Raw genomic sequence first — 40,958 nt, forward strand, 5'->3', positions numbered from 1 at the left:
CGCGCTCTTCAACGGGAGCCTCGTTCAGCTGGTGAGCAAGTGGGGCCTGCAACAGATCTCCTGGTTCGTCCCCGCCCAACTCAACGGCGTCTCCGACCTGGTCGCGCTGTCGGACACGACGTTTCTGGTGATCGAACGGGCCGCCGCCACCCCGCCGACCGTGCGGATCTACCGGGCCGAGATCGGCTCCGCCACCGACGTTTTGGCGCTCCCGTCGCTGCAGGGCGCGGACGTGACCCCGATGAGCAAGACGCTGGCGGTCGACTTGTCCGCCACGCCGGGACTGTCGCCGCTGGACAATGTCGAGGGCATCACGCTGGGACCGAAGCTGCCCGACGGTCGCCAGTCGGTGGTGCTGGTCAGCGATAACAACTTCTCCCCGAGTCAGGTCACTCAGTTTCTGTTGTTCGCGATGTGAGGCTCCCGCGGCCGCAGCCGGTAGAGGGTGAAGCCGGCCGCCGCGACGCCGAGCAGGAAAAGCATCGTGATGTCGAACAGCCACCAGCCGCTGTAGTGGGTCCACGTCTGGCAGTCGGCGGCCAGGGGGTCGACGCGGCGCAGGTTGGCGGTGGACGCCGATGCGGCGAAGCCCCAGCGGGCGGGGACGAACCAGGAGATCTGTTGCAGGCCCCACTTGCTCACCAGCTGAACGAGGCTCCCGTTGAAGAGCGCGGAGGCCAGGATCACCGGAAGCAGCAGCGGCAGGACTTCGCGCAACGACTTGCCCATGGTCGACAACGCCAGCCCGACCGCCGCGGACACGATGGCCGTCACCGCCACGCTCATGTACAGCTCGAGGGTGGCGTTGTGCAGCAGGGCCGCGCCACCCGCCGGTCCGCCCTTGTCGGCGATGACAATGGCGAACACGATGGCCGTCAGGATCGCCGCGGCGAGGCTGAACACCAGGATCTTGGCGGCCAAATAGGCCACGGTCGACAGCCCGAGCGCCTGCTCGCGGCGGAAGATGCGATGCTCGCGCACCACAGTGCGGATCGTCAACGCGGTGCCGATGATCACCGCGGCGAGGTTGAGCGCGGCCAGGATCTCGATCGCTTCGTGCGGGTGGGCGTCGCCGGCACGGGGCCGGGTCAGGCCCGAATCGCCCGGGATCAGCAGCGTCAGACCCGCCAGGGCGAACGACAGGAGCACCAGGAACCCGACGTAGAGGCGGTCGGCGAAGAGCAGCCGGACGTCACGACGGGCCAGCAGCCGGATCTGACGACCCAAGGGGGCTTCGGCGGGCGGCGGCGTCGGTGGCGCGATCTCGGGCGGCGCGGGAGCCGCCGGGGGACGGGCGCGAAATGCGCGGTGGACGCCGTCGGGGTCGGCGCTGACGCGGGCCAGCACTTGCGGCCAGTCGGCGGTGCCCAGCGCGGATTCGACGTGTGCGGGCGGCCCCAGGAACGCCGTCGTACCGGCCGAGGTCAGCGTCAGCACCTCGTCGCACAGGTCGAGGTTCGCCAACGACGTCGGCGACGACACGGCCGCCACCACCACGCAGCCAATGTCGGCCTGGCGCCGCAGCATCGCCATGACGTGACGTTGTTGCTCCGCATCCAGGCCGGCGGTCGGCTCGTCGACGACGAGCAGCGTCGGCCGGGTGAGCAGCTCGACCGCCAGCGCGGCACACCGGCGCACCTCGGGCGAAAGCTTGCCGATCCGGGTGGACCGGTGCTCCGAGAGATCCAGTTCCTCGAGGACTTGGCCGATCACGCGGTCGCGTTGCTCCGGTGAAACGTCCTGCGGCAGGCGCAGTTCGGCGGCGTACGCCAACGCCTTTTCGACGGTGAGCTGGCGGTGCAAGCGGTCCTCGGGCGAGACGATGCCGATGCGGGTGCGCATCGACGCCGGCTCCGCATGCACGTCGTGGCCGTCGACCGTGACGCGCCCGGAGCTGGGTTGCCGGGTGCCGGCGAGCAGCCCGAGAAGGGCGGAGTTGCGGTTGGCCGACGGCCCGACGACGACGGTGAACATGCCCGGACGCGCCGAGAACGAGATGCCCGACAACATGTCGCGCCCGTCTACCGTCAGCCCGAGCTGGTACGCGGTCACCCCGAGGGTGCGGGCCTCGGCTTTGAGCGGCAATCGATAAGTGGCATTTCCAGATTCCGCGGCGCCGACGGCCGCACGCGGGACGCGGAGTTTCGAGGTGATCATCCGCTCGATCAGGCCCGGTGCCTTCGCCTGCGCATCCGCCGCCGGGATCGGCTCGACTGGGGGTGGAATGGGCGGTGTCGGCTGCGGGTGGGCGGGACGTTCGGCCGCCGGCGGTTGCGGGGGCACCACGCGCATGCGCTGGGTCTCGCGCTCGGTCGGGGCCAGCGGGCTCGGCTCGCCCGGATGAGCGGGTGGCGGCGGGAAGGGAGGAGGCGCCGGGGGCTGCCGCGGCGGGTAAGCGGGCGGTCGAGGCGGGGTTTGACGAGGCGGGCCGGCCGGGTGAGCGATCTCGAAAACCAGCCGCGGACCGCGCTGCGGATCACCGACGCTGATCGCCTGGCCGTTGCGAATCGCGACGGTCGAGGCCCGTGCGCCGTCGACGAAGATGCCGTTGTGGCTCAGGTCGATCGCCACCCAGTGGGTGCCCGCGAACCGCAGCACCACCTCGGGGCGGGGCGCCGGGGGCGGCGAGGTCGGAGTTCCGAGGCGCTCGAGGGCGATGTCGCTGCCCGGGCCGTAGCCGACGATCACGTCGCGGCCGGGGGAGAAGTCGAATCGCGCCGACCCGACCCACACGGTCAACGGGGAGGCTCTGAAACCGGAAGCCTCGGGCCGCATGGCCGCCACCTTTCGTCGCACCGGTCAGATCGACCTAGTGTCTACCCGCCGGCCGTCGTCCATCCACGTGGGTCCGCCCGTCACAGCGCGTTGCGGCGCCCCGCCAGCGACGCGTTGTCGAGAAGCCGGCGCAAGACCTCGACCGCGTCGGTCAGCACCTGGCGGTCGCCCGGCTCGAGCAACGCCAGTTGCGGTTCGATCGCGGCGGCACGGTCGGCGCGAACCGCGTTGAGCGTGCGCTTGCCCTGGGGGGTGATGCGGATGCGGACGGCGCGGGCATCCCCCGGGTCGACGGTTCGGGTGACCAGGCCGGCGTCCTCGAGCCGGCGCACCTGGGTCGTCATGGTCGGTTGTGAGCAGTGATCGACCGCCGCGAGGTCGCCGATCCGGGCTTCGCCGTGGGCTTCGATCGAGGCGAGCAGTCTGGCCTGCGCCGCCGGCAGCGGCATTTGGATGCGCTGGGTGGCCAGCCTGTTGAGCCGCGCCACCACGGCGAGCAGATCCGCTCCCAGCTGCTGGGCCTCGATGTTTGCGGTCTCGACAACTCTGTCCATGTGTCCATAGTTCCATAGCTTTGCTAAGCGAGGCGAAGACGCGCGGTCCGAATGGTGTCGGGAGTGTCGAGTGTGACGAACCGAGTTGGGACCACGGCCTGGCAGAATCGGTGAAGTGAAAGTCCGCGACCCCGTCCGTGCGCGCCGTCGGGGCGGACCTTTACATCCGGCCGAATTGGCCCAGGCCTCGGTCATGGGGGCGCTTTGCGCGGTGATCGCGATCATCGCCGGTGTCATCCCGTTCGCCCAAGGATTGGCGCTGCTGGGCACGGTGCCGATGGGGCTGCTGTCCTACCGTTACCGGTTCCGTGTGCTGGTGGCCGCGACGTTTGCTGCCGGAATGATCGCCTTCCTCATCTCCGGAGTGGGCGGCGCCGTGACGGTCGTCAACTGTGCCTACATCGGCGGCCTGACCGGATTCGTCAAGCGCAGGGGCAGGGGCACACCCACGGTGCTCGTCTCCTCCCTGATCGTCGGGGTCGCCGTCGCCGGGGCGACCGTCGGTGCGTTGGCCGTGCTGAACCGGTTGCGGCATCTGATCTTTGAGGTGATGTCGGCGAACGTGGACGGTGTGGTCGCGTTCCTGGACCGGGTGAATCTGCGATGGCTCGGCGCCGACGTCAAGCGGTGCTTCGACTTCGGGCTGCATTACTGGCCGTGGCTGATGCTCGGCTACGTCACCTATGGGGTCATGGTGTCGTCGTGGATCGGTTGGTGGGCGCTTTCCCGCCTGCTGGACCGGATGGGCAACGTGCCGGACGTGCACAAGCTCGACGCGCCGGACGAGCCGCCCGGCGCAGCGATCGGGCCCGTTCCGGTGCGGCTGGATAGGGTGCGGTTCCGCTACCCCAACGCCAGGCAAGATGCCTTGCGGGAGCTCAGCCTCGACCTTCAGGTCGGAGAACATGTCGCCGTCGTCGGCGCCAATGGGTCGGGCAAGACCACGTTGACGCTCATCTTGGCGGGCCGGCACCCGACGTCGGGCACGGTGCACCGCCCGGGCGCGGTGGGGCTCGGCATGTTGGGCGGTACGGCGCTGGTTCTGCAGCACCCGAAGAGCCAGGTCTTGGGAACCCGCGTGGCCGATGATGTGGTGTGGGGGCTGCCCCCGGGAACCGAGGTCGACGTCGACCATCTGCTGCAGGAAGTCGGTCTCGGGGGTTTTGCCGAGCGCGATACCGGCGGCCTGTCCGGCGGCGAACTGCAACGCCTCGCCCTGGCCGCGGCGCTGGCGCGGGAACCGGCGCTACTGATCGCTGACGAGTTCACCAGCATGGTCGACCAGAGGGGCCGAGAGGTCCTGTTGAACGTGCTGGCCGGCCTTCCCAAGCGGCATCGGACCGCCCTGGTGCACATCACGCATTTCGACAACGAGGCCGCGTCGGCGGACCGGACCATCAACCTCAGTGACTCCCCGGATAACACCGGCATGGTCGAGACGGTTCCCGCCCCGCTGCCTGCCACCGCGTTCCGGCGCGGCCCAAGCAAGCCGGTGCTGGAAATCGTTGGCGTCAGCCACGAATACAACAGCGGGACACCGTGGGCGAAGACCGCCCTGCGCGACATCAACTTCGTCGTGGAACAAGGCGACGGGATTTTGATTCACGGTGGCAACGGTTCGGGCAAGTCGACGCTGGCGTGGATCATGGCCGGACTGACCGTTCCCACGGTCGGCGCCTGCCTGCTCGACGGTGAACCGATCCGGGATCACGTCGGCGCGGTGGCGTTGTCGTTTCAGACGTCGAGGCTGCAATTGATGCGCAGCCACGTCGGCCTGGAAGTTGCTTCGGTGGCGGGCTTTTCGCCCCACGACGAAGGCCGGGTGATCGCCGCCCTGGCGGCGGTCGGGCTGGAACCCGCGATGGCCAGGCGGCGCATCGATCAGCTCAGCGGCGGCCAGATGAGACGGGTGGTGCTGGCCGGACTCCTGGCGTGCTCGCCGCGCGTGCTGATCCTCGACGAGCCGCTGGCCGGGCTGGACGTCGGGAGCCAGCGCGGCCTGCTGCGGCTGCTGGCGGATCTTCGCCGTCACCGCGGGCTGACCGTCGTCGTCATCTCGCACGACTTCGTGGGCTTGGAAGCCGTCTGCCCGCGAACCCTGCACGTGCAGAACGGCGCCCTGCAAACGGTGTCGGCCAGCGCGACGGCCGGGGGTGTGTCGTGACCGCACCTTCGTCCCCGACGCGCGGCAAGGAGCGGCGCACCGCGCGCCCGGTGGTGCTGTTGGTTCCGGTGCCCGGCGGGTCCGCGATCCACAGCCTGTGGGCCGGCACCAAACTTCTCGTGGTGTTCGGTGTTGCGGTGTTGCTGACCTTCTACCCGGGCTGGGTGACGATCGGGTCGGTGGCCGCGTTGGTGATGACGGCGATCTGGATCGCCCACATTCCCCGCGGTGCGCTCCCGTCGGTGCCGCGCTGGCTGTGGGTCCTCATCGCGTTGGGCTTCGTGACGGCCGCGCTGGCCGGTGGTAGTCCGGTGGTGTCGATCGCGGGGGTTCACCTGGGGCTCGGCGGGGCGTTGAACTTCCTGCGGATCACCGCGTTGTCCCTCGTCCTGCTCGGTCTGGGGGCGATGGTGTCCTGGACGACCAATGTCGCCGAAATCGCCCCGGCGCTCGCGGTTTTGGGCCGCCCGCTCAAGCTCGTGCGGATCCCGGTGGACGAGTGGGCGGTGGCCCTGGCCCTGGCGCTGCGCGCCTTCCCGTTGCTGATCGAGGAATTTCAGGTGCTCTACGCCGCTCGTCGATTGCGGCCCAACCACATGGCACCGACGCGTAAGGCCCGGGTCAAGCAGACGGCCGGCAACTCGATCGACCTGGTGGCCGCCGCCATCGTGGTGACGTTGCGCCGCGCCGACGAGATGGGTGATGCGATCACCGCTCGGGGCGGCATCGGCCAACTCTCAGCCGCTCCGGCCCGGCCGAAAATGGCCGACTGGTTGACGCTCGCGGTGACCATCGCGGTGGGCGGTGCCGCGGTGGCGATCGAGACGATATTCCACCTGACTCGCTGATCGTTCGCGTAGCGTGAGCGCGTGGCCGACATACGCCGGACTCGCTCGATCGCGGCCCGCATCGGCGACATCTGGGAAATCCTTGCGGACTTCGGGTCGATCAGTTCGTGGGCCGGCAACGTCGACCACTCGTGCATCCTGTTCTCCGGACCCAACGGATCCGCCGTCGGCACCGCCCGGCGCGTCCAGGTCAAGCGTGACGCGCTCGTCGAGCGCATCACCGAGTTCGACCCGCCCCGCGCCCTCGGCTACGACATCGAAGGCCTGCCCGCCCGAATCCGCAGGGTGTCCAACCGCTGGACGCTCGAATCGACCGCCGGCGACTCGGCCACCACCCTGGTCGCCCTCACCAGCACGGTCGAAATCGGGCCGCACGCAATGCAAAAGCTGGCCGAGCGCGCCCTGTGCCGCTTTCTGGCGCGACAGTCCGAACTGATGCTCGCCGGCCTCGCCGACCGATTGGAGCATGCCCGTGTCTGACCGCCCCGATGTCATCGTCATCATGACCGACGAGGAACGCGCGGTACCGCCCTACGAGGCCCCCGACGTGCTCGCGTGGCGCGATCGAACGCTGACCGGCCGCAAGTGGTTTGACGATCACGGTGTCAGTTTCACGCGGCACTACACCGGCTCACTGGCCTGCGTGCCGAGCCGACCGACCATCTTCACCGGGCAGTACCCCGACCTGCACGGCGTGACCCAGACCGACGGCATCGGAAAGACCGCCGACGACTCACGGATGCGCTGGCTGCGTGCAGGCGAGGTTCCCACGCTCGGAAATTGGTTCCGGGCGGCCGGTTACGACACCCACTACGACGGCAAGTGGCACATTTCGCACGCCGATCTCCTCGAGCCCCGGACCGGTCGGCCGTTGGCGACCAATGACGACAACGGGGTCGTCGACGCCGCCGCCGTGCGGCGCTATCTGGAGGCAGACCCGTTGGGCCCCTATGGTTTCTCCGGCTGGGTCGGGCCCGAGCCGCACGGGGCGGCGCTGGCCAACGCCGGTGTGCGGCGTGACCCGCTGATCGCGGGCCGGGTGGTCGCCTGGCTGGCCGACCGCTACGCCCGCCGCCGCGCCGGCGACCCCGCCGCCTTGCGGCCGTTCCTCCTGGTGGCGAGCTTCGTCAATCCCCACGACATCGTGCTCTTCCCGACGTGGTCGCGGCGGAGCCCGGTCAAGCCGTCGCCGCTCGACCCTCCCGCGGTGCCCGCCGCACCGACCGCGGACGAAGACCTGTCCACGAAGCCCGCCGCGCAGATCGCCTTTCGCGAGGCGTACTACTCCGGCTACGGCCCCGCGGCCGCGATTGACCGAACCTACACGCGCAACGCGCAGCGCTACCGCGACCTGTACTACCGGCTGCACGCCGAGGTGGACGGACCGATCGATCGCGTCCGGCGGGCCGTCACCGAAAGCGGTTGGGGCGAGGCCATATTGGTACGCACCGCCGATCACGGCGACCTGCTCGGGGCCCACGGCGGTCTGCACCAGAAGTGGTTCAACCTGTACGACGAGGCCACCCGCGTCCCCTTCGTCATCGCGCGCGTCGGCGAGCGCTGCACGCGACCACGGCAAGTCACGGCGCCGACTTCGCACGTCGACCTGGTTCCCACTCTGCTGGCGGCCGCAGGCGTCGATGTCGCGGCGGTCTCGGCAACGCTGGCCGAGTCGTTCTCCGAAGTGCACCCGCTACCCGGACGGAACCTGATGCCCGTCGTGGACGGTGCGCCGGCCGACGAGACCCGCGCCGTCTACCTGATGACCCGCGACAACATGCTCGAAGGGGACAGCGGTGCTTCGGGATTGGCGCGCCGCTTGCAGCAGACGGTCAATCCGCCTGCGCCGCTGCGCATCCGGATCCCGGCCCACACCGCCTCCAACTTCGAGGGGTTGGTTGTCCGCGTCGACGAGGCGACCGCCGCCGGTGCCGCAGGCCACCTGTGGAAGCTGGTGCGCACCTTCGACGATCCGAGCACCTGGACCGAACCGGGGGTGCGGCACCTGGCGGCCAATGGGCTTGGGGGAGAGGCGTACCGGACGTCTCCCCTCGACGATCAGTGGGAGTTGTACGACCTGACCTCGGACCCGGTCGAGGCGGTCAACCGCTGGGCCGACCCTGACCTGCACAGCCTGCGTCAGCACCTGCGGACGCAGCTCAAACACGCGCGGGCCGAATCGGTGCCCGAGCGAAACCGGCCGTGGCCGTATGCGTCTCGCCGGCCGCCTAGATCACGTCCGTCACGGCTCAAGCGCCTCTTCCGCCGGCGGACGTAACGCCAGGGCGGAAACTCGGCCCGAATTGCGCCATGGCGTTACGCGCGCCGCGCCGCTAGGTGCGCATCCTGTCGATGAGATTCGACAACACCACGATGCTCTCGCTTCTCTCGATGTCCGCGCTCGACCGGATGCGCTCGAGGGCGGCTTCCAGGTGCCGCATGTCGCGCGCCAGCACGTGCAGGATCGCATCCGACGTGCCGGTCACCGTCGCCGCGCTGGCCACCTCGGGGATGTCGACCCAGGCGGCGCGCAGCCGGTCGGGCGCGATCGTGCCGTGGCAGAAGACCTGCACGTAGGCCTCGGTGTTCCAGCCGAGTGCGTTGCGGTCGACGACCGTGGTGAAGCCCTTGATGACGCCGGTGTCCAGCATCCGGTCGACCCGGCGCTTGACCGCGGGCGCAGACAGATTCACCTTCTCGCCGATTTCGGCGAACGTGGCCCGCGCATGCTCGGTCAGTTCGGTCAGGATGCGGGAGTCGGTCTCGTCGAGGCGCTCCATCGCCCTCCGTTTCGGTCGTGCGCAACAAATCGATGCCAGCAGCAGTCTAACGCAATAAACCGCGCATAGACACGCAACAGCTAGCGTTTGATTGTGTACCGAGGCGCCAATACCGTTGATTTATGACGGAACAGTACGTCGCGGCGCCCGCGCCCTCCCCGGCGCGACCGGGGCACATTCGAACGCCAACCGCCCGCCGCTACGCGATGACGCCGCCGACGTTCTTCGCGGTCGAGTACGCGATCAACCCGTGGATGGACACCTCGACGCCGGTCGACGTCGGGCTCGCGCACGCGCAATGGGAGGCGTTGCGCGCGACCTACCGCCGGCTGGGCCACCGGGTGGACGTGATCGAGCCCGCGGCCGGACTGCCGGACATGGTGTACGCCGCCAACGGCGGATTCATCGCCGGCGACGTCGCGATCGTCGCGAAGTTTCGATTCGCGCAGCGCGCCGGTGAATCGCGCGCCTACGCCGACTGGATGTCATCCATCGGGTACCGGCCGGTGTCCACCCGTCATGTCAACGAGGGGCAGGGCGACCTGCTGATGGTCGGGCAAACGGTATTGGCGGGCTACGGCTTTCGCACCGACCGGCGCGCGCACCCGGAAATCTCCGCGGCGCTTCGCCTGCCCGTCGTTTCACTCGAATTGGTGGATCCGCGTTTCTACCATCTCGACACCGCGCTGGCCGTGCTCGACGACCACACGATCGCGTTCTACCCGCCGGCGTTCAGCGCCGCCGCGCAGGATCAACTGCAGGCGTTGTTCCCCGACGCGATCGTGGTGGGAAGCGCCGACGCGTTCGTGCTCGGCCTCAACGTCGTGTCTGACGGACGGCGCGTCGTCTTGCCCGCGGCGGCAACCGGATTCGCCGCGCAACTACGTGCCGCGGGCTTCGAGCCCGTCGGCGTCGACCTCTCTGAGCTCCTCAAGGGAGGCGGTTCGGTCAAGTGCTGCACATTGGAGGTCTTTCCATGACGATCCTCGCCCCGACTCCGACCGAAACCGATGCCGCCATCGAGCTGGTCGAACGCCATGCGGCGCACAACTATTCGCCGCTGCCGGTGGTGGCCGCCAGCGCGGAGGGCGCATGGATCACCGACGTGGAGGGTCGGCGTTACCTGGACTGTCTGGCCGCCTACTCGGCGGTGAACTTCGGCCATCGCAACCCGGAGATCACGGCAGCGGCCCACGCCCAGCTCGACACCGTCACGCTGGTGAGCCGCGCTTTCCATTCCGACACCCTTGGCCCGTTCTGCGCCGCTTTGGCCCGGCTGTGCGGCAAGGACCTGGTGCTGCCGATGAACTCGGGCGCCGAAGCCGTGGAGAGCGGTCTCAAGATCGCCCGCAAGTGGGGCGCCGACGTCAAGGGCGTCCCCGACGGTCGCGCAAACATCATCGTGGCCGACAACAACTTTCACGGTCGCACGATCAGCATCGTCAGCTTCTCCTCGGATCCCACGGCGCGGGACGGTTTCGGGCCGTTCACGCCGGGGTTCCGCTCGGTGCCCTTCGGCGACGCAGACGCGCTGGCGTGTGCGATCGACGACGACACGGTCGCCGTGCTGCTGGAACCGATTCAGGGCGAGGCGGGCATCGTCGTTCCGCCCGACGACTACCTGCCCGCCGTTCGCGCCGTGTGCAGCGAGCGCAACGTGTTGATGATCGCCGACGAGATCCAGTCCGGCCTGGCGCGTACAGGCCACACATTCGCCTGCGACCACTGGGGCGTGGTGCCGGACGTCTACCTGCTCGGTAAGGCGCTGGGCGGCGGCGTGGTCCCCCTGTCGGCGGTGGTCGCCGACCGCGAGATCCTGGGCGTGCTGCATCCCGGTGAACACGGCTCCACCTTCGGCGGTAACCCGTTGGCCGCCGCCATCGGCACCACCGTGGTGTCCATCCTGCGGCGCGGAGAATTCCAGGCCCGTTCGGCGGTTTTGGGGGCACACCTGCACGCGCGTCTGCGCGCACTGCTGGGTCACGGCGTGCTGGAGGTGCGCGGGCTGGGGTTGTGGGCCGGGGTCGACGTCGACCCGCGGCTCGGGACGGGCAAGCAGATCAGCCTTCGACTGGCCGACCGGGGCGTGTTGGTGAAGGACACGCACGGCTCGACGTTGCGGTTCGCGCCACCTTTGGTGATCGGCGAGCAGGAGATCGACTGGGCGATCGAGCAGTTCGCTTCTGTGCTGCGGGAGGCTGGCCCATAATCAGCTGATCGAGCAAGGAGGGGTAATTGCAACCCACGTCGATCAGCCTGAAGGAGCAGATGCTGCGGCGCCGACCGGTTGTCGGCACGCCCGTCGCGTACGGGGCCGCGGACCACCTCAAGCGGAGCATCGGCACTTTCCAGCTGACCATGTTCGGGGTCGGCTCGACGGTCGGGACGGGCATCTTCTTCGTCATGTCCCAGGCCGTGCCCGAAGCCGGCCCCGCAGTGATCCTCTCCTTCCTCATCGCCGGGGTCGCGGCCGGACTCGCGGCGATCTGCTACGCCGAATTGGCTTCGGCCGTGCCGGTTTCCGGGTCGTCGTACTCGTACGCGTACACCACCCTGGGCGAGGTGGTGGCGATGGGGGTGGCGGCCTGTCTGCTGCTCGAATACGGAGTCTCGACCGCCGCCGTCGCGGTCAACTGGAGCGGCTACCTCAACAAGCTGCTCGGCAACGTCTTCGGCTTCCAGTTGCCGCACGCGCTGTCGGCCGCGCCGTGGGATGCCAGGCCGGGCTACGTGAACGTGCCCGCGATCATCTTGATCGCGATGTGCGCGTTGCTGCTCATCCGAGGCGCCAGCGAATCGGCCAGGGTCAACACGATCATGGTGCTCGTCAAGCTGGGCGTGCTGATCATCTTCGTGATCGTGGCGTTCACGGCGTTCGACGCGCACCATTTCCACGACTTCGCGCCCTTCGGCGTTGCGGGAATCGGCTCGGCCGCCGGCACCATCTTTTTCTCCTATATCGGGCTTGACGCCGTGTCCACCGCGGGTGACGAGGTGAAGGACCCGCAAAAGACCATGCCGCGCGCGCTGATTGGGGCTCTGGTGACCGTGACGAGCGTGTACGTGTTGGTCGCGGTGGCCGCGCTGGGGACCCAGCGCTGGCAGGACTTCGCCGGGCAGCAGGAGGCCGGGCTGGCCACCATCCTCGACAACGTCACGGGCGGCAGCTGGGCCGGCACCATCCTGGCTGCGGGCGCGGTGATTTCGATCTTCTCCGTCACCCTGGTCACCATGTACGGGCAGACGCGGATCCTGTTCGCGATGGGCCGCGACGGCCTGCTGCCCACCCGATTCGCGCGGGTGAACACGCGCACGATGACGCCGGTGGGCAACACGGTGATCGTCGGCGTCGCGGCCTCCGCCCTGGCCGCCTTCATACCGCTGGACAAGCTCGCGGACATGGTGTCCATCGGGACGCTCACCGCGTTCGTCGTCGTCTCCGCCGGAGTGATCATCTTGCGCGTGCGCGAGCCCGACCTGCCGCGCGGCTTCAAGGTGCCCGGTTATCCTGTCACGCCCGTCCTTTCGGTGTTGGCGTGCGGATACATCCTCGCGAGCCTGCATTGGTACACCTGGATTGCCTTCGGTGGCTGGATCGCGCTCGCGTTAGTCTTCTACTTCGTGTGGGGCCGCCATCACAGCGCGCTCAACGCCGAAACGCTCGAGCGGGACGCGCTGTGACCGTCGTCGTGGGCTACCGGGCCGGCAAGGTCGGGCTCTCCGGGCTGCATCTGGGCGTGCGCATCGCGCGGACCCGCGGCACCTCGCTCACCGTGGCGACCATCGTGCCCAAGCCGTGGCTGACACCCTCGCGCGCCCGCGTCGACGCCGAGTACGAACTATGGGCCGACACCATGGCCGCGGAGTCGGCGAAGGAGGCCGCCCGGTTCATGGAAACGGTGGGCGACGGGATAGACGTCACGTACCTGCACCGCGCGCACGGATCGGTATCCGGGGGACTCCTCGAAATAGTCCACGAGGTGGACGCCGACGTGCTCGTGCTGGGGTCGTTGCCCAGCGGCGGGCGTGGGCAAGTGCTGATCGGCTCGACCGCCGACTGGCTGCTGCACGCCTCGCCCGTGCCGGTGGCGATCAGCCCGCGCAATTACCGATCGCACCAAGGCACGTTGACCCGGCTCAGCTGTGCCTATTCGGCCACCCCCGACTCGGTCGACGTGGTGAAGCGCTGCTATGACTTCGGACAGCGATTCGGCGTGCCGGTGCGAGTGATCACCTTCGCCGTTCGCGGCAAGACGATGTATCCCCCGGAGGTCGGGCTCGAGGTCGAGGATCAGGTGCTGGCGGCCTGGGCCGCCCAGGTGCGCGACATCCTCGAGGAACTCAAGACCGACCAGATCGTGAGCGAAGACGTTGCGCTGCAGGTGGTTACCGGACGCAGCTGGAAAGAGGCACTGGCGAAGGCGGATTGGCAGGAGGGCGAGATACTCGCGCTGGGCACCCGGCCGCGCGGTGACATCCGGCGGGTCTTCCTCGGTTCGCGCAGCGCCAAGATCATCCGGGAGAGCCCGGTGCCGGTGCTGGTGCTGCCCGGCTAGCGCTGCGCCGCGGCGTTGGCGGCCGCTTGGGCCTTGCCCAGGGTGGTCGCGACATCGCCCCGGCCCAGGAACATTTCATCGAAGTACGGCCGCAGGGCGTCGTTGCCGGCCGCGAAGCCCGCACCGCCGGGTGCCGCGATGCGCGGCCCGTTGAGCACGGCGAAGAAGGGCGTGACGTCGACGCCCCGGGCGGCCCAGTAGTCGAAGTAAACCGGTTGGGCCGACAGGACCGCCGGGATGGCCGCGCCCTCGCGCCCGAGGAACTCGTTGCCCTCCTTGCTGCCCATCCAGGTCAGGACCTGACGCACCGCTTCGGGATGCTTCGTCGCGGCATTGCCCGCCGCCGCAATGCCATTGGTGACGCTCACCCGGCCCACCGGGCCGGCCGGCATCATCGTCACGCCCCAGCGGAAGCGGGCATCGCGGGCCACCGGCGCCAGGTTGTAGGTGCCGGATTGGAAGAGCGCCATCCTGCCGGCCAGGAACTGGTTGCGGGAGAAGTCCCCGTTGTCGTTGGTGTCCGAGGCGGGCGGCGCGACGTGGTCGTCGTTGATCAGGCCAACCAGGTAACTGAAGGCCCGCACCGCACCCGGATTGTCGAACGCGAACTGGTCGCCGCGCTGGAAAATCCCGCCGGCCGAACCGATGTAGTTGAGGTAGATGCCCTGCGGGTCGTTGGCGGCGTTGTAGCCCCACTGCCGAACCCGTCGGGCGTCGAAACCGGCTGTGTTTCCGGCGTGTCCGTCCGCGTCCACCGTGAGCCGGGCCAGCATGGGCCGCAACGTGTCACCGCCGTCAGCGCTCCACCGCAAACCGCTCAGCTGGGCCGGTTCGACACCGGCCGCGGCGAGCAGGTCCGCGTTGTAGTACAGCGCGATCCCCGCATCGGTCAGCTGCGGCACACCCCACAGCACGCCGCCGCGGGTGAATTGGTCGACGACCGCCGAATCCCACGCCGAGGCGGACCCTGGCTTGAGGGCGGCGCCGATGTTCATCAGCCGGCCGCTGTCGGCGTAGGCGGCCAGGTAAGCGTTGGAGAGCCAGAAGATGTCGTCGGCGCTACCGCCGGCGACATCGGTGCGCAGCGTGTCGAAGTACGTCGAATACGACACCACGCTGGTGTGCACCACGATGTCGGGATGCGCGCGGTTGAACGCCGCGAAGGACTGCCGGTAGGCCGCGGCGATCTGGTCGGCCCAGACCCGCACCGTCACGACGACCTTGCCGCCCGGGGGCTGACCGGAGTAGTCGAGCAACACCGCGGTCGCGCCCAACAGAACAGCCACCAGGGCGAGCGCCCCGGCCATCAGCGTCGACACGCGAGGCCGGCTCATGATGTGCGCCCAGATTGCCGTGGTGGTCGTAAGGCGCCGAAAATCACAGCCCTGACCGCAATCTCGATGCGCGGCCTGGTCATTTGAGCCCCGAGACGACGATCGAAGCGACGATGTGACGCTGGAAGACCACGAACAGCGCGATCAACGGGACGATGGCGACCGTCGTCGCCGCCATCACCAACGTCCACTGGGCGTTGAACCGCGATTGCAAGTCGGCCGTCGCCACCGTGAGCACCCGCCACTTGTGCCCGCTGGTGATCACCAACGGCCACATGAAGTTATTCCACTGCGAAACCACCGTGATCAACGTCAGAGCAGCCAGGACCGGCCGGCTGGACGGGATGACCACGTGCACGATGACGTCCAACGTGTTGGCGCCGTCCAGGTGGGCGGCGTTGACCAAGTCGTTCGGGATGATGCGAAAGTGCTCGCGTAGCAGGAAGATCGCGTACGGCGAGCCGAACATGAAGGGCAGCACCAACGCCCAGAACGTGTTCCGCAGGCCGAGTTGGGCCATCATCAGATACAGCGGCACCACCGTCACCGTCCCCGGCACCATCAACGTCGCGATGTACACCCAGAACAGCGCGTCGCGCCCGGGAAAGTCCAACCGCGCGAACGCGTATCCCGCCAGCACCGAAAAGGTCATCTGGCCCAGCAGGATCACGGCGGTCATCAACGCGGTCACGGCGGCCGCCCGGCCGAATCCGGCTCCGCCCAGGTCGGCGTAGTTGGCGAGCGTGAACGGCCGCGGCAGCTGCAGGGGCGTGCCCGTGGCGAACTGGTGCGCCGAGGTGAACGAGGTGAGCAGGCCAAGAGCGAACGGCGCCAAGGTGATCAGCGCACCGAGGATGAGCCCGGCGTAGATGACGAGCCGCCTAGGTGAGGTCATAGCTGATCCGCCGCCGGAAATACAGGTGTTGCACCATGGTGACGCCGATCAGGATGACGAACAACACCACCGCCATCACCGACGCGCGCCCGATGGCCGCGGAGCCGAACGCCTCGGCGTAGATGCGGTGGGCCACCAGGTCGGTGCTGCCGCCGGGCCCGCCGCCGGTCAGCGCGTAGACCATGTCGAAAACCTGTGCGGTGCTGACGATCCCCGTTACGAGGACGAAGAACGTGGTCGGCCGCAGCATGGGCAGGGTGATGCGCCAGAACCGTTGCCAGGCGGTCGCGCCGTCGGTGCGCGCGGCCGCGTGGATGTCGTCGGGGATGGCCAGCAAGCCCGCCAGGAACGACAGCGAGACGTATCCGACGTTCGTCCATACGACGACGGCCGAGACGAGCGGCAGCGCGAAGCTGGGGTCCGACAGCCACTCGATGCTGTGGCCCAGCAGGGTGCTGACGGCGCCGTCGGTGGGAGCAAGAATCCAGCGCCACAGCACCGCGATCGCCAGCGGGGCGCAGATCCAGGGCAACACGTAGAGGGTGCGGAACAGGCCGGTGCCGGGAAGCTGGCGGGCCAACATCGACGCGGCCAGCAGACCCAGCACCGTCTGCGCCGGAACCACGATCGCCACGAAGAGGGCGGTGACGATCAGCGAGTTGGCGAAGGTGCGATCGGTCAGCACCGACCGCCAGTTCGACAGGCCTACATAGTGCAGCGGCCCGAGCAGGTCCCATCGGTACAGGCTCAACCAGATCACCACGAGGATGGGCAGCAGCAAGAAGGCGAGCACACCGAACAGGCTGGGCGCCAGCAGGGCATAGCCCAGCGCGGTGGAGCGAGGCTGTGTCCTCCGGACGCCGCTGGCCATGGAGGTAATTAAAGCGGGCGGCGCCCGGGTTTGGGGTGAACGGCCGTTACGGTGGAACGGTGACACCGAACCGGGGGATCGATGCCGACTTCCTCAACCTGCCCCGCCATGAGCTGGCCGATGCCGCGCTGTCATCGGCCACCGCGGCCGGTGCCAGCTACGCCGACCTGCGGGTTCACCGCATCGTGTCCGAGATCATCCAGCTGCGCGATGGTGAGCTGGAGACGGCGGTCGTCAACCGCGAGCTCGGGTTGGCCGTGCGGGTGATCGTCGACGGCACGTGGGGATTCGCCTCGCACGCGGAGCTGGCGCCGTCGGTCGCGGCCGAGACCGCGCGGCACGCCGTGCAGGTGGCCACCACCCTGGCGACGCTGAACCGCGAGCGCGTCGAGCTGGCGCCTGAACCGGTGTACGCCGACGCCACCTGGGTCTCGAATTACCGGACCGACCCGTTCAGCATCCCGGTGGCCGACAAGATCGACGTGTTGGAGGACTACTCCGGTCGGCTGCTCAGTGCCGATGGTGTCGACCACGTGTCGGCCATCCTCACGGCCGTCAAGGAACAGTCGTTTTACGCCGACACGTTCGGGTCGTCGATCACCCAGCAGCGGGTGCGGGTGCAGCCCTCGCTGGAGGCGGTGACCGTCGACGCGGCGGCCGGCAGCTTCGACTCGATGCGCACGCTGGCGCCGCCGACCGGGCGCGGCTGGGAAGTGCTGGCCGGCGACGAGGTGTGGAACTGGACGGACGAGCTGGCGCAATTGCCGTCGCTGCTCGCCGAGAAGGTCAAGGCGCCCAGCGTGATCGCGGGGCGCACGGACCTGGTGATCGACCCGTCCAACCTATGGCTGACGATCCACGAATCCATCGGGCACGCAACCGAATACGACCGGGCCATCGGCTACGAGGCCGCCTACGCCGGAACGTCGTTCGCCACGCCCGACAAACTCGGCACCATGCGGTACGGCTCACCGGTGATGAACGTGACCGCCGACCGCACCGTCGACCACGGCCTGGCGACCATCGGTTACGACGACGAAGGCGTGGCGGCGCAGAGCTGGGATCTGGTGCGTGACGGCATCTTTGTCGGCTATCAGCTCGATCGGGTGTTCGCTCCGAGACTTGGACAACCGCGGTCCAACGGCTGCTCGTATGCCGATTCGCCGCATCATGTGCCGATCCAACGGATGGCCAACGTGTCGCTGCAGCCGGCGCGCGAGGACGTCAGCACCGCCGACCTCATCAGCCGTGTGCAGGACGGCATCTACATCATCGGCGACAAGTCGTGGTCAATCGACATGCAGCGCTACAACTTTCAGTTCACCGGCCAGCGGTTCTTCCGCATCCGCGACGGCCGCCTGGACGGCCAGCTGCGCGACGTGGCCTATCAGGCCACCACCACCGATTTCTGGAACTCGATGGAAGCCGTGGGCGGCCCGTCGACGTGGCGGCTCGGCGGCGCATTCAACTGTGGGAAGGCCCAGCCCGGTCAGGTCGCCCCGGTCAGCCACGGCTGTCCGTCGGCGCTGTTCCGCGGCGTCAACGTGCTCAACACCCGGACCGAGGGCGGCCGATGATCCGCGCCGGCGACGATGCAGAACGAAGCGATGCTGAGGAGCGGCGCCGATGATCAGCGCGCAGCATGTCGTCAACCTCGTCCTCGAGGAGGCCGCCAAGCTCGGCGGCGCGAGCGAGACCATGGTGCTCGTCACCGACAAGGTGGAGGCCACGTTGCGATGGGCCGGCAACTCGATGACCACCAACGGGGTTGCGGTCAACCGCAGCATCACGGTGATCTCGATTGTCCGCCAAGGATCCGGCGCGCGCATCGGCACGATGGTGTCGGCCGAGGTCGATCCCCGGGTGATCCCCGAGCTGGTGGCGGCGTCGCAGGAGGCGGCCCGCTCGGCGCCCGAAGCCGGCGATGCCGCGCCGCTGCTGGCCGACACCGGGGTGCCCGCCGATTGGAACGCGCCGGTGCCCGGCACCGGGCCCCTGGTGTTCGCCGATGTCGCCGACTCGTTGAGTCGCGGATTCGAAGGCGCCGACCGGCTGTACGGCTTTGCGCACCACAGCGTTTCGACGACGTTCCTCGCGTCGTCGACGGGGGTGCGCCGACGCTACACCCAGCCCGCCGGGGCGGTGGAGATCAACGGCAAACGCGGCGAGGCAAGCGCCTGGGCGGGTATCGGCACGCCCGACTTCGTCGACGTGCCAATGGATTCGCTCCTCGAGGAGCTGTCGATGCGCCTCGGTTGGGCCGAGCGCACCGTGGAGCTGCCCGCGGGCCGGTACGAGACGATCATGCCGCCGTCCACGGTCGCCGACATGATGCTTTACCTGGCGTGGTCGATGGCAGGCCGCGGTGCGCGAGAGGGCCGCACCGCCTTTTCGGCGCCCGGCGGCGGGACGCGGGTGGGGGAGCGGCTCACCGAGTTACCGCTGACGCTGTTCTCCGATCCGATGGCGCCGGGTCTGGCGTGCACACCGTTCGTCGCGGTGAGCAGCTCGTCGGAGACGATGTCGGTGTTCGACAACGGCATGGAGATCGGCCAGGTGGATTGGATCCGCGACGGCGTGGTCAACGCGCTGGCCTACCCGCGCGCGACGGCCGCCAAATTCGACGCCGAGGTCGCGGTCGCCGCCGACAATCTGGTGATGACGGGCGGGTCGGCCGAGTTGGCCGACATGATCGCGGCCACGGAACGCGGACTGCTGCTGACCACGCTGTGGTACATCCGCGAGGTCGACCCCACCACGCTGTTGCTCACCGGGCTGACCCGTGACGGTGTCTACCTGATCGAGGACGGCGAGGTGACCGCCGCGGTCAACAACTTCCGCTTCAACGAGAGTCCCCTGGACCTGCTGCGGCGGGCCACCGAGGCCGGGACGAGTGAGAAGACCCTGCCCCGGGAGTGGGCGGACTGGGCCACCCGGGCGGCCATGCCGTCGCTGCGGATCCCGGACTTCCATATGTCGTCGGTGAGCCAGGCCCAGTAGGCGATTGCCGCTCGGCCGGCGGCGTTCTAGCGTGTGACGAATGGCGGCTCCGGTTTCGGTCCAAACAGATCATTTGGCGCGGTTGGTGGCCCTGTTTCCGGGCGCCCCGGCGGAGGCGCGCATCGCGGCGCTGATTCGGCGAGTCTGTGCCCAGACGTTGTCACTGCCGCCGCTGCCGGCGCCCGTCGAGGCGGGCGGGCCGGAATCGGACACCGAGGTCGTCGTGGCCGAGTTCGCCGAGCAGTTCAGCGCCGACGTGTCCGCGATCACCGGCGAGCAGCGGTCCCGGCTGGTGAAGCAGTTGGGCGACGGCGCCTTTGGCGTCGTGGTCTCGATGTATATCGCCGACTTCGTCCCGCGGGTGCGGGCGGGGCTGGAGGCTCTCGGCGTCGGCTCGGAGTACTTGGGCTGGGTGAACGGCAGCGCCGCGTGGGATCACACCACGAATCCGGCGAATCTGGTGTTCAACGATTTCTTGCCCGCGGTGGCCCGGATGCGCGCGCTCGACCCGGTCACCTCCGAGATGGTCCGGCTGCGCGGGGCGGCTCAGCACAACTGCCGGTTGTGCAAGTCGCTGCGTGAGGGCACGGCGCTGGACGCCGGCGGTTCGGAGACGCTCTACGACGAGATCGGTCGCTTCGAAGCCTCGCGGTTGCTCGACGACCGCGTCAAAGCAGCGCTGCGCTACACCGATGCGTTAATTTGGACCCCTGCGCACCTCGCCGTCGACGATGCCGCCGAGGTGCGCTCCCGGTTCTCGGATGCCGAGGCCGTCGAGCTCACCTTTGACATCATGCGGAATGCAAGCAATAAGGTCGCCGTCGCTTTGGGCGCCGATGCGCCCCGCGTCGAGCAGGGTACCGAGCGTTATCTGCTCGGGACCGACGGGCAGACCGTATTCAGCTGACTCGCGCCTGGGCTGCCACGGTCGACCGCCGCCCAGCCGCCAGGTGCGTAATCGCAGCTCAAAAAGCTTTTGGCTTGCGCATGCCGCCTCGGCTGGCGTGGATCGGACGACGGACGCAGGCCCGGTGCGAAGTAGCGAATGTTAACCATCCGTACACGGCCGCGCAAACAAAAGTTCTCCACTCGGGCCGCTGCTACTGGCTAAATTTATGTCCCGACACCAAAACTCATATGTGAACTCATATGTGCTGGTGATCTCAGATGGCAGCGCCGCCTGAGTTGATGACTATCGACCGCGTGACTGCAAGCCGTGGCCCGTTATCTCGGTTAGCAGTCACCACACGAAGGCTTGGTTGCGTCGGAGGGCGAGATCGCTCCCACGCAGAGGGAGGTCCGGAATGACAACCACCCGTTCGCGGTCGCGCATGCGAGCGTCATCGGTCTGGGCTGCCGGCGTCACGCTGGGGGCCTCGATGCTCGGCGGCGCGGTGCTGTCGGCACCGCAAGCGTCGGCGTCCTGCAATCTGAGTCCGAAAGACGACCAGTACATCCAGCTGCTCGCTCAGAACAAGATGGTGCACAACGCCGATTTCAGTGACTGCACCGAGGCCGCCGAAGGGCGGTGGTTCGCCGACCAGGTGCGCAACCACCCCAATCCCTTTGGGGAGGCGCAAGAGTTGGTCAACATGATCACGAATACGACCTCGATGAACCAAGCGCAGGCCGAGTGGGAGGTCGAGTCGGCCATCTACGTTTATGCACCCGACATGATCCCCAAGATCAAGGATCAGGCCGCGCACGCGGACTGGCCCAAAGAGTAGCGACTCGGGCTTCACCAGCTAACTCAATTTAGATCACCGATACCGCCCGTATCGGTGAGTTACGCACTGCATGTGATTGCTGATCGGCGGTAGTCATCGATCGCACGAGCGTTCTCCGCCGCGCAAAACCTGCAGCTCACCGAGGTTTTGGCTAACTGCTGTTCATTGATTGTTCGACGAACGCGTCGTTTGCCGCGTTTGGCGACGGTGGTACCCGACGTTTAGCGCGAAAGGACAGTTAGCAAATTCTACGAAGAGGGGGTCCGGAGAAGTGAGGATGACACGATCGCGCGAGCAGGTGTTGGCGGCGGGAGCCGCCGGGGTTGCGCTGGGAGCAGCGATGTTCGGTGGTGCTGTGCTAGGAGCGCCGCACGCGTCGGCGTCGTGCAACATGTCCCCGGCCGACGACCAGTACATCAAGCTGCTGGCGCAGAACAAGATGGTGCACAACGCCGACTTCAACGATTGCAGCGAGGCGGCAGAGGGACGGTGGTTCGCCAGCCAGGTACGCGCCAACCCCAATCAGTTCGGGGAGGCCCAGGAGCTGGTCAACATGATCACCAGGACGACGCCGATGAGCCAGAAGCAGGCCGAGTGGGAGGTCGAGTCCGCCATCTACGTCTACGCGCCGGACTTGATCCCGAGGCTCAAGGATCAGGCCGCGCGGCAAGCGCCCGGCCAGCCGGCGCCGATGTGATGCCCCGTCGAGCCCGCCGCCTTTTTCGAGGGCGGCGGGCTTCGAGCATGCCCGGCGGACGACGACCCCGCGTTGGGCTACCGTTTCCTACGGAACATCGCTAGGGGCGGTAGCTCAGTTGGTTAGAGCCGCGGACTCATAATCCGTTGGTCGCGGGTTCGAGCCCCGCCCGCCCTACTTCAGAGGTGTGATCGCGGACAGACCCCTGGCGAATGCGCGCTATCGTCTGCGAGTGACCATATCGACTCCGGTAAGCGCAGCGGTCGTGACATTGCTCGCGATGACGGCTTGCGCAACGGCGCCGGTCGGCGCCGCCGACCCGACACCCCAGCAGTCGCCGTTCCCGACAGGGAAGGCCGGCACCACCATCCATGTCACGGAATACAGCGCCGCGACCGCCGACGTCACGCTCAACAACGCGACCTGGGTCTCGTCCGGCTGCACCCTTAGCGGAGGCGGCTGTACCGTCATCGAGCTCACCATCGTCGGCAAGTCCGACACACCGTTCAGCTACGGCGAGACCTACGTGACCGCCGCGTCTTCGCCGTGGAGGCAAGACCCTTACCGGGACGCCGAGGGCGGCTCATCCGCTGTTGACTACCAGAAGATCAACAAGACGCCGCCCCTGCGCTCGGGCAGTGTCGCCAACGGCCAGACCGCCCACGGATACATCGCCTACGACGGCAATGTCAAGCAGGGCGACGTCTACATCGAGTTCAATGACCCCAACGCTCCGGCGGCGCCCACCCCATTAGCGGGTTGGAAACTGCACACCTAGCGCCGCAGTGCCGGTGATCGCTCTCGGAGATAGACTTTGGCGTCGGAGTTCCAGGCGGCCCCGTTCATGCTTGGTTCACAGCGACCGCCGATCGTGAAAGTCGGTGGTGCGGTGATCGAGTCGGGTAGCGACCGCGCGCTGGAGGTCATGCGTTCCGACGAGGAGGCGGCCAGGGGTTATCGGGAGTGGCTGGCTGCAGCCGAGCGGGCCGGTCAAAGAGTGCTGCGGCAGCCGGACGGTACCTATGTGTTGTGGCGGCGCGACGACGTCCTCGCGGCCATACGCGACGGCGAGGTATTCGCCAGCCGCCAGGGCGAGCTGATGCCCGGCAATCCGCCGTTCGGTCCGTACCGGAAGATCATGGTCGAGCAGTTGTTCACGCCCGGCAATTCGCGCGACATGCTCAGGCCCGTGCGGGTGATCGTGGAACGATGCGTCGACGCCGTCGCGGCGCAGCTGGACCGCTGCGACGGTGCGGGTGTCGCCGAGGTCGTCTGGCGCGCGGCATTCGTCACGGTCTGCGGGCTGCCGACCGACCTCGCCCCGGACGCGGTCAACGCGGAGCTGGTGGCCAAGATCCGCCGAGCGCCGCAGGGCGGCCCCGATGTGCTCAGCCTCCTGGCCACCGAACCGCTTTCCGACGATGAAGTGCTGGGGCTGATGGCCTCGGTGGGCCGCGGCCTCATCTTCGCGTCGTTCGCTATCCGGGCCGGACTGGCGGTACTGGCGCGCCAGCCGATGCTGCAGCAGGAACTACGCGAACATCCGGACCGGCAACGCCGGTTCATCGAGGAGCTGCTGCGGTTGGACGGCGGGGCGAAGACCGTTTCCCGCATCACGAGCCGCAGCGTGACAGTCGGCGAAACGACGATCCCGGCCGGGTCTCGCGTCGAGTTGTATGTCGGATTCGTTCACCGCGACGAGGCTGACGAGATGTCCGGCCAGGAGATCAAACTCGATGGCCCGCAGAGAAATTGGAGCTTTGGGGGAGGCCCGCACCGGTGCCCGGCGTCGCATCTCGCCCGGGACCTGCTGAGCGCGTTCTTCGAAGTATGGCTCGCCAAGATCCCGTTCTTCGGGTTCGACTGGGACAGCGGCGATGTGCCCAAGGCGTGGTATCCCAAACCCTACAGCCCGTCGCCGAGTGAGGTTTTCGACGGTTGGTTCCCGGTTCACGTGCCGCTCAGGTGGCGACCGGAACGGTGATCGGGGACAGGTGCTGCTGCGGCAGTGGCAAAGGCTATCGCGCGTGTTGCGGGCCGCTCCACGATGGCGAGCTACCGGCCCGAACGGCCGAGGAGTTGATGCGATCGCGGTATTCGGCGTTCGCCCGCGGTGACGCCGACTACCTGTTTCGCACGTGGCACCCGCGCACGCGCCCGTCGGACGTGACCGTCGACCCGGCCATCACCTGGACCGGCCTGAAAGTGACCGACACGGCCGCGGGCGGCCCGGAAGACAATCGTGGGGAGGTGGAATTCACGGCCCGGTTCGAGTCCGCGGGCCGCGCCGGCAGCCTGCACGAGCGCAGTCGCTTCGAGCGCCGCGCCGGGCGATGGTTCTACCTCGACGCCGTGGCGGAAGAGGCATAGCCGCCGGCGCGCCGGGCAACAGCGCCGCCTCGCGGACTGACCAGGCAATGTTGAGCGAGTGACGGGACTCGAACCCGTGTGTACGGCTTTGCAGGCCGCTGCCTAGCCACTCAGCCACACCCGCACGACCGCCACCATGCCAGCGCAAGCGGCCGTTGCCCAGCCATTTCCTCGCTCCGATTATTTCGACGGATAGCAGTGTCCGCCGCAGCATGAGTGACGATAAGTTACCCATATGCGCGGCGTTCGCCTGATTAGTGCGGTCCTGACCGTCCTCACGGTGGGGTTCTTGCCGGCGGCCCCCGCCGGTGCGCAGCCGCCGTCCAAGCTCACCGATCACATCACCGACAGCGCCGGAGTTCTGACGGATCCCGGTCGGTCGGCGGTGAGCTCGGCGATCGACCGGCTCTACCGCGATCGGCACATTCAGCTGTGGGTGGTCTACGTCGACAATTTCTCCCGGTTCAAACCCGAGAACTGGGCCGACCGAACCCGCAACGCCAGCGGGCTGGGTGGCAACGACGTGCTGCTGTCGGTGGCCACAAACACGAAGCTCTATGCCTTCTCGGTGCCGCCGCAAGTGCCGGGCCTCACGGATACCGAGCTGGACACACTGCGCAGCAAGCGAATTGACCCTGCGGTGAACGCGAAAGATTGGAGCGGCGCCGCGGTCGCCGCGGCCGACGGGTTGGACAAATCGGCGAGCACGTCGAAGCCGATCTGGCAGCTGATCGCGATCAGCCTCATCATCGTCGTGGTTCTGGTCATTGTGGTTCTCGCGTTCTATCGCGTGCGCCACCGCCGCGCCGCCCGTCGCGAGAGTCAGTCCGGCATCGAGGGGCGCGGCGACTCATCGAGGGACGCGCTGTCGAACGCGGACGCCCGGCTGCGTCAGATCACCGACTACGTCACTCGGCATGGCGCCAGCGTCGGCGCCGAGGCGCAGTCTCGATCCCAAGAGGCCAGGCGGTATTTGGCGGCGGCGTACGCCAAGGAAGCAACCAATGCCGCCGAGGCGATCGCCTACGCGAACCGGGCATCAACGCTGGCCGCCCAGGCGCAAACGCTGGCGAACGCCGACGTATTGGCGGCACACCGTCGTCGGGGTGGTGGCACCGCAGCTAGACGATGACGGGTGGCATCACCGACCGCCTCAGAAGCACCCGCTCACATGGACTCGCCGTCCGCCCCCGACGCAGACATTCACGGGCGGCGGTGGGGGCGGAAAATCCTGCGGCAGTGGCGCATAGGCGTCCGGCGGTGGCACATTGGCGTTGACGGTGTCGGCAATGTCCGTGCATCCGCTCACTGAAACACGTCGGCCGACGCTTGCGCACACGTCCGCGTTGGCCACCCCGGACGGCCGCACCACGGCGTACGTCTCAGGGATTGCGGCGAGGGCCAATACCGCTATCCCCCCTGCGGTCCACGACCGTGCCCTGACATTCATCGGCATCTCCTCGTTCTGACCGGCGGCGAATTAGGGGCCGCAACACGATTACGTGCCCGACCCGACTCAGGGAGTCGCGCCGCCCTGCCCGAGTAGCGGGGTCCACTGGCAACGCTGCCTGATATCGGCAAGCGGCTGACGGATGTTCTCAAGATCGGCCTGCTCCTGGGGGTTGGCGTTGAAGTACTGCTGCACCTCGTCGCGGATCTGGTCCTTGGGCCGATCCTGCAGGTCGGTGTAGAAGCCGTTCAAGTCCGGATGCGTGAACAGGTAGGTAGAGAGCGACGCGGCCACGCCAGCCGCGACGCCGGCGACGTCCGCCGCCGTGCAGTTGGCGGGTCGAGGCGCCGGATCAGCCGCGGCGGTCCCCGCGCCAGCGCATACCAGCGTGCCGCTGATCGCGCCTGCTCCGATCAGCCCGACCAGCAACCGGCGCGCTCCGTTCAAAGTGAGTCGAGGTGCAGTTGGCATGGTGTTAACTCTGGACCCGGATCGAGGTCGCTCACTCGGGCCGAAAGTCACTATTAGCGCGGCCAACCGTCACCCAGGAGCCGGAGACGGCGGACTGGCGGCCGGGGGCTGCAGACACCGCTTGGCGTCCGGGGCAATTCAGCTGGATGCGTCGGCGGGCAACAGCGAGCGAGTGATCCGACCGCTCTGGAAACGAATTTGATGTGCGGGACGGCGCAGTGCCTCAACCGCGGTGTCTGGGTGAACGATGACTCCGCCACCGGACGGAATCCCGAGCCCGGTGGCGGCTCCGTTCAGAGATTCGATCGTCCGCGACAGCCGAGCCCATTCGGTTCGCTCGTCGTGTGCGTCGACGACCATGGGAACGAGGTCGAACACGCCGAACAGCTCAGGTGCGGAAGATTGCGGCGTCTCGACGATTCCGTAGCGTCCCAGCTGGACCGCACCGGCCGAAACGCCCACCAGGAGCGCGCCGTGGGTATACCGGTCCAGAATCGCCCCTTTCATGCCGGTCTTCTCGAAGGTGTCCCAGCCCAGGCGCACGTCCCCGCCGGCGAGGATGATCAACTGGGCGCTCGCCAGGAAGTTGCGATCGTCGGGGCCGAAGGACGAATCGATCATGCGGCGAGTGGTGATTCCAATCGCATCCATGGCCGCCTCGAAGATCTCGTAGTACTCCGGACGATCTCCGTTGGAGGCGCCGATGTATGCGGCGCTCAGGGGGTTGGCTCGGGCCAATCCGTCGACGGCCGCCTCGAGGAGCAGCCGGTCCCGCTGTTTCCAAAAGAGCAGCTGACTGTCCGCCAGGAGATAGAGCGGTTGTTGTCGGGGCGCCGTGTCACCCACCGTCGGGCCTGATCGCGGTGACCTCGTTGAACCGCGCGAGGGCCGCGTCGAGGTCCGCCTCGTCGAAGATTTCGCAGCGGTCGATAAGGTCACCGTCGACCGTCTGGACTTCTATGCCCCGCCACTCGGCGTCGAACCCATCCTGTGAAACACCCTGAGCCACATGGGAGCAGACCATGCCGAGGTCAGTCAATCGATGGACGGCTTCGATGCGGAAGGTGAGGTCGGTGGTCAGTTGCCACAGCGAACGCAGGGATGCGTTCAGGCCGCCTTCCTCAAATATCCCCGGGCGTCGGTGATCGACATTCACCCAATCCGGCGTCGTCGGAAACAGCTCGCGCCGGTTCATCGCGGCGTAGGAGCCTGCGATGACCGACCAAGTGTGCGCGTGCGGGGCCGCTTCACCGGCGAGGTAGCGGGCATCTAGTTCTTCGAAGGCGGCGTCGATGTCGTCGGGATCAAAGAAGACGTGGGCCGAAATGCGCAGGTCCGCGTCGAGCTCCGCGACTCCAAGCATTTCGATGACGAACTCTCCATGCTCGAGGTCGGAGTTGAAAGATCGAACGATAATGAGGGCGAGCCGCTCCCCGCGAGTCGCAATGACCGTCAGCGTCACGTGTGCCAAGCCCTGGGCGAGGGCTTGCATGTTCGCGATGACGACGTCCCGACCGTCCCATAAGCCGACATTCACCACTCGGCGGCGGTCGTCGACAACGCTTTCGCCAGAGAGGATTTCGGCCACAGCTGCCCAGTCGCGAGCCGCCGAGTGCGCGAAGAGCCACTCTTCTGCCCGGCTTGCCGCATTCTCTAGGCTCGGTCTTGGCCGGCTCAGCTCGTCAAAGCGCGCGAGGGCGGCGTCAACGTCCACATCATCGAACATCTCGCAGCGATCGACCCTGTCTCCCCGGAAAGTGAAAAAGACGACCTCTCGCCACTCCGCGTCGAAGCCGTCCTGGGAGGTGCCATACCCGGTATGAGTAATGACGGCTCCAGCGTTTGTCAGCCGGTGCACCGTCTCGATGCGCATCTTGAGATCGGGTGCGACATCCCAGGTGGCTTGGACATACGGGACGATGTTGCCCGGCTCGAACGTTATGCCGCGCCGATGGTCGATGTTGACGAAATCCGGCGTGGTCGGCGGCATCTCGTGCCGGTTGAGCCCCGCGTACGTCTGCGCCATGAGCGACCACGTGTGCCCTTCATACGCCGCCTCGCCTGCGAGGTAGCGGGCATCGAGTTCTTCGAATGCGGCGTCTAATTCGTCGAGATCGAACAGGATGCGTGTCGCAATCCGGTTTTCGGCATCCAGCTCGACAATGCAGAGCAGCTCGACGTTGAAGTCTTCGGGCCCTTCGTCCAGCGAGAATCGCGTACGTCTGAGGAGAAGTCTTTCGCCGCGGGTCGCGATGATAATCGATGTGACGTGGGTGACCCCGATCTCGGAAAGGCTTCGCATGTTTGCGACGTCAGAATCTCGGCCTCGCCGAATGCCGGCGTTCACGGTCCGCCGGCGGTCGTCATTGGCCACGTCATCAGCCAGCATCGCCCCCAGGGCTTTCCAGTCACCTGCCGCGATGTACCCCCAGAACTGTTGATCGGCACGGGTTGCCGCGTTTTCCAATCGCCGCGGCTGCTGGTGCAGTTCGTCGAAGCGTGCGATGGCGGCGTCGAGTTCCGTCTCGTCGAAGACTTCGTATCGGCTGAGCAGATCACCTTCGAAGGTGAAGATGGTGATCGTTTGCCACTCGGCGTCGAAGCCTTGTTGTGAAGTCCCCTTCACCACTTGCGTGGCGACGGCTCCGAGTTCGGTCAGCCGATGCACACTCTCGACGTAGACGTGTACCTGCGGAAGAAGATCCAGATTGGCGCGAACAGTTGCGGCCAGATCGGCGCCCTCGATCGTCACGCCCCGGCGATGGTCGATGTATACGACATCCGGCGTCATCGCGGGAAGTTCGTGCCGGTTGAACTGGGTGTGGCCCTGGGCGACCAGCGACCACACGTGCGCGTGGGTGGCCGCTTCGCCGGCGATGTACCGGGCTTCGAGCTCGGCCACGGCGCCGTCGAAGTCGTCGGCATCGAAGATGGAGTGAACAATCATCCGGTTGTCCCCGTCGATCTCCACGACGCCGACCATATCCGCACTGATCTCCCCGGGCTCACATCCCAGGGCGGAGGACCAAATACGAGTGAGGGCAAGGCGTTGCCCGCGAACCGCGAGGACCGTCGAGACAATGCGCTCGAATCCGACCTCAGCCACTGCTCGCAAGTTTGCGATATTGATATCTCGCCCGCGTAGTACACCGGAGTTGACCACCCGACGGTTGTCTTGCGACACAGCATTTTCGGCGAGTACCTCGGTCATCGCGGTCCAGTCTCGCGTCGTGAGGCAGTCCCAAAACCGTTCGCTCACCTGGCTTGCCGCATTGACCGGGCGGTGCGACCGCGACTGCAGCTCATCGAATCGGGTAAGTGCGGCGCCGAGGTCCGCTTCGTCGAACACCTCGCAATGTTTGAGCATGTCGCCATCAACGATCAAAAAGAGGATCTCTCGCCACTCGGCGTCGAAGCCGTCCGGCGAGGTCCCGTTCGCAGCGTGGGTGACGACGGCGCCTTGCCGATTCAACCGATGCACCGCGGCAATTCGGATGGTCAGATCAGGCGTCTGATCCAACGCGCTACGGAGGAATTCGACCAGCTGGCCTGGCGCCCACGCCGCACCTCGCCGATGATCGACATCTGCGAAGTCGGTTGTCATCATTGGTAGTTGACGCCGGTTGATCGCTGCGTACGCCTCCACGATGGCAGACCATGTGCGCTCGCAGGCGGCCGCTTCGCCGGCGAGGTAGCGCGCATCGAGCTCAGAGAAGGCCGAATCGACGTCATCGGGATCGAATACGACGGTCGCGGCGCATCGATTGTCGTCGTCGATCTCGACGACACCGAGTGCCGCAGCTTGAAATGGTGCGGGTACTGCGTCTTGGCTCGCGAACGTGAAACGGAAGAGCACGAGGTTCTTTCCGCGAGTCGCAACGACGGCCGCGCGCACATCACTCATCCAGACCTCTGCGGTGGCCCGCCAATTCTCCATCTCGATATCACGACCGCGTCGGATTCCGGCATTGATGACGGAGCGGCGGTCGTCTGAGAAGAAGTCAGCCGCGATTAGTTCCGCCATGGCCTCCCAGTTGTGGCTGGCAAAATGTGTCAGGAACTGCTGGACGACCCGGCTTGCCGCATTCTCTGCCGAAGGTGGCGGCTGGCTGAGCTGATCGAACTGCTCGATCGCGGCGTCCAAGTCCGTCTCGTCGAAGAGCTCGCACCGCGTGAGTTGGTCGCCATCGACTACGAGTAGTTGAATCATGCGCCATTCGACATCCAAGCCGTCAGGTGAAAATCCTTGCGAGTCAATGGTGACGACCGCTCCGGCTTTGTTGAGCTGGTGCACTGTTTCGATCGTGACGCGGAAGTCCGGGGTGAGATCGAAGAAGTTTTGCAGAGCAGGGTTCAGCTCGCCGGACGCGAACGGCGTGCCCCTCCGGTGGTCGACGATGAGCCAGTCCACGGGGGTGAGTTCATGACGGTTGAACATCGCGTAGATGTTCGTGATCACCGACCACGTGTGCGCGTGAGCTCTCGCCTCGCCGGCGGAATACCGTGCCTCAAGCTCTGCAAAGGCAGAGTCGATGTCTTCCGGGTCGAAGGAGACGAGCGCGACGATCCGACCGTCCGTGCTTATTTCGATGATGGAGAATCCCTGCAGCTGGAACTCCGCGGTCGTCTGTCCTTGTCCCACGAAGAGGAAACGAAGGAGCGCAAGGTGTTCTCCACGGGTAGCGACGACGGACCGCCTCACGTTAGTGGCCAGGATGTCGGCAGTGCCACGCCAATTCGCTATCTCGGCGTCTCGGCCATGTCGATTCCCTAAGTTCACGACCCTACGGCGATCTTCTGAGGTCATGTCTTCCACGAGCAGCTGCGCCATTGCATCCCAGTTGGTGGCCGCATAATGCGCCAGGAAGTGCTCGGCCACCCGGCTCGCCGCATTCTCCAGCCGCTGCGTTGGACTGGTGAGTTCCTCAAACCTCGCAATCGCGGCGTCGAGGTCCGCCTCGTCGAAGACTTCGGAGCGGCTGACGAGGTCACCGTTGACCGTCACCAGGCTGATTCCTCGCCATTCAGCGTCGAAACCCTCGCGGGAGGTTCCATGCGCGACATGGGTGTAAACCGCTCCCGCGTCGCTCAGCCGATGCACCGCCTCGGGATAGGTTCGAATTCTTTGGTCGAGATCCCATCCCGCGCTGACGTATTCAATCAGCTCACCGGGGGCGTGAGCTGTCCCTCGGCGATGATCGACGCTCGCGAAATCGGCTGTGGTGGCTGGCAGTTCGTGTCGGTTGAGTGCGGCGCAGCCCTTTATGATGACCGACCAGGTGCGCGCATGGGCGGCCGCTTCGCCTGCAATGTAACGGGAATCTAGCTCTGCCAAGGCAGCGTGAATGTCGTCGGTATCGAAGAAGACGACTGAGGTGATCAACCCGTTGGAATTGAGTTCGAGCACGCCGACCACTTCGGTGAGAAATGCGTCGAGGCCGTCATCGCGATCGGCGAAGCGCAGGCGCATAAGGGTAAGTCGCGTGCCGCGAGTCGCCACCAGGGTTGCCGTCACGCTCGCGGGCCAGAGACCGGCGACTGTCCTCATGTCGGCGATCTGAGCGTCTTGACCATATTGGGGGCCCGCGCCTACAACACGACGGCGATCGTCGTATACGAGGTTGCCGTCCAGCATCGTCGCCATCGCGTCCCAGTCGCCGGCGGCGAAGAACGCCAGATACCGCCGACCGGCTTGGGTGGCGGCGTTTTCCAACTGGCGCGCCGGCAGGCTGAGCTGATCGAAGCGGGCAAGCGCGGCGTCGACGTCGGTTTCGTCGAAAAGCTCGGTGCGGCTGATCCGGTCGCCGTCAAAGGTCACAACGTCAACGACCTGCCACTCCGCATCGAAACCCTCTGGCGAGGTCCCGATGGCCACGTGCGTTAACACCGCGCCGAGATCGCTCAGCCGGTGCACAGCCGCCATGTAGATCCTGGACTGTGGCGAGAGTTCCCAACTGGCAAGGAGGTACGCGGCTAAATCACTCGGACCGATTGGGGCGAGTCGTCGGTGGTCGATGCTCACCCAGTCGGGCGTCACGGCAGGGATTTCCCGCCGGTTCAACGCCGCGAAGGCTTCGGTAATTAGGGACCAGGCGTGCGCGTGGGCGGCCGCGTCACCGGCGAGGTAGCGCGCGTCGAGCTCCGCCATGGCGGCGGCGTAGTCCTCGAGATCGAAGACGACCCGTGCCGACACCTTCCCGTCGGCGTTGAGCTCGAAAACGTCGTACACATCGGTGTGAAACGCCTCCGGCCCCGTGTCCCGACCCCACGTTTGACTACGGCAGAGCGCCAAGCGGTCGCCTCGGGTGGCGATGACGTCAGACGTCATGGTTTTGACGCCGATTTCGACCGTTGCCGCCATCTCTTCGAGAGTGGCCTGACGGCCTTCTCGGGTACCGGAATTCACCGTCCGACGACGGTCGTCATTGGAAATGTCCTCGGCCAGAAGGCCCGATATCGTGTCCCAATCGCGCGCCGCAAAAAGCGTTTCCAAGCGTTTGTGCGTTTGGCTTGCCGCGTTCTCGAGCTGCACTGTCGGCTGGCCCAGCTGGTCGAACCGCGCGAGCGCGAATTCCAGGTCTTCCTCGTCGAATAACTCGCAGCGGTTGATCGCGTCGCCTTCGACGGTCAGAAGGAAGAGTTCCCGCCACTCGGCTTCGAAGCCCTCCTGTGACGTTCCGTGCGTCACGTGGGTGAGTATGGCTCCGAGCTCGGTAAGTCGATGGACGGCCTCGATGTGGGTCGCGCCGTCTTGAGCGAGCTGCCACGCGGCGCGGACGTAGGCGATCAGGTCACCGGGTGCGAACGCCGCCCCCCTGCGATGGTCGATGCTGACGAAGTCCGCTGTTGTCGCCGGCATCTCGAATCTGTTGAGCGCGGCGTAGGCCTCCGTGATCACCGTCCAGGTGTGCGCGTGGGCGGCGGCGTCGCCGGCGAGGTAACGCGCGTCGAGTTCGGCGAGGGCGGCATCGACGTCGTCGACGTCGTAGACAATTACCGCCGTAATCCGCCCCCCGGAATCGACCCCGACGATGTTGAGGGCATCGTTTTGAATCGTCTCTGGGTCGCTGCCCGACGCGCGCATCCGCAAGAGCGTGAGCGACGTGCCGCGGGTCGCCAGGACCTGAACCATCTTCAGCGTGAAGCCGACATCGACCAACGCCCGCACGTCTTCGATCCCGGCACTGCGTCCAAGCCGGAGACCGGCATTCACCACACGCCGGCGGTCGTTGTAGAACAAATCGTCGGCCACTATCGCGGTGATCGCGACCCAGTCGCGAGCCGCCAGCAGATGCATCAGGCGCTCGTAGGTTTGGCTCGCCGCGTTTTCCGGCCGTGGTGCGGACCGAGTGAGCTTCTGGAACGTGTCGACCGCCGCGTCGAGGTCCGTCTCTTCGAAAACCTCTACCCGACTGATCATTTCGCCGTCGACCAGCATCAGGTCGACGCCGCGCCATTCCGCCGTGAAGCCGTCGCGTGATGTTCCATGTCCTGCCCACGTGAAAACGGCGCCGAGGTCGTTGACGCGATGCTCTGTTTCGACGTAGATGTCGAGCTGTTGGTCGAGATCCCAGCCCGCACGGATGTACTCCAGACCCTCACCGGGCGCAAACGTCGCCACCCGACGGTGGTCGATAGTCACCGCGTCCGATGTTGCGGCCGGCAGTTCGCGCCGATTATGGGCAGTGAGAGCCCCGGTCACCACCGACCATGTGCGCGCGTACGTGGCCCCTTCGCCGCCAATGAAGCGTGCGTCGAGTTCGGCGACTGCGGACTCGATGTCTTCGAGGTCGAACGTGGCGACGTTCGCGATCCGGTCATCGGCATCGATCTCGACGACGTTGAGGGCGTCGTTTTCAACGGCCCCGGGGTCGCGGCCGGAGGCCCGAGTGCGGGCGAGCACCAGACGCTTCCCGCGGATCGCCACGGCGCTCACCATCGAGATCGTGAAGCCGACTTCGGCGGCCGCCTGCAGATCTCGCACGACTGCACTTCGACTGTATTGAGTCTCGGCACTCACGACCCGCCGGTGATCGATGCCGACGTAGTCGTCGGCGACGGTGTCCGCCAGTGCATCCCAGTCGCGGGTCGCGAAGTGCGACCAAACATGCTCGAACACCAGGGCCGCCGTGTTCTCCAAACGCCGCGTGGGGGGCCGCTCCGCTTGGAACCGGGCTTCGAGCTCGGCCATTGCGGTATCGATGTCGTCGATGTCGAACCAGACGTGCAGCCCGATTCGTCCGTCATCGTCGAGGCCGAACAATTGCAGCGAGTCGTCGCGCGGCGCACCGGGACTGGTGTCCGCCATGTGCACTTCCAATCGCGTGAGCGCCAGCCGCTCACCGCGCACGGCGATAGTTGCGTGACCGTGCCATACACCGCCCAGCGCGCGCGTGCTCCTGACGACATCGTTGACCCATTGGGAAGGCGTGACCACTGTGCGGGGGAATCCGACGACCTTGCGCCGACTCTCGAGGACGATCTCGGGCGCGAGTCGTCGCTCAGTTTCCTCCCAGGCTTCCCGGTCGATTGCGGCGTCCATTTCGCGCACCGAGCGGACGCATTCGTTGTCAAGTTCGACGGACGGTGGCGCTTCTTGCGGCGCTTGGGGAACCGCGACGACACGATCGCCGACCAGGCCGCGCGCCCGGTCGGCAAGCGCGGCAGCGCCCTTGCGTTCGTACAATTCGACTGCCCGCTGTGCGGCGGCACGCGCACCCGCGACGTCGCCGGCCGCACCCAAGGCGGTTGCCAGCGCAAGGCATGCGTCGCCGTGATCGACCAAAGCGTCGGTGCGCTCGGCCAGCGCGACGGCCTCCTGGGCCAGCCGCCGCGCCTCGTCGTGGTCACCGCCGCGCGACAGCAGCCGTGCTCGAAGCGTGCGCCAGGCGATCGACGCCTTCAACGCGTGACCGGCCAGACGCTCGCTCTCCGCACACAACTCGTTCGCCTCGGCATCCCGGTCGAGCGCCAGGCACGTGCGGCCCAGCAACGCCGCGGTCTCGGCGGTGTCGGCATCGAGACCCATGCGACGAAAACCGTTGTAGGCCTTGCGCAGGTACGCCTCGGCCGCGGCCGGCTCCTCGACCACCAGCTCGACGATTCCGGCGAATTGCTCGACCTCGACGAGGGCATGGCGCAGGCCGAGCTCGGTGACCGTGCGGCGGGCCGAGTCGATCATGCGTCGCGCCGCCGCGGCCCGCCCGCGGAAGGCCTCCAACACCGCCTGGCAGCGTGTCGACGTCGCCTCGACCGCGGGCGAGTCGGTGGTGATGCGCAGCAGCCGCACCACGTCCAGGCACCGGCCTCCTGCGCGCGGCACCGGGTTGGGGCCCCAGAGCGCGGCGAGTGGCGCCTGGGCCAGCACCGCGTTCACCCGGCGGTGTTCGCGGGCGCGCCGCGCCGCGGTGAGGGCGTCGTCCAGGGCGATCTCACAGTCGCCGATCCTGCCCAGCCGGGCCAGGCACCCGGCACGAACGGTGTGCGCCTTCGCTTCTCCTGCGGCATCGCCCAATTCCGCCAGTTTGTTGGCGGCGGCGCCCACCGCGGCCTCGACCTCGTCGAGCCGCTCGGGGTGAATCAGCATCGACAATTGGCCGTCGAAGCATGTCGCCCATGCCGCGAGTTGGGCGGAATCGACCGTGGCCGTTTGCAATTGAGCGACGGCACGGGCTGCCGACGCCACGTCACCCGCGGCCAGCAGGGCCTCGCAGCGCGCGGTCAGCAGTGCGGCAACCTGGTCGTCGCGGTCGGGCAGCTCGTCGTCGATCTCTTCCAGGGCGTGCAATGCGCGGTCGTAGAGGTCGGCCGCGCCCTCGTAGGCGAGCCGCGTCATCGCCTGATCCGCCGCGCGCCGGCAGTATTCGACCGCCTTCGCCGCGTTGCCCGCCCACGCGCATTCGAAGTAGTGATACGCCAGTTCGGCGAGCAGTTCCTCGTCGGCGCCGGGCTCGCTTTCCAACGTGGTGGCGATGCGCTGGTGCAACCGCATGCGCCGCACCGACGGCAATTCGGCCAGCAGCGACTGCCGAACCAGCGCATGGTTGAACCGGTACCGGCCGCCGGGCTCTTCGATGACGATGCCTGCCTTACACGCCTCGTCGAACGCATCGACCAGGTCGTCGCCGACCACGCGTTCGACCAGTTCCAGCGCGAACCGGCTCCCGACGACAGCGGCTGCGGCGAGCGCCTTGTTGGCCTCTGCCGGAAGCCGCGAAAGACGGCGGCTCACCGCCTCGCGCACCCCCTGGGGCAGGGTGCTCTGGTCCCAGCGGCCGCCGCTTTCGTCCACGTGGCGCAGCGCCTCGATGAGGAAGAAGGGGTTGCCTCCGGTGACCGAGGCCAATGCCCGGGCCAGCTCTTCGTCGTTGTAGCCGGCCTCCGCGACGTAAGCGGTCACGTCGTCCTCGTCGAGACCGCTCAGCGCCAAACGGCTGGCGGTGCCGTCGCGGTGCAAGTCGGCGAGCATCGCGGCCAGCGGGTGGGCGCGGTCGAGATCCGTGCTGCGATACGTGCCGATGATCTGCAGCCGGGCCTGCTCACCGAAACGCAGCAGATGCCGCAACAGCAGCAGCGTGGGCTTGGCCGCCCAGTGCAGGTCGTCGAGGATCAGCACGACGGGCGCGCGCGCGGAAGCCATCGCCAGCAGCGCGACGACCGCGTCGAACAGCGCATAGCGTTCGGTGTCCGGATCGGCCCGCGTCGGTGCCGCCAGATCGGGGAGGACATCGGTCAGCCCGGGAATGAGCGTGAGTAGCGCCTCCACGCCACGCAGCCCGCGGAGCCCGCTTGCACCCAGGCACGGCACCAGCGAACGCAGCGCTTCCGCGAAGGGCTGGTACGGGGCGCCGAGGTCCTCGTCGCATCGGCCGTAGATCACGAGTGCGCCCTGGTCGTGGGCCTGCCGGGACCACTCGCCGGCCAGGCGTGTCTTGCCGACCCCCGGTTCCCCGGCGATCAGCATCGCGTTGGTCCCCCCGGCGAGCGCGGTCTGCCAGCCCGAAGCCAGTCGCTCGAGCTCGTGGCCCCGCCCGACGAACGGGCCGCGCCCGGCGAGCACCGCAGGCAGGCTGGGGCGTTCCAGCGGCGGCTCGGCGGGAGCCGCCGGACCGGGGTCGTCGGCGGTGAGCAGTTGAAGCTCGAAAACGTGTTCCGGGCGCGCCAGGTTGCGCAGTTGGCGAGTTCCCAGGTCGGCCAGCACAACGTCGTCGGGCAGCGAGTCGATGACGAGCTCCGCCGTCGCGCCCGAGCACAGGATCTGCCCGCCGGCGGCCAGCGACCGCAGGCGAGCGGCGCGGTTGACGGCGCGACCGAAGTAGTCGCCGTCGCGGAGCTCGACCTCCCCGGTGTGCAAAGCCACGCGGATACGCATGGGCTCACGCAGCGCCCACGGCTCGTGCACGATCGCGTCTTGAAGCTCGATAGCCGCGGCGGCAGCCGCCGAGGGCCGATCGAAAACCGAGAACGTCGCGTCACCCTCGCCGCGCGTCTTGATCAGCCGCCCCCCGCGCGACGTCACGACCTGTTCGACGAGCTCGTCGTGTCGTGCCAGTGCCACCGCCATGGCCGCCGCGTCCGCCTCCCACGCGGCCGTCGACCCTTCGATGTCGGTCAGCAGGAAGGTGACAGCACGAGTGACCGACGAAAGCTGCTGTGCGGCAGGTGTTTCCAGCGAGGAGTCTTGTGCGACGATCGCGGCCTCCAGCCGGCGGAGCTCGGGGCCGGGGTCGACGCCCAATTCGTCGGCCAGCAGCGCGCGCGCACGCTGGTATGCGCCAAGCGCTTCGCCCTGCCTGCCGGCGCGATACAGCGCGAGCATGAGCTGGCCCCACCGCCGCTCACGCAGCGGCGCGTCGGCGACGGCGGCCTCGAGCTCCCCGATGATCTCCGCGGCCCGGCCGGTCGCGAGCAGCGCGTCGGCGCGATCCTCCACCAGCGCCGCATGGCCCTCGATCCACCGCGTTTTCTCGGAGGTCCCTCGCCGGCTGTCGGGCAGCTCCGGGATCCCGCGCCAGAGGGCAAGTGCCTCCTCGAACCGGGCCACCGCCTGGCCGATGTCACCGGCGGCGGCGGCGTCGCGTCCCAGCCGGGCGGCCGACTTGTACCGCGCGGCGTCCACCTGCGTCTCGGCCAGGGTCCAGCCCGCGCCCGCCGTCAAGACGAAGCCGTCACCCAGCGCGCGACGCAAGGACGAGATGTGGGTTTGCAGCGCCTTGGCCGCGGTGCGCGGTGGGTCCTCGCCCCAGAGCAGTTCGACCAGCGTGTCGGCCGCGACGACGGACCCGCCGTGCAGCCCCAGCATCGAAAGGATCGCGCGGGGTTTGGCGCCCGGGATGACGACGGGCGCCCCGCCTAGCCGAACCTGCAGAGGTCCCAAAACCCCCAGTTCCACCGATGGAAGCGTACTCACATCAGTCATCGTCGGTGCGGCGATTCAATGCATGGTCAAGATCGAGTAAAGCTCGCTTCGCGCCGAAGCCCACCGCCACCCTAGGGCCGGCCAGTCTGAACCGTTAGGTTTGTATCCATGGGCAATGAAGGGGGAGGTGGTTCGGCGTTCACCTGGCAGGGCCGGCGTGAGTTGGTCAGCCAGATCCATGAGCAGCTCGACGAGCTGGTGGAAGCCCGCGACCAGATGGAACAACTGGTTCGGGTCATCAGCGAAATCGGTTCGGACCTCGACCTCGACGTGACCCTGCACCGAATCGTCAAGGGGGCGATGGAGCTGACCGCCTGCCGCTACGCAGCCCTGGGCATCCGCGCTCCCGATGGCGCCTTCGTCTCATTCGTGCGCGCGGGGATCGACGACGACACGGCGCGGCTGCTCGGTGAGCTGCCGGTCGGTGAGGGTCTCCGGCTCGCCGACGTGAGTGTCCATCCGCAGGCCGGCGCGCTGCAAGACCACGATCCGCCGGTGCGCGCGCTGCTCGGGATCCCGATCACGGTTCGCGGAGCGGACTTCGGCAGCCTCTACCTGGCCGACGACGTGGCCGGCCGCGCGTTTTCCGACTCCCAGGCGGCCGCCGTGCGGGCCCTGGCGACCGCCGCGGCGGCGGCCGTCGACAACGCGCGCCTGTTCGAGCGGGAACGCGAATCCGCCAAGTGGACGAAGGCCAGCCGCGAAATCACCACCGCCCTGCTGTCCGGCGACCCCCAGACCGGGCCGCTCCAGCTGATCGTGAACCGGGCGCTGGAGCTGGCCGGCGCCGAACAAGCGATTCTGCTGGTTCCGAAGGAGCCCGACCTGCCCGCCGACGAGGTCAACACCTTGGTCGTGGCCGCCACCGCGGGTCGATACTCCTCGGAGGTGATCGGTCGTCAGGTGCCGATGGACGGCTCCACCACGGGCGGTGTCGCGCGGCGCGGCCTACCGCTCATCACCGACTCCTTCCAATACCCGATCGAGGGGTTCACCGACGTCGGTGAACGCTCCGCGATCGTGATGCCGCTGATCGCCGACGGCGCGGTGCTCGGCGTCATCGCCGTCGCCCGGGACCCGCAGCAGTCGCCCTTCGGCGACGATTACCTCGAGCTGGTCAGCGACTTCGCCCGGCACGCGGCCATCGCCCTGGCGCTCGCGGCGGGCCGCGAACACGCTCTCAACCAGGAACTCGCACAAGCGGACAGCGTCGATGAGGCGGTGAACGCCGCGGCGGAGGAACTGCGCCGGCTGTGGCGGGCCCGCCGCGTCGTCGCCGTCACCTTCCCGGCTCAGAATTCTTCCACCGGAACCGCCTATGGCCCACCGCAAGTCGTGTCTGTCGGTGAGGCCGCGCAGTGGGAAGACCTGCCGCCCCATACCCAGCGCATGCTCAGCCAGCTGCGTGAGGGCGACCTGCTCACGCCCAGCACAGGGGAGCCCGGGACGGCGGGCATCGCGCTGCAGCACCCCGAGGGCGTACTCGTGGTCTGGATCGATCTGGCCGAACGTCGGTCGTTCACCCTCGAAGACCAAACCCTGCTGACCGTGCTGGCGGGCCGGCTCGGCCAGGGCCTGCAGCGCGTCCATCAGGTCGATCAGCAGCGCGAAACCGCCTTGGCGCTGCAGCACGCGATCCTGGGTCCCGCTGATCTGCCACACGGGTTCGCCGTGCGGTATCAGGCCGCCAGCCGGCCCCTGCAGGTGGGCGGCGACTGGTACGACATCGTCGAGCTCGACGACGGCCGAATCGCGATGGTCGTCGGCGACTGCGTGGGGCATGGCCTGGCCGCCGCGACCGTGATGGGGCAGGTGCGCAGCGCGTGCCGGGCGTTGCTGTTCGAAAACCCAAGTCCCGGGGCGGCTCTCGCCGGGATGGATCGCTTCGCGGCGCGGCTGCCCGGCGCGCAATGCACCACCGCGGTCTGCGCGGTGCTCAACCCCGAGACCGGCGAGCTGGTGTATTCCAGTGCCGGGCACCCGCCGCCCATCCTGGTCCACGCGGACGGCACCACCCAGATGCTCGACGACGGTCACACGATCGCATT

At 67.5% G+C, this 40,958-nt stretch carries 29 protein-coding genes and 2 tRNA genes; 20 read left to right on the forward strand and 11 right to left on the reverse strand.

Going from position 1 to position 40,958, the window contains the following annotated elements:
• Positions 1-418 (forward strand): esterase-like activity of phytase family protein (locus A5691_RS10145; RefSeq protein WP_197696183.1); only part of this gene is annotated, 418 nt, incomplete at its 5' end.
• Here the strand turns inward: A5691_RS10145 and A5691_RS10150 are convergent.
• Together A5691_RS10150 and A5691_RS10155 are read right to left on the reverse strand one after the other, a co-directional pair.
• Complete coding sequence (locus A5691_RS10150) at positions 394-2,775, reverse strand: ATP-binding cassette domain-containing protein (protein WP_067782552.1); 2,382 nt, start codon at positions 2,773-2,775, stop codon at positions 394-396. The two genes, A5691_RS10145 and A5691_RS10150, sit on opposite strands and share 25 nt — an antisense overlap.
• Positions 2,776-2,855: 80 nt before the next feature.
• Positions 2,856-3,329 (reverse strand): MarR family winged helix-turn-helix transcriptional regulator, encoded by a 474-nt coding sequence (locus A5691_RS10155; protein WP_067748486.1) that lies wholly within the window; start codon positions 3,327-3,329, stop codon positions 2,856-2,858.
• A gap of 193 nt (positions 3,330-3,522) precedes the next feature.
• On the opposite strand from A5691_RS10155, the gene A5691_RS10160 reads away from it, so the two are divergent.
• The 4 genes from A5691_RS10160 to A5691_RS10175 are packed head-to-tail and all read left to right on the forward strand — an operon-like array spanning position 3,523 to position 8,619.
• On the forward strand, positions 3,523-5,493 hold the full coding sequence (locus A5691_RS10160) for an ABC transporter ATP-binding protein (protein WP_156675775.1): 1,971 nt from the start codon (positions 3,523-3,525) through the stop codon (positions 5,491-5,493).
• The gene (locus A5691_RS10165; RefSeq protein WP_067748490.1) at positions 5,490-6,341 is read left to right on the forward strand and encodes a CbiQ family ECF transporter T component; all 852 of its coding nucleotides are present in this window, start codon (positions 5,490-5,492) and stop codon (positions 6,339-6,341) included. The genes A5691_RS10160 and A5691_RS10165 overlap by 4 nt, the downstream gene beginning before the upstream one ends.
• A 21-nt stretch (positions 6,342-6,362) precedes the next feature.
• Entirely contained in the window at positions 6,363-6,821 is a 459-nt protein-coding gene (locus tag A5691_RS10170; protein WP_068019428.1) for an SRPBCC family protein, read from the forward strand.
• Complete coding sequence (locus tag A5691_RS10175; protein ID WP_156675772.1) at positions 6,814-8,619, forward strand: sulfatase-like hydrolase/transferase; 1,806 nt, start codon at positions 6,814-6,816, stop codon at positions 8,617-8,619. Before A5691_RS10170 ends, A5691_RS10175 begins: the two co-directional genes overlap by 8 nt.
• Before the next feature lie 55 nt (positions 8,620-8,674).
• On the opposite strand, the gene A5691_RS10180 is transcribed toward A5691_RS10175, so the two are convergent.
• Positions 8,675-9,121, reverse strand: a complete 447-nt coding sequence (locus A5691_RS10180; RefSeq protein ID WP_067748496.1) for an Lrp/AsnC family transcriptional regulator — start codon at positions 9,119-9,121, stop codon at positions 8,675-8,677.
• Positions 9,122-9,243: 122 nt separating this feature from the next.
• Between A5691_RS10180 and ddaH the strand changes: the two genes are divergently transcribed.
• The 4 genes from ddaH to A5691_RS10200 are packed head-to-tail and all read left to right on the forward strand — an operon-like array spanning position 9,244 to position 13,677.
• The gene (gene ddaH, locus A5691_RS10185) at positions 9,244-10,101 is read left to right on the forward strand and encodes a dimethylargininase (protein ID WP_068019433.1); all 858 of its coding nucleotides are present in this window, start codon (positions 9,244-9,246) and stop codon (positions 10,099-10,101) included.
• Positions 10,098-11,330, forward strand: a complete 1,233-nt coding sequence (gene rocD, locus A5691_RS10190; protein ID WP_067887862.1) for an ornithine--oxo-acid transaminase — start codon at positions 10,098-10,100, stop codon at positions 11,328-11,330. Before ddaH ends, rocD begins: the two co-directional genes overlap by 4 nt.
• A 59-nt stretch (positions 11,331-11,389) precedes the next feature.
• Entirely contained in the window at positions 11,390-12,802 is a 1,413-nt protein-coding gene (locus A5691_RS10195) for an amino acid permease (protein WP_068019450.1), read from the forward strand.
• Positions 12,799-13,677 carry a universal stress protein gene (locus tag A5691_RS10200; protein ID WP_067748502.1) on the forward strand — a complete coding sequence of 293 codons (879 nt, stop codon included), beginning with the start codon at positions 12,799-12,801 and terminating at the stop codon, positions 13,675-13,677. The genes A5691_RS10195 and A5691_RS10200 overlap by 4 nt, the downstream gene beginning before the upstream one ends.
• Here the strand turns inward: A5691_RS10200 and A5691_RS10205 are convergent.
• The 3 genes from A5691_RS10205 to A5691_RS10215 all read right to left on the reverse strand — a co-directional run bounded on the left by A5691_RS10205 (position 13,674) and on the right by A5691_RS10215 (position 16,777).
• Positions 13,674-15,011 carry a sugar ABC transporter substrate-binding protein gene (locus A5691_RS10205; protein WP_068019436.1) on the reverse strand — a complete coding sequence of 446 codons (1,338 nt, stop codon included), beginning with the start codon at positions 15,009-15,011 and terminating at the stop codon, positions 13,674-13,676. The two genes, A5691_RS10200 and A5691_RS10205, sit on opposite strands and share 4 nt — an antisense overlap.
• Before the next feature lie 79 nt (positions 15,012-15,090).
• Entirely contained in the window at positions 15,091-15,906 is an 816-nt protein-coding gene (locus tag A5691_RS10210) for a carbohydrate ABC transporter permease (RefSeq protein WP_067748505.1), read from the reverse strand.
• A complete protein-coding gene (locus A5691_RS10215; RefSeq protein ID WP_067748507.1) occupies positions 15,893-16,777 on the reverse strand; it encodes a carbohydrate ABC transporter permease in 885 nt (294 codons plus the stop codon). The genes A5691_RS10210 and A5691_RS10215 overlap by 14 nt, the downstream gene beginning before the upstream one ends.
• Positions 16,778-16,836: 59 nt before the next feature.
• Here A5691_RS10215 and A5691_RS10220 point away from each other — a divergent pair, with 59 nt between their 5' ends.
• The 9 genes from A5691_RS10220 (at position 16,837) to A5691_RS10260 (ending at position 24,571) form a co-directional block, all read left to right on the forward strand.
• Positions 16,837-18,354, forward strand: a complete 1,518-nt coding sequence (locus A5691_RS10220; RefSeq protein WP_067748585.1) for a TldD/PmbA family protein — start codon at positions 16,837-16,839, stop codon at positions 18,352-18,354.
• Positions 18,355-18,403: 49 nt separating this feature from the next.
• Positions 18,404-19,777, forward strand: a complete 1,374-nt coding sequence (locus A5691_RS10225) for a TldD/PmbA family protein (protein ID WP_067887850.1) — start codon at positions 18,404-18,406, stop codon at positions 19,775-19,777.
• Between the two features lie 40 nt (positions 19,778-19,817).
• A complete protein-coding gene (locus A5691_RS10230) occupies positions 19,818-20,684 on the forward strand; it encodes a carboxymuconolactone decarboxylase family protein (protein ID WP_068019439.1) in 867 nt (288 codons plus the stop codon).
• Positions 20,685-21,081: 397 nt separating this feature from the next.
• Positions 21,082-21,504 carry a hypothetical protein gene (locus tag A5691_RS10235; RefSeq protein ID WP_231968841.1) on the forward strand — a complete coding sequence of 141 codons (423 nt, stop codon included), beginning with the start codon at positions 21,082-21,084 and terminating at the stop codon, positions 21,502-21,504.
• Positions 21,505-21,781: 277 nt separating this feature from the next.
• Entirely contained in the window at positions 21,782-22,201 is a 420-nt protein-coding gene (locus tag A5691_RS10240) for a hypothetical protein (protein WP_067748511.1), read from the forward strand.
• Between the two features lie 103 nt (positions 22,202-22,304).
• Positions 22,305-22,378: transfer RNA gene (locus tag A5691_RS10245), tRNA-Ile, on the forward strand.
• A gap of 103 nt (positions 22,379-22,481) precedes the next feature.
• On the forward strand, positions 22,482-22,979 hold the full coding sequence (locus A5691_RS10250) for a hypothetical protein (RefSeq protein ID WP_067887880.1): 498 nt from the start codon (positions 22,482-22,484) through the stop codon (positions 22,977-22,979).
• A gap of 93 nt (positions 22,980-23,072) precedes the next feature.
• Complete coding sequence (locus A5691_RS10255) at positions 23,073-24,185, forward strand: hypothetical protein (RefSeq protein ID WP_156675774.1); 1,113 nt, start codon at positions 23,073-23,075, stop codon at positions 24,183-24,185.
• Complete coding sequence (locus A5691_RS10260; protein WP_082950234.1) at positions 24,185-24,571, forward strand: YchJ family protein; 387 nt, start codon at positions 24,185-24,187, stop codon at positions 24,569-24,571. The genes A5691_RS10255 and A5691_RS10260 overlap by 1 nt, the downstream gene beginning before the upstream one ends.
• A gap of 53 nt (positions 24,572-24,624) precedes the next feature.
• On the opposite strand, the gene A5691_RS10265 is transcribed toward A5691_RS10260, so the two are convergent.
• Positions 24,625-24,695 (reverse strand) — tRNA-Cys (locus A5691_RS10265).
• Between the two features lie 111 nt (positions 24,696-24,806).
• On the opposite strand from A5691_RS10265, the gene A5691_RS10270 reads away from it, so the two are divergent.
• Complete coding sequence (locus A5691_RS10270) at positions 24,807-25,703, forward strand: TPM domain-containing protein (RefSeq protein ID WP_068019445.1); 897 nt, start codon at positions 24,807-24,809, stop codon at positions 25,701-25,703.
• 21 nt (positions 25,704-25,724) lie between these two features.
• Here A5691_RS10270 and A5691_RS28600 read toward each other — a convergent pair whose 3' ends face one another.
• The 4 genes from A5691_RS28600 to A5691_RS10285 form a co-directional block, all read right to left on the reverse strand.
• A complete protein-coding gene (locus A5691_RS28600; protein ID WP_231981054.1) occupies positions 25,725-26,021 on the reverse strand; it encodes a hypothetical protein in 297 nt (98 codons plus the stop codon).
• Positions 26,022-26,087: 66 nt separating this feature from the next.
• Positions 26,088-26,450, reverse strand: coding sequence for a hemophore-related protein (locus A5691_RS10275; protein ID WP_369807379.1), 363 nt, complete (start codon positions 26,448-26,450; stop codon positions 26,088-26,090).
• Between the two features lie 180 nt (positions 26,451-26,630).
• The gene (locus A5691_RS10280) at positions 26,631-27,338 is read right to left on the reverse strand and encodes a Type 1 glutamine amidotransferase-like domain-containing protein (protein WP_067748529.1); all 708 of its coding nucleotides are present in this window, start codon (positions 27,336-27,338) and stop codon (positions 26,631-26,633) included.
• The gene (locus A5691_RS10285) at positions 27,331-38,793 is read right to left on the reverse strand and encodes a BTAD domain-containing putative transcriptional regulator (protein WP_231982293.1); all 11,463 of its coding nucleotides are present in this window, start codon (positions 38,791-38,793) and stop codon (positions 27,331-27,333) included. The genes A5691_RS10280 and A5691_RS10285 overlap by 8 nt, the downstream gene beginning before the upstream one ends.
• 225 nt (positions 38,794-39,018) lie before the next feature.
• Between A5691_RS10285 and A5691_RS10290 the strand changes: the two genes are divergently transcribed.
• Positions 39,019-40,958: SpoIIE family protein phosphatase (locus A5691_RS10290; RefSeq protein WP_068266565.1), on the forward strand; the 1,940-nt coding region annotated here is incomplete at its 3' end.

This window comes from Mycobacterium sp. E183, from assembly GCF_001667735.1.
GTDB lineage: Bacteria > Actinomycetota > Actinomycetes > Mycobacteriales > Mycobacteriaceae > Mycobacterium.

Coding starts and splice junctions, on each gene's coding strand:
- A5691_RS10150 (WP_067782552.1), bottom strand. CDS start 2,775: ATGCGGCCCGAGGCTTCCGGTTTCAGAGCCTCCCCGTTGACCGTGTGG.
- A5691_RS10155 (WP_067748486.1), bottom strand. CDS start 3,329: ATGGACAGAGTTGTCGAGACCGCAAACATCGAGGCCCAGCAGCTGGGA.
- A5691_RS10160 (WP_156675775.1), top strand. CDS start 3,523: ATGGGGGCGCTTTGCGCGGTGATCGCGATCATCGCCGGTGTCATCCCG.
- A5691_RS10180 (WP_067748496.1), bottom strand. CDS start 9,121: ATGGAGCGCCTCGACGAGACCGACTCCCGCATCCTGACCGAACTGACC.
- ddaH (WP_068019433.1), top strand. CDS start 9,244: ATGACGGAACAGTACGTCGCGGCGCCCGCGCCCTCCCCGGCGCGACCG.
- rocD (WP_067887862.1), top strand. CDS start 10,098: ATGACGATCCTCGCCCCGACTCCGACCGAAACCGATGCCGCCATCGAG.
- A5691_RS10195 (WP_068019450.1), top strand. CDS start 11,390: ATGCTGCGGCGCCGACCGGTTGTCGGCACGCCCGTCGCGTACGGGGCC.
- A5691_RS10205 (WP_068019436.1), bottom strand. CDS start 15,011: ATGAGCCGGCCTCGCGTGTCGACGCTGATGGCCGGGGCGCTCGCCCTG.
- A5691_RS10210 (WP_067748505.1), bottom strand. CDS start 15,906: ATGACCTCACCTAGGCGGCTCGTCATCTACGCCGGGCTCATCCTCGGT.
- A5691_RS10215 (WP_067748507.1), bottom strand. CDS start 16,777: ATGGCCAGCGGCGTCCGGAGGACACAGCCTCGCTCCACCGCGCTGGGC.
- A5691_RS10225 (WP_067887850.1), top strand. CDS start 18,404: ATGATCAGCGCGCAGCATGTCGTCAACCTCGTCCTCGAGGAGGCCGCC.
- A5691_RS10230 (WP_068019439.1), top strand. CDS start 19,818: ATGGCGGCTCCGGTTTCGGTCCAAACAGATCATTTGGCGCGGTTGGTG.
- A5691_RS10235 (WP_231968841.1), top strand. CDS start 21,082: ATGACAACCACCCGTTCGCGGTCGCGCATGCGAGCGTCATCGGTCTGG.
- A5691_RS10240 (WP_067748511.1), top strand. CDS start 21,782: ATGACACGATCGCGCGAGCAGGTGTTGGCGGCGGGAGCCGCCGGGGTT.
- A5691_RS10250 (WP_067887880.1), top strand. CDS start 22,482: ATGACGGCTTGCGCAACGGCGCCGGTCGGCGCCGCCGACCCGACACCC.
- A5691_RS10270 (WP_068019445.1), top strand. CDS start 24,807: ATGCGCGGCGTTCGCCTGATTAGTGCGGTCCTGACCGTCCTCACGGTG.
- A5691_RS28600 (WP_231981054.1), bottom strand. CDS start 26,021: ATGAATGTCAGGGCACGGTCGTGGACCGCAGGGGGGATAGCGGTATTG.
- A5691_RS10285 (WP_231982293.1), bottom strand. CDS start 38,793: ATGCTGGGGCTGCACGGCGGGTCCGTCGTCGCGGCCGACACGCTGGTC.